This is a genomic window from Sporacetigenium mesophilum DSM 16796, assembly GCF_059569055.1.
The window spans coordinates 57,672-115,342 of record NZ_JCANUR010000005.1 but is presented as its reverse complement, the minus strand read 5'-3'; the positions used below and the strand labels follow the sequence as shown (position 1 = coordinate 115,342).

General features: G+C 30.0%; 57 protein-coding genes and 1 other annotated feature (2 of these 58 cut by a window edge). Of the genes, 4 read left to right on the top strand and 53 right to left on the bottom strand.

What is annotated here, in order from left to right; genetic code table 11:
• From BS62_RS06525 to purR, 37 genes are all read right to left on the bottom strand, one after another.
• A protein-coding gene (locus BS62_RS06525) for a DUF1385 domain-containing protein (RefSeq protein WP_496490452.1) crosses the window boundary here: on the bottom strand, positions 1–263 show its beginning. Its footprint begins 679 nt before the window's first position; only the first 263 of its 942 coding nucleotides appear in the window; it begins with the start codon at positions 261–263; the stop codon falls past the left edge of the window.
• Positions 264–334: 71 nt separating this feature from the next.
• Positions 335–913 carry a thymidine kinase gene (locus BS62_RS06520; RefSeq protein WP_496490451.1) on the bottom strand — a complete coding sequence of 193 codons (579 nt, stop codon included), beginning with the start codon at positions 911–913 and terminating at the stop codon, positions 335–337.
• Between the two features lie 143 nt (positions 914–1,056).
• Positions 1,057–1,260 carry a 50S ribosomal protein L31 gene (gene rpmE / locus BS62_RS06515; protein ID WP_496490450.1) on the bottom strand — a complete coding sequence of 68 codons (204 nt, stop codon included), beginning with the start codon at positions 1,258–1,260 and terminating at the stop codon, positions 1,057–1,059.
• A 114-nt stretch (positions 1,261–1,374) separates the two neighbouring features.
• Positions 1,375–2,745, bottom strand: coding sequence for a transcription termination factor Rho (gene rho / locus BS62_RS06510; protein WP_496490449.1), 1,371 nt, complete (start codon positions 2,743–2,745; stop codon positions 1,375–1,377).
• Positions 2,746–2,925: 180 nt separating this feature from the next.
• Positions 2,926–3,927 carry a class II fructose-bisphosphatase gene (glpX, locus tag BS62_RS06505; protein ID WP_496490448.1) on the bottom strand — a complete coding sequence of 334 codons (1,002 nt, stop codon included), beginning with the start codon at positions 3,925–3,927 and terminating at the stop codon, positions 2,926–2,928.
• Between the two features lie 161 nt (positions 3,928–4,088).
• Positions 4,089–4,739 (bottom strand): fructose-6-phosphate aldolase, encoded by a 651-nt coding sequence (gene fsa, locus BS62_RS06500; RefSeq protein WP_496490447.1) that lies wholly within the window; start codon positions 4,737–4,739, stop codon positions 4,089–4,091.
• A 207-nt stretch (positions 4,740–4,946) separates the two neighbouring features.
• On the bottom strand, positions 4,947–5,228 hold the full coding sequence (locus tag BS62_RS06495; protein ID WP_496490446.1) for a Dabb family protein: 282 nt from the start codon (positions 5,226–5,228) through the stop codon (positions 4,947–4,949).
• Between the two features lie 23 nt (positions 5,229–5,251).
• Positions 5,252–6,163: a UTP--glucose-1-phosphate uridylyltransferase GalU gene (galU, locus tag BS62_RS06490; RefSeq protein WP_496490445.1), complete on the bottom strand. Its 912-nt coding sequence runs from the start codon at positions 6,161–6,163 to the stop codon at positions 5,252–5,254.
• 109 nt (positions 6,164–6,272) lie between these two features.
• Positions 6,273–8,177 carry an oligoendopeptidase F gene (gene pepF, locus BS62_RS06485; protein ID WP_496490444.1) on the bottom strand — a complete coding sequence of 635 codons (1,905 nt, stop codon included), beginning with the start codon at positions 8,175–8,177 and terminating at the stop codon, positions 6,273–6,275.
• A 456-nt stretch (positions 8,178–8,633) separates the two neighbouring features.
• The gene (gene spoIIE / locus BS62_RS06480; protein ID WP_496490443.1) at positions 8,634–11,003 is read right to left on the bottom strand and encodes a stage II sporulation protein E; all 2,370 of its coding nucleotides are present in this window, start codon (positions 11,001–11,003) and stop codon (positions 8,634–8,636) included.
• An 88-nt stretch (positions 11,004–11,091) separates the two neighbouring features.
• Positions 11,092–12,012, bottom strand: a complete 921-nt coding sequence (locus tag BS62_RS06475; protein ID WP_496490442.1) for a Ppx/GppA phosphatase family protein — start codon at positions 12,010–12,012, stop codon at positions 11,092–11,094.
• A 52-nt stretch (positions 12,013–12,064) separates the two neighbouring features.
• Entirely contained in the window at positions 12,065–12,361 is a 297-nt protein-coding gene (locus tag BS62_RS06470) for an FtsB family cell division protein (protein ID WP_496490441.1), read from the bottom strand.
• Between the two features lie 16 nt (positions 12,362–12,377).
• Positions 12,378–12,908 carry a spore cortex biosynthesis protein YabQ gene (yabQ, locus tag BS62_RS06465; RefSeq protein WP_496490440.1) on the bottom strand — a complete coding sequence of 177 codons (531 nt, stop codon included), beginning with the start codon at positions 12,906–12,908 and terminating at the stop codon, positions 12,378–12,380.
• Positions 12,909–12,910: 2 nt separating this feature from the next.
• Positions 12,911–13,165 carry a YabP/YqfC family sporulation protein gene (locus BS62_RS06460; RefSeq protein ID WP_490142349.1) on the bottom strand — a complete coding sequence of 85 codons (255 nt, stop codon included), beginning with the start codon at positions 13,163–13,165 and terminating at the stop codon, positions 12,911–12,913.
• A gap of 55 nt (positions 13,166–13,220) precedes the next feature.
• Positions 13,221–13,463, bottom strand: coding sequence for an RNA-binding S4 domain-containing protein (locus tag BS62_RS06455; protein WP_496490439.1), 243 nt, complete (start codon positions 13,461–13,463; stop codon positions 13,221–13,223).
• Between the two features lie 67 nt (positions 13,464–13,530).
• Positions 13,531–13,809 carry an HU family DNA-binding protein gene (locus BS62_RS06450; RefSeq protein WP_496490438.1) on the bottom strand — a complete coding sequence of 93 codons (279 nt, stop codon included), beginning with the start codon at positions 13,807–13,809 and terminating at the stop codon, positions 13,531–13,533.
• Between the two features lie 88 nt (positions 13,810–13,897).
• Positions 13,898–15,349, bottom strand: coding sequence for a bifunctional methyltransferase/pyrophosphohydrolase YabN (yabN, locus tag BS62_RS06445; protein ID WP_496490437.1), 1,452 nt, complete (start codon positions 15,347–15,349; stop codon positions 13,898–13,900).
• Between the two features lie 130 nt (positions 15,350–15,479).
• Entirely contained in the window at positions 15,480–17,093 is a 1,614-nt protein-coding gene (locus BS62_RS06440; protein ID WP_496490436.1) for a putative polysaccharide biosynthesis protein, read from the bottom strand.
• A 136-nt stretch (positions 17,094–17,229) separates the two neighbouring features.
• Positions 17,230–17,769, bottom strand: a complete 540-nt coding sequence (gene spoVT / locus BS62_RS06435; protein ID WP_496490435.1) for a stage V sporulation protein T — start codon at positions 17,767–17,769, stop codon at positions 17,230–17,232.
• Between the two features lie 109 nt (positions 17,770–17,878).
• Entirely contained in the window at positions 17,879–18,874 is a 996-nt protein-coding gene (locus tag BS62_RS06430; protein ID WP_496490434.1) for a peptidylprolyl isomerase, read from the bottom strand.
• A 42-nt stretch (positions 18,875–18,916) separates the two neighbouring features.
• Positions 18,917–22,294: a transcription-repair coupling factor gene (gene mfd, locus BS62_RS06425; protein ID WP_496490433.1), complete on the bottom strand. Its 3,378-nt coding sequence runs from the start codon at positions 22,292–22,294 to the stop codon at positions 18,917–18,919.
• A gap of 17 nt (positions 22,295–22,311) precedes the next feature.
• A complete protein-coding gene (pth, locus tag BS62_RS06420) occupies positions 22,312–22,872 on the bottom strand; it encodes an aminoacyl-tRNA hydrolase (RefSeq protein WP_496490432.1) in 561 nt (186 codons plus the stop codon).
• A 46-nt stretch (positions 22,873–22,918) separates the two neighbouring features.
• Positions 22,919–23,548 (bottom strand): prepilin peptidase, encoded by a 630-nt coding sequence (locus BS62_RS06415; protein WP_496490431.1) that lies wholly within the window; start codon positions 23,546–23,548, stop codon positions 22,919–22,921.
• A 33-nt stretch (positions 23,549–23,581) separates the two neighbouring features.
• Positions 23,582–24,367 (bottom strand): prepilin peptidase, encoded by a 786-nt coding sequence (locus BS62_RS06410; RefSeq protein WP_496490430.1) that lies wholly within the window; start codon positions 24,365–24,367, stop codon positions 23,582–23,584.
• Positions 24,367–25,428 (bottom strand): type IV pilus twitching motility protein PilT, encoded by a 1,062-nt coding sequence (locus BS62_RS06405; RefSeq protein ID WP_496490429.1) that lies wholly within the window; start codon positions 25,426–25,428, stop codon positions 24,367–24,369. Before BS62_RS06405 ends, BS62_RS06410 begins: the two co-directional genes overlap by 1 nt.
• A gap of 8 nt (positions 25,429–25,436) precedes the next feature.
• On the bottom strand, positions 25,437–27,167 hold the full coding sequence (locus tag BS62_RS06400; protein ID WP_496490428.1) for a hypothetical protein: 1,731 nt from the start codon (positions 27,165–27,167) through the stop codon (positions 25,437–25,439).
• A 13-nt stretch (positions 27,168–27,180) separates the two neighbouring features.
• A complete protein-coding gene (locus tag BS62_RS06395; protein ID WP_496490427.1) occupies positions 27,181–27,774 on the bottom strand; it encodes a PilW family protein in 594 nt (197 codons plus the stop codon).
• A gap of 23 nt (positions 27,775–27,797) precedes the next feature.
• A complete protein-coding gene (locus BS62_RS06390) occupies positions 27,798–28,220 on the bottom strand; it encodes a prepilin-type N-terminal cleavage/methylation domain-containing protein (RefSeq protein ID WP_496490426.1) in 423 nt (140 codons plus the stop codon).
• Positions 28,207–28,998, bottom strand: coding sequence for a hypothetical protein (locus tag BS62_RS06385; protein WP_496490425.1), 792 nt, complete (start codon positions 28,996–28,998; stop codon positions 28,207–28,209). Before BS62_RS06385 ends, BS62_RS06390 begins: the two co-directional genes overlap by 14 nt.
• Positions 28,991–30,598, bottom strand: coding sequence for a pilus assembly protein PilM (gene pilM / locus BS62_RS06380; RefSeq protein ID WP_496490424.1), 1,608 nt, complete (start codon positions 30,596–30,598; stop codon positions 28,991–28,993). Before pilM ends, BS62_RS06385 begins: the two co-directional genes overlap by 8 nt.
• 16 nt (positions 30,599–30,614) lie before the next feature.
• The gene (locus BS62_RS06375) at positions 30,615–31,835 is read right to left on the bottom strand and encodes a type II secretion system F family protein (RefSeq protein WP_496490423.1); all 1,221 of its coding nucleotides are present in this window, start codon (positions 31,833–31,835) and stop codon (positions 30,615–30,617) included.
• A gap of 14 nt (positions 31,836–31,849) precedes the next feature.
• Positions 31,850–33,541, bottom strand: coding sequence for a GspE/PulE family protein (locus BS62_RS06370; protein WP_496490422.1), 1,692 nt, complete (start codon positions 33,539–33,541; stop codon positions 31,850–31,852).
• A gap of 120 nt (positions 33,542–33,661) precedes the next feature.
• Positions 33,662–34,114, bottom strand: coding sequence for a type II secretion system protein (locus BS62_RS06365; RefSeq protein WP_496490421.1), 453 nt, complete (start codon positions 34,112–34,114; stop codon positions 33,662–33,664).
• A gap of 186 nt (positions 34,115–34,300) precedes the next feature.
• Complete coding sequence (locus BS62_RS06360; protein ID WP_496490420.1) at positions 34,301–35,254, bottom strand: ribose-phosphate diphosphokinase; 954 nt, start codon at positions 35,252–35,254, stop codon at positions 34,301–34,303.
• 41 nt (positions 35,255–35,295) lie between these two features.
• The gene (glmU, locus tag BS62_RS06355; protein ID WP_496490419.1) at positions 35,296–36,672 is read right to left on the bottom strand and encodes a bifunctional UDP-N-acetylglucosamine diphosphorylase/glucosamine-1-phosphate N-acetyltransferase GlmU; all 1,377 of its coding nucleotides are present in this window, start codon (positions 36,670–36,672) and stop codon (positions 35,296–35,298) included.
• Between the two features lie 174 nt (positions 36,673–36,846).
• Entirely contained in the window at positions 36,847–37,125 is a 279-nt protein-coding gene (spoVG, locus tag BS62_RS06350) for a septation regulator SpoVG (RefSeq protein ID WP_496490418.1), read from the bottom strand.
• Positions 37,126–37,278: 153 nt separating this feature from the next.
• Positions 37,279–38,130 (bottom strand): pur operon repressor, encoded by an 852-nt coding sequence (gene purR, locus BS62_RS06345; protein ID WP_496490417.1) that lies wholly within the window; start codon positions 38,128–38,130, stop codon positions 37,279–37,281.
• A 224-nt stretch (positions 38,131–38,354) separates the two neighbouring features.
• Between purR and murC the strand changes: the two genes are divergently transcribed.
• Entirely contained in the window at positions 38,355–39,719 is a 1,365-nt protein-coding gene (gene murC / locus BS62_RS06340; RefSeq protein WP_496490416.1) for a UDP-N-acetylmuramate--L-alanine ligase, read from the top strand.
• A gap of 60 nt (positions 39,720–39,779) precedes the next feature.
• Here the strand turns inward: murC and BS62_RS06335 are convergent, their stop codons facing one another.
• The 11 genes from BS62_RS06335 to BS62_RS06285 form a co-directional block, all read right to left on the bottom strand.
• Positions 39,780–40,610 (bottom strand): hypothetical protein, encoded by an 831-nt coding sequence (locus BS62_RS06335; protein WP_496490415.1) that lies wholly within the window; start codon positions 40,608–40,610, stop codon positions 39,780–39,782.
• Positions 40,611–40,799: 189 nt separating this feature from the next.
• Complete coding sequence (locus BS62_RS06330) at positions 40,800–41,915, bottom strand: M20/M25/M40 family metallo-hydrolase (RefSeq protein WP_496490414.1); 1,116 nt, start codon at positions 41,913–41,915, stop codon at positions 40,800–40,802.
• Between the two features lie 149 nt (positions 41,916–42,064).
• Positions 42,065–43,177 carry a hypothetical protein gene (locus tag BS62_RS06325; protein ID WP_496490413.1) on the bottom strand — a complete coding sequence of 371 codons (1,113 nt, stop codon included), beginning with the start codon at positions 43,175–43,177 and terminating at the stop codon, positions 42,065–42,067.
• 66 nt (positions 43,178–43,243) lie between these two features.
• Positions 43,244–44,113: a 16S rRNA (adenine(1518)-N(6)/adenine(1519)-N(6))-dimethyltransferase RsmA gene (rsmA, locus tag BS62_RS06320; RefSeq protein WP_496490412.1), complete on the bottom strand. Its 870-nt coding sequence runs from the start codon at positions 44,111–44,113 to the stop codon at positions 43,244–43,246.
• Positions 44,114–44,124: 11 nt separating this feature from the next.
• A complete protein-coding gene (rnmV, locus tag BS62_RS06315) occupies positions 44,125–44,658 on the bottom strand; it encodes a ribonuclease M5 (RefSeq protein ID WP_496490411.1) in 534 nt (177 codons plus the stop codon).
• Positions 44,659–44,799: 141 nt separating this feature from the next.
• The gene (locus BS62_RS06310) at positions 44,800–45,795 is read right to left on the bottom strand and encodes a resuscitation-promoting factor (RefSeq protein ID WP_496490410.1); all 996 of its coding nucleotides are present in this window, start codon (positions 45,793–45,795) and stop codon (positions 44,800–44,802) included.
• Between the two features lie 194 nt (positions 45,796–45,989).
• On the bottom strand, positions 45,990–46,760 hold the full coding sequence (locus BS62_RS06305) for a TatD family hydrolase (RefSeq protein ID WP_496490409.1): 771 nt from the start codon (positions 46,758–46,760) through the stop codon (positions 45,990–45,992).
• 10 nt (positions 46,761–46,770) lie between these two features.
• Positions 46,771–48,708, bottom strand: a complete 1,938-nt coding sequence (gene metG / locus BS62_RS06300) for a methionine--tRNA ligase (RefSeq protein ID WP_496490408.1) — start codon at positions 48,706–48,708, stop codon at positions 46,771–46,773.
• Positions 48,709–48,755: 47 nt separating this feature from the next.
• Positions 48,756–48,977, bottom strand: a binding site (T-box leader).
• A 64-nt stretch (positions 48,978–49,041) separates the two neighbouring features.
• Complete coding sequence (locus BS62_RS06295; RefSeq protein ID WP_496490407.1) at positions 49,042–49,230, bottom strand: hypothetical protein; 189 nt, start codon at positions 49,228–49,230, stop codon at positions 49,042–49,044.
• Between the two features lie 95 nt (positions 49,231–49,325).
• A complete protein-coding gene (locus tag BS62_RS06290) occupies positions 49,326–49,850 on the bottom strand; it encodes a spore maturation protein (RefSeq protein ID WP_496490406.1) in 525 nt (174 codons plus the stop codon).
• Complete coding sequence (locus tag BS62_RS06285) at positions 49,850–50,404, bottom strand: nucleoside recognition domain-containing protein (RefSeq protein WP_496490405.1); 555 nt, start codon at positions 50,402–50,404, stop codon at positions 49,850–49,852. Before BS62_RS06285 ends, BS62_RS06290 begins: the two co-directional genes overlap by 1 nt.
• A gap of 159 nt (positions 50,405–50,563) precedes the next feature.
• Here BS62_RS06285 and BS62_RS06280 point away from each other — a divergent pair, with 159 nt between their 5' ends.
• Positions 50,564–51,994 (top strand): nicotinate phosphoribosyltransferase, encoded by a 1,431-nt coding sequence (locus tag BS62_RS06280; protein ID WP_496490404.1) that lies wholly within the window; start codon positions 50,564–50,566, stop codon positions 51,992–51,994.
• A 15-nt stretch (positions 51,995–52,009) separates the two neighbouring features.
• Positions 52,010–52,438, top strand: a complete 429-nt coding sequence (locus BS62_RS06275; protein ID WP_496490403.1) for an Lrp/AsnC family transcriptional regulator — start codon at positions 52,010–52,012, stop codon at positions 52,436–52,438.
• Between the two features lie 54 nt (positions 52,439–52,492).
• On the opposite strand, the gene BS62_RS06270 is transcribed toward BS62_RS06275, so the two are convergent.
• Positions 52,493–53,926: an oxaloacetate decarboxylase subunit alpha gene (locus BS62_RS06270; protein WP_496490402.1), complete on the bottom strand. Its 1,434-nt coding sequence runs from the start codon at positions 53,924–53,926 to the stop codon at positions 52,493–52,495.
• Positions 53,927–53,949: 23 nt separating this feature from the next.
• Positions 53,950–55,137 carry a pyridoxal phosphate-dependent aminotransferase gene (locus BS62_RS06265; protein ID WP_496490401.1) on the bottom strand — a complete coding sequence of 396 codons (1,188 nt, stop codon included), beginning with the start codon at positions 55,135–55,137 and terminating at the stop codon, positions 53,950–53,952.
• A gap of 293 nt (positions 55,138–55,430) precedes the next feature.
• On the opposite strand from BS62_RS06265, the gene BS62_RS06260 reads away from it, so the two are divergent.
• Positions 55,431–55,634: a small, acid-soluble spore protein, H family gene (locus tag BS62_RS06260; RefSeq protein ID WP_496490400.1), complete on the top strand. Its 204-nt coding sequence runs from the start codon at positions 55,431–55,433 to the stop codon at positions 55,632–55,634.
• A gap of 35 nt (positions 55,635–55,669) precedes the next feature.
• Here BS62_RS06260 and BS62_RS06255 read toward each other — a convergent pair whose 3' ends face one another.
• From BS62_RS06255 to rsmI, 3 genes are all read right to left on the bottom strand, one after another.
• A complete protein-coding gene (locus tag BS62_RS06255; RefSeq protein ID WP_496490399.1) occupies positions 55,670–56,011 on the bottom strand; it encodes a hypothetical protein in 342 nt (113 codons plus the stop codon).
• Positions 56,012–56,182: 171 nt separating this feature from the next.
• The gene (locus tag BS62_RS06250; protein ID WP_496490398.1) at positions 56,183–57,013 is read right to left on the bottom strand and encodes an HD domain-containing protein; all 831 of its coding nucleotides are present in this window, start codon (positions 57,011–57,013) and stop codon (positions 56,183–56,185) included.
• A 16-nt stretch (positions 57,014–57,029) separates the two neighbouring features.
• On the bottom strand, positions 57,030–57,671 hold the 3' portion of the coding sequence (rsmI, locus tag BS62_RS06245; RefSeq protein WP_496490397.1) for a 16S rRNA (cytidine(1402)-2'-O)-methyltransferase. The gene runs 192 nt beyond the window's last position; only the last 642 of its 834 coding nucleotides appear in the window; its start codon lies off the right edge, out of view — the gene reads right to left on this strand; it ends in the stop codon at positions 57,030–57,032.

Here is a 57,671-nt window from a genome sequence, read left to right as displayed (position 1 = left end):
TTTGACTCTTCTTCTTCTTCTAAAAAAAACTGCGATGAGAAATTAAGGCTTTGTATTCCTTCTACCATACTATCTATTAACATAAAGGCACCTCTTACAAAAGGTATCTTATCAATATTTTTATCCCTTACCCAACTTTTTATATTCTTTTTATCAATTTCTATATTTCCGTCAGATTTTCTAACGGCTATAGCTCTTTTAGTTTTATTTTGCATCATAACGCCTTCTATGACGGCTTGTCCACCTACAAATTCTTTTTTCAAAACATCACCTCCATTATAATATTACCACATATATATAAAATAAAGCACCTTATTATAAGGTGCTTTATTATTTAATCCATATCTATAACATGACATTCCCTACATCTAGCTTCATAGCTTTCAACGGCGCCTACCTGTATTATAGGGTCACCATATTTAGCTGGTTTTTCATTTATAAGTCTTTGAGATCTTGTAGCCGGTTGTCCACAAACGGAACATACAGCTTGTAGCTTATCTACAAATTCAGCAACGGCTAATAGCTTTGGAGTCGGACCAAATGGCTCTCCTCTAAAGTCCATATCAAGACCTGCACATATTACCCTTACTCCTTTATCAGCTAAATCTATGGCTATATCAACTATTTTTTCATCAAAAAATTGAACTTCATCTATACCTACTACTTGGATATCTTCATCTAAATATCCATATATATCTTTTGATTCTTTTATAGGTATTGCACCTATACTATCTCCGCTATGAGACACTACATCTTCTTTACTATATCTATTATCTATGGCAGGTTTGAAAACTATTATTTTTTGTTTAGCAATTTTTGCCCTTTTCATTCTTCTAATAAGCTCTTCACTTTTGCCACTATACATAGGGCCTATTGCTACTTCTATGTATCCATGATTAACAGGTCTGTACATTTTAGCACCTCACTTATACATAAAAATCCGCTACGCTCATGTCGCCAACGCCCATATGGGACCTTGCTCAAGTTTAGCAGTTGGAAAGTATACTTTCCCTATAATTAAAAATAGGAGTTGGTTTGCCAACTCCTTATCTACAATTAGTCTTCTATTTTGAATCTCTTCTTGAACTTGTCTATTCTTCCACCTTTGTCTATAGACTTTTGCTTTCCTGTATAGAAAGGATGGCATTCTGAACATATTTCAACTCTTATCTCATCATTAGTTGAACCAGCCTTGAATGTATTTCCACAAGCGCAATGTACTTCAACTTCATTGTATTTTGGTTGTATTTCGTTTTGCATTCTAGTCACCTCTTCTCTTTTATCCATTAGTATATTAATTTTAATTACTCTTTTTTTCAACTACACCATTATATCATAGGTTTTTTAGTAGTTCAAGAGTAATATTGATGTTTATTAATTCCAAATTCTTTTAATAATTTCTATAAATTGATCATTATTTTTAGTTTTTTGTAAGAGTTGTAACACTTCTTCTGTAACTTCTATAATAGACTTGTTACTCATTTCTTTTCTTAGTTTCCATAAAGCTGTTTTCTCTTCTTCTCCAAGTAATAGATCTTCTCTTCTAGTTCCTGATTTGTATATATCAACAGCAGGATATATTCTCTTTTCAGCTAGTTTTCTATCTAAATGAAGTTCCATGTTTCCAGTTCCTTTGAATTCCTCAAATATAACATCATCCATTCTAGATCCTGTTTCAACTAGTGCTGTCGCTAATATAGTAAGAGATCCTCCCTGTCTTATATTTCTAGCTGCTCCAAAAAACTTCTTAGGTCCATGGAGAGCCCCAGGGTCTAATCCTCCAGATAATGTTCTACCAGTTGGAGATATAGTTAAGTTATAAGCTCTGGCAAGTCTAGTTATACTATCTAATAATATAACTACATCTTTCCCGTGTTCTACAAGTCTTTGCGCTCTATTTAAAACCATTTCTGCAACTTTAACATGATGACTTGATACTTGATCAAAGGTAGAATATATAACTTCACCGTCTATAGATTCTTGCATATCTGTAACTTCTTCAGGTCTTTCATCTATAAGAAGAACTATAAGTTCTACATTAGGATAATTTTTTGCTATACTGTTTGCTACACTCTTTAATAATATTGTCTTTCCAGCCTTTGGAGGAGCTACAATTAATCCTCTTTGTCCCTTACCTATAGGCGCGATTAAATCTATAAGCCTTGTTGATATTTCATTACAGCCCTTTTCTAATTTAAGCTTGCTATCTGGGTATATAGGAGTTAAAGTCTCAAATGCCCTTCTTCTTGTAGCAGTATCTGGTTGCTCATCATTTATTTTTTGAACATATAATAAAGCTCTGAATTTTTCACCACTTTTAGGAGGTCTAGTTATTCCCGTAACCTTATCTCCTGTTTTCATATTAAATCTTCTTATTTGAGATGGAGATATGTAAACATCTTGATCTGTAGAAAGATAATTTGGACCTCTTAAAAATCCAAATCCGTCAGGTAATATCTCTAATACTCCTCCTACTACATCTTCTTTTATGATTTTAGGCTCATCTACGACCTTTACTTCCTCTGTAGGTTTATTGTCATTTACTATATTGTTCACTTGTTGTATTGGCTCTGTAACCACTGGTTCTATATTTACCTGTGAATTTTCATCTATTTTATTTGTATTATTATTTTTATCCATGATAATATCTATAAGTTCACTTTTCTTATATTTAGTGATTGACTTTATCCCTAAATTTTTGGCTATATCTCTAATCTCCGTTAATGCTTTATCTTGTAAATTCAAAAAAAATCCTCCTCGTACAATGAAAATATATTTTAAGGTAAGTAGTTGGGAATAAAAGGCGTGAAAAAGAACAGTATGTTTATAAAATAAATATTATCACTAGTTCATATTATGGTCAAGAAATAAAAAAGTCATACACCTAATATGAGTGTACGACCTGTGTTTATAATATTATTTCATTTATATATTATTGTATTTTTTCATTAAATCTATTAATATTTCATTCTTATCTAACCTGTGTACTGCATCTACAAATCTTATAGTTCCTGTTTTAGATCTCATAACAACAGATTGAGTTGTTGCTCTATGATCTCCTAATGATACAACTCCTTTTAATAAATCTCCACCAGTTATTCCAGTTGCAACAAAGAATAAATCGTCTCCCTTTGCTAAATCATCTATATAAAGGATCTTGTTTATATCTTCATCTGTAAAATTCATTTCATAACATCTTTGCTTTTCTTCTTCACTCATAGGATATAGCTGTCCTTGCATATCTCCACCCATACATTTAACTGCAGCTGCAGTTATAACTCCTTCTGGTGCTCCGCCTATGCTTATTAACATATCTATACCAGTTTCTTCAAAACAAGTTGCAATTGCAGTAGAAACATCTCCATCACTAAATAGTTTTATTCTAGCTCCCATTTTTCTAGCAGCAGAAATTATATAATCATGTCTTTCTCTATCTTGTACTATTATAGTTAAATCTGATATATCTTTATTTAGCGCTCTTGCTACATTAGTTATATTTTCTTCTACAGATGCATTTATGTCTATACATCCTTTAGCCTTTGGTCCTACAACTATTTTTTTCATATAAGTGTCAGGAGCATTTAGCAAACTTCCTTTTTTACCTACAGCCATTACAGATATTGCATTCGGAAGTCCTTTCGCTATTAATGAAGTTCCTTCTAGTGGATCTACAGCTATATCAACTTCCATACTATTTATATTTCCACAGCCAACTTTTTCTCCTATATATAACATAGGTGCTTCATCTAATTCACCTTCACCTATAACTACTTCTCCTCTTACATCTACTGATTCAAATGCTCTTCTCATTCCTTCAACAGCTGCACCGTCTGCTCCATTTTTATCTCCTCTACCCATAAACTTTGAAGATATTAAAGCAGCCGTTTCTGTTACTCTTACTAACTCTAATGCTAGATTTCTATCCATAGTCTCATCTCCTTATTTATGATTACATACAAATTATATATCACATTTAAGTATTAGTAAATATTTATTGTACACCCTTTATAAGTAGTGTAGTACATATTGTATTTATGTAACTAAAAAAACCTTAATATAACAACATATTAAGGCTTTTATATAACTATTTACTTGTTTTTTGGAACACTTTCCCAGTCTTTTAAAAACTTATCTATACCGCTATTAGTCATAGGGTGCTTAACCATTTGTTTAAATACACTATATGGAATAGTTGATATATGAGCACCAGCTTTAGCTGAAGCTAATACGTGTTGAGGGTGTCTTATACTTGCTGATATTATTTCTGTATCTATATCATGTATAGCAAATATTGTCGCTACCTCTGATATAAGATCTATTCCTTCTTGCCCTATATCATCAAGTCTTCCAACAAATGGACTTACATAAGTTGCGCCAGACTTGGCTGCAAGTAAAGCTTGTAGAGATGAGAATATTAAAGTAACATTAGTTTTTATTCCCTTTTGTGATAATCCTTTTACAGCTTTTAAACCTTCTTCACACATAGGTATCTTTATAACTATGTTTTTATTTATTTTACTTAGCTCTATTCCTTCTTTTATCATTTCTTCACTATTCATAGATATTACTTCAGCAGATATAGGTCCATCTACTATATCTGTTATTTCTTTTACTACCTCTTCAAATATTCTTCCTTCTTTAGCTATAAGAGATGGGTTAGTAGTAACACCTTGTATAACTCCCCACGCATTTATTTCTTTTATCTCATCTACGTTTGCTGTATCAATAAATAACTTCATTCTAGGATACATCCTTTCTATACTTACATATTATTTTATAGTGCATACATAAGTGCTGTAACAATTGTTGTAAATACAAATATACCTATTATTCCCAGAGCTACTATTCTTTGAGTTTTGTTTCTTTTTTGACTCATATACTCACTCCATTATATTTTTTATTTTTTATACATTTAATATACCACATATTTAGTTCAAAATACTAAATTATACCTCGTAGTCAACAGCAACTGCAGATTTTGCAACTGTTCCTATATATTCTTTTACTGGAACATGAACTGGATGATCTGCATATATTTTTAAATCTTCTATAGTTTCAAAATGAGTTATTAGACATAAATCATAATTTCTTTCGCTCTCTAAGAAGTTTTCACCAACTTCTATATATTTTAAAACATCTATTTTGCCATCCATATCCAAAAGTCTTTTTTTAACTTCTTTTACCTCTTCTTTACTTTCAAACTTAAAAAACACAACATGTTTAATCATAAATAATACCCCCTTATTTTTTCTTATTTTTCTTTTTCTTTATTTTTTTTGTCTGATTTATCGTATTGGCAAGCTATACTTCTTAAATATTCAATAAATCCATCTCTTAAATCTTCTCTCTTAAGAGCAAAATCTACAGTAGCTTGTAAAAATCCTAGTTTATCTCCAACATCATATCTTCTTCCTTCAAAGTTATAAGCATACATAGCCTCTTTTTTAGCAAGTTCCTTTAACGCATCAGTTAATTGAACTTCTCCGCCTTTTCCAGGAGGAAGATTTTCAAGTATATCAAATATTTCAGGTGTTATTATGTATCTTCCAAGTATAGCTATATTAGAAGGAGATTTCTCTGGTTCAGGCTTTTCTACTAAATCCTTAACCTTATAAACTCTGTCTTCTATATGTTTAACCCCTACTATACCATATTTATTTGTATCTTGCTTTGATACTTCTTGAACTCCCAATATAGTAGTTCTATACTCTTCATAAGCGTTTATAAGTTGCTTAAGACATGGAGTACTACTATCAACTATATCGTCCCCTAACATAACTGCAAAAGGCTCATCACCTATAAAGTGTCTTGCACAATATATAGCATCGCCCAATCCTCTAGGCTCTTTCTGTCTTATATAGTGTATGTTTATCATATTAGATATACCTTGTACTATCTCTAATAACTCTGTTTTCCCTTTTTGTTCTAATTCTAATTCAAGTTCTACCGATTTATCAAAATGGTCCTCTATGGACTTTTTATTTCTTCCTGTTATTATAAGTATTTCTTCTATTCCAGAATTAACAGCTTCTTCGATTATGTACTGTAAAGTAGGTTTGTCCACAATAGGCAGCATCTCTTTTGGCTGAGCTTTTGTTGCGGGCAAAAACCTAGTCCCTAATCCTGCTGCGGGGATTACTGCTTTTTTCACAGTCTTTAACATTGTATTACCTCCAAATTTACTTTATATATTATAATTATATCAAATAGATAGCTTCTATTCACTAAAAAAATCCTCTTCTATTATAGAAAAGGATTTTTTGTTATATTATTTACTTTAATAAAGCATCTAGTTCTTTTACTAAACTTTCAAATTTATTAAGAGTCTTCTCTATTGGTTTGTCACTATTTAGATTTATCCCACTTTGCTTTAATATGTCTATAGGATAATTAGATCCACCCTTAGATAAAAATGCCATATAATTATCAGTTCCTTTTGAGTTATTTAATATATCCTGTGAGAAACTAACAGCTGCTGCACATCCTGTAGCATATTTGTAAACATAAAAACTGTTATAAAAATGTGGTATTCTAGCCCATCCTACCATAGCTAATGGCTCTACTTCAAAATCTTTTCCATAATATTTTTTAAGTAGACTACCCCATGTATCATTCATAACCAATACATTTACAGGCTCACCTTTTTGAGATTTCTCGTGTATTATTTTTTCAAACTCAGCATACATAGTCTGAGTATATAAAGTATCTTTTATTAAATCTAAATATTGACTTATATAATATGCTTTTTGTTCTTTGTTAGCAGCATTTTTTATTAATGATTCATATAATAAAGATTCATTAGTTATAGATGCTACTTCTGCTGTAACTATAGATGGACGATAATTTGTATAATTTTGATTTTTGGCACTCATATATCCATGAACAGCATGACCTAATTCATGAGCTAGTGTAGATACAGAGTTTAAAGTTCCATTATAGTTTAATAATACATATGGATGTGTCGAATATACTGATGATGAATAAGCTCCACTTACTTTATCTTTGTTAGAATATACATCGATCCATCGTTCATTAAAAGCCTTATATAAAGTATCATTGTATTCTTTTCCCAAAGGTTTCAAAGCTGAATATACTATATTTTGCGCTTTATCATAAGGTATGTTTTGTTCAACTTCTTTGGTTAAAGGAACAAACATATCATAGTAATATACCTTATCTAAATTTAAAACTTTCTTTCTCAACTCTACATACTTATGCAGATATTTTAAGTCTTTATCTACTGAACTTATTAAATTATTGTAGACCTTAGGATTTACATTATCATAAGATAAATACATCTCCATAGCTGAATCATAATCTCTTACCTTAGAATAAAATATATTTTTATTTACTTGTCCAGCAAGCAATCCAGATATGGTATTTATATTGTCATTATATAATACAAATTCATTTTGGAATGTCTTTTTTCTTAACTCCCTATCTTTAGACTGCATATTTTTTGAGTATTGAGCAGGAGTAAGAGTTGATTTTTTATCCATGTTAGTAAATAATTCATAAACATCTCTAGGCATAGTAGAAAGCATTCCTGTAAGTCCTAATATTTCTTCACTTTCTTCTTTAAGATATCTACTTTTGTTTCTCATTATTTCTTTTATATACATTCCGTATTTTTTAGATATGTTTTTATCCTTTGTAATTTTTTGTATTTGTTTATCAGAAGCTTTTATTAACTCTAATTCTAAATTTGAACAAATTTGACTGTATTCTATATCAATTTGTTTAAATTTTTCTGTCATATCTAAATACCTATAATTAGCTTTGTTTATATCTTTTTTCAAATTTATATACGCATATAGTTTTTCTATTTTTATATCTAATTTTTCTTTTATTCCAAGTGCAAAAGATAGATGTGTAGGAGACTTAGTAAATTTACCTTTGTAATTTTTAAGTTCCTTCATATCTTTTTCAAATTTTTTTAAGTCATTGTTCCATTCCTCATCACTTTTATATAATTCCCCTAAATTCCATATATACTTTGTATAATCTATTTTTGGCTTAACTTCTTTACTATCTTGTTTTTTATCTTCAGTAGTTTTTTCAGTACCCCCTTGCGGATTAAATGTATCTAGAGAACTTTCTTTGCATCCTACTAGTATAGAAGAACACATTAATCCAACAAGAAGAACACTTAGCAATTTATGTTTACTTTTATTCATAGAAAAGCCATCCTTTCTCTAAGTATACTTAGTATATAGGATGGCTAAAATTTCATATATTATTCAATTATTCATTTGCTTGTATATATTTGTTATACACATATTAGTCCACATATCCACATTCAAATTTCTACATGAAAAAAAGAAATTTCAACATTTACAGCCATATTATTCCCATGTTCTTATCTATTTATTCATAAACTTATACACATATTAATTCACATTATCCACATTTTTTGTTTAGTTTTCCTCAAAACATACGTTTAAACTAATATATTTCCCATCTTTAAATAACTTATTCACAAAAAAAATTTTTTACAACTAAGTTCTCATTTTATCATTCTATGTCGAACTTAGTTGTAAAGCGTTTTCCATAGCAAATGCTATACATTAAATTTTGTTAATAACTTATCCACAATACTAACACTTTTATCAACAGTTTTGTGGATTACTTTGTTAATTTTTGCATATCTTCGTTACTAGTACAGTCATATCGTCTTGTATGTTTCCATCTTGTATATCAAGTGCATAATTTAATATCATTTTAGATATTTCTTTTGGGTTTGTAGTATTTATTTTGTCTATATATGAATATAGCCAGTTATCTCCTAAATTCTTATCTTTTCCCGCATCTACTATTCCATCTGACATCATTATTATATAATCTCCGTCTTTTATCCTTCTTTTATCTCTATCTACTTTTACCTCAGATAGTATCCCAACTGGCAAAGATGAAGATGATATAACATCTACATTTCCTTTGTCTCTTTTTATAAAAGTTGAGCAAGCTCCCATTTTAACAGTTTCAAGTTCTCCTTGCTTAAGATCTATTATACTTAGATCAAGAGTTGAGAACATTTCCTCTGATGATTTAAGCATTAACATATTATTTATTGTATCTATTGTTAACTCTTCTTTTATCCTAGACTCCATCATCTTTTCTAATATATCTATTGTTACAGATGATTGTTCAAATGCCTTTTTACCCTTTCCCATACCATCGCTTAATGCAGCCATATACTTACCATCGAATATCTCCATATATGTATAATTATCTCCGCAGTATATGTGCCCATCTTTTGACATATATGCTACTTCAGTTACAGCGTTATATTCTTGAGCCTTACTTAAAGTAACCTTACATCTATCACCAATTGAACTACATCCAACTTTTTGAGCAGAAAGTTTACATCCAACTATTTCTGATATTATGTTTACAAGTTTTTCATCACACATAGATCCAGAGTAACAAGTTTCTTTTTCTATAGTTATTTCAAAGTCATCATTTTCTTTTCTTAAGAAATTTAATTTATTGACACCTATGTTATTTCTATCTAATTCAACTAAAATATCATTTTCCATTTGTAAATCAAATTCCATACCTGTTTGTAAATCATTTGCAAGGTCTTCTATAGATGTAGATATACATCTTATTTGGTTTGATACCAACCTTCTAGCTTCCACAAGTCTTTGGTTCCAATCGTAATCTAGTGCAAATAATTTAAAATAATGATTAGCTGTTTTTACAACTGATTCAGGCTTAATACATGATTTGTTAAAACTATAAGGTAAATTATTATAGTCTATTTTTCCTCTTTCTTCTAGTATTTGAAGTATATTTGTAAATGCTGTATATGTATGGTTAAATTTCATATCCCAACAGCTTCTTTTCATGCCACATTGTCTACATTCATCATTTTGTATCATATCTATAACACTTGCTATATCTTTTTGGTCTAATATTCTATCCTTTTCTCTTATCTTATCAAAAGTATCCGCAAGTTCTCCGTATGTTTTGTACATACTTATCAACCTACTATTAGTTATTTCTTTTGCTCTTTTTATGTGATCATTTGCACTTTGGTAACTTCCTAGAACCCCTTTGGTGAACTTTTCTATATAAGTTAATTTTTCATTTGGTATTAATAACATTATCAAACTAGCAAGTACTACTTCTCTTAAACTTGATACTAACTCTGGTGTTCCTTGAGTACATATCATTATTATTGACCAACCTATTATATATCCACATATACTTAAATATTTATTTACTTTACTAAATCCTCCACTAAGTAATCCAGCAAAACTATATATACCTATATATAAAGATGATGATATATCATTTACTATTGTAGCTAACCCTATTACTACACCTGTAGATGCTCCTAGTGATGCTCCACCTGTATATGCAAATATTAATATAAGAAGTGTTGATAGTACCTTTTGTATTGATATTCCAAATATGTCTATATTTCCAATTCCCATTATACTAAGTGTTATTAAAACAGATAAGGCAATTACTTCTTCATTTGATATACTTTCTCTCATATCTCTCTTTATTATAAGAGGAACACCAAATGAATATATATATACTAATGCAAATACAGCTAGCCCTTCAAACAAAGCAACTATAACATCATACATATAGCTCCCGGTTATAACTGCTTGTCCCATAGCTGATATTATCATTACTACTAAACCTATAAATGCAACTTTGAATATAGAAGTTATATTTCTTATAGGTTTTGTCAATATTCCTATTAACACAAGTGCCGCCATATACTTTATAGTATGAGGTCCAATATTTCCAGTAGACATTATACCTAAGGCTACAGATAAAAATACTGGTATACTATATTTTTTAACTCTAGATATATAAAGATAGTAGGCTATGCCCAGTGGTGCAACTGCATCCACTATAACAGCCCTACTCAAAAGAAATCCTATAAGAGATAATATTATAACAGTTGAATTAATTTGATTAAGTTTTGAAAAATCCTTTACTTTTACCGTTCCTTTAGTATTTATAGCAATGCTTTTTTGCATATAAAAACCCCCCTTTTTGTTTCTAATCAAATTGTAACAAAAAGGGAGAAAGTTTTTTGTCATAATAAGTAGTGAATTATTGAGAAAATTAAGACATATTTTTTACCTTTTGACATATTAATCCTTCTAAATTATCAAATTCACTTACAATTATTTTATCAAATTCCATATTTTTCATTATTTTATCCAATATTCCTACACCAGCCGTTATAATATCCGCTCTTTTTGGCTGTAATCCTTTTAATCTTCTTTTATCATTTATTGTCATTTTTTTAATTTTTTGTAGAATATTTTCTAATTCTTTTATGTATATTTTACTATTGTGTATTTTGTCCATATCATAAACTTCTAACTCCTGATTCATAGCACATAAAGTAGTTATTGTACCTCCTATACCAACTATTTTTGATATAGTATTATTCTTAATATTATTTATTGTATCTTCAATGTTATTTTGTATAAAACTCTCCATATTTTGGAACTCTATCTCATCTATAGGATCTAATTTTAAAAACTTTTCTGTCATTCTAAGTGCTCCAACATTTTCACTTTTAGAAAATATTATTCCTTCTTTATTCCCTACTATAAATTCAGTAGATCCTCCACCAATATCTATAACTAATATATTATCGGCTTCTTCTAAACCCTGTAATACACCTAAGAATCCCAAATTAGCTTCTTCTTTTCCATCTATTATCTCAACTTCGATATTAGCTTCTTCTTTGGCTAATTTTAGAAATTCTTCTTTATTTTTACTGTCTCTAAGAGCTGATGTTCCTATAGCATATATATACTCACAGTTTTCTTGTCTTGATTTATCTACAAATTCTTTTAATGCATCTATATTTCTGTTTATTGCATCTTTAGATATATATCCTTCTCTATCTACATCTTGACCTATTCTAGTTGTATTTACGAACTTTTGTCTATTATAAAATTTTCCATCAATATAATCTGCTATTAAAAGCCTCATGGAATTTGTTCCTATATCTATAGCACCTAATTTCATCTTTTGTTCCTCCTTTAATAAAAAAATTCGCTGCGCTCAAAAAAAGGAGTTCTCACTCCTTTTTGTTTATGTCTATATATATTATTTCTTCTGGTTTAACCATACTTAACTTTTCTCTCGCTATTTTTTCTATGTATTCATCTTTGTTTATATATTTCTTATTTTCCTCTAATTCTTTTATATCTTCATCGACCTTACTGATTTGAGACCTTAAAGAATCCATTTCTTTTTTATACTCTCTTACTTTTAGAATTTGATCTACAACACCATATCCCATAGACAAAACAGTCAATACCAAAAACATATAAATAACAGCATATTGACCTGTAAAATTTTTTCTTTTGCTCATTTCCCCCACCTACTCATTAGAATTTGCTTTTCTTATATTTTTTATTTTTTCTTTTAATATTATCTTTCTTAGGCTTTTTAACTTTTATCTTGCTTTTTTGTTTGCCTCTGAAATTTAAAATTAAATTGGGTATATAAAATATAATATCAAATAGTAGATGGATAGAGTAGATGGTAACGTAATACAAATTGATTAAAATAGCGACTAGATATTTCACAACGGTTACTATGGTACTTGTAATTAAATATAGTAATTTGGTGAAAAACAACAATATATACTTGCTTATTGTATTTAAATATATTATATAACCTATTCCCAATGCCACAAAATGATAATATCTTAAATCAAACGACTCTACTACGTTTATTGTTACAAATACTAGTATAGTTACAACAATCCAAAATACAGTATCATGGATTATTGTGAATAATTTTGGAACCTTAAAATTTTTCTTGGTTGCCCTATAAAAATCATATATAAGTCCTATTATTATTCCACCATAAATAGTTGTTAAAAAGACTACTATATCCTCTGTAAATGGCATCATAACTATCTAAACACCTTTTTTATAAAGCTTTCTTGTGGCTTCTTAGCTTTAGTATATGCCATTGAGTTGACAGTTCCTTTTACAGATATTATCTTATCATCTATACTTAGCTTTCCCATGTCAAGATTTTCGCCTTCTATTACAAGATCTCCGGCAACTGTCCTTATTTCCACCTTCTTATCGTTAAAGGAATATATGTGTTCTACCCCAGATACAACTAAATCACTTCTGTTTTTCATAGTCACATTATGTTCCATAGTATCCCCCCCGTATATTATTTTCTCCTTATAATATACGAGGTGAGTTCTGAATTTATTCTATTATCTCATACATTTCTTTTGCTTCATTTTTTAGTACATGCTCTCTTACTTCAGAAACTTTAACTTTGACCTTCTTTTCTCCAAATTGTATTTCTAGTATGTCTCCTATATTCACTTCTGTAGAAGCCCTTGCTACCTTACCATTTAGGCTAACTATTCCTTTGTCACAAGCTTCCTTTGCAACAGTTCTTCTTTTTATAACTCTAGATACCTTTAAGAATTTATCTAATCTCATAACTTAACCTCCTATATATAAATAATAAAAAAAGTGTGGTATACCCCACACTTTATTCATTATACTATTATGCGTTTATAGTGTCTTTTAAGCCTTTACCAGCTTTGAATACTGGAGCTTTAGAAGCAGGTATATCTATAACTTCTTCTGGGTTTCTTGGATTTCTACCTTGTCTAGCAGCTCTTTCTCTAGTTTCGAAAGTTCCAAATCCTACTAATTGAACTTTGTCTCCAGAAACTAATGCTTCTTCAACAGAACTCATGAAAGCGTTTAATGCTTGTTCTGATTCCTTTTTTGTTAATCCACTCTTTTCAGCTATTTTTGTTACTAATTCAGCCTTGTTCACGATAGTTACCTCCCTAAAAGTATGTTAATTTATTATTTTTACATAACTGTAAAATTCTAGCTTTTTTACAAAACTCCTCTTTTTTAGATTATTTTTTTAATTTAGCTTCATTCCAGAGTTTGTCCATCTCTTCTAATGTCATATTTTCTAACTTCATACCGCTTTTTATGGCAGTATACTCTATAAAACTAAATCTTTTTATAAACTTTTGTGTAGTTTTGTTCAAAGCTTCTTCAGGATCTAAATCTAAAAATCTAGCTAGATTTACTATAGAAAATATTAAATCTCCTAATTCTTCCTGTATGTATTGTATATTCCCAAGTTTACATTCGTCAAGTAATTCTTTATATTCTTCTTGTATTTTTTTGTATACATCTTCTATATTATCCCAATCGAAGCCAACTAATGCAGCTTTATGTTGAACTTTATGGGCTTTAGTCAACGCAGGAAGATATTTAGGTATTCTTACTAAACTTTCTGTTATAGTTTGTTCTCCTTTTTCTTGTTTCTTTAGTTCTTCCCATGTTTTGTCGTATTCATCTTTTTCATATTTAGCTTCTCCAAATACATGAGGATGTCTATATACCAATTTATTGCATATAGATGCTATAATTTCCTTCAAATCAAAATATCCTTCTTCTTGTCCTATTTGAGCATGGAATACTACGTGTAAAAGTATGTCTCCTAGCTCTTCTATCATTTCATCTATATCATCATTATCTATTGCCTGTGCAAGCTCATAGGCCTCTTCTATTATGTGCTTTTTAAGGCTCTGGTGAGTTTGTTCTGCATCCCAAGGGCATCCATTAGGAGCTCTTAGTCTAGATACTATATTTTCTAAATGTAATACATTATTGTATATCTCTTCATCAGACTTGGGTATATATAAACTAGTCAAATAATCAAAGTTATTTTCACTTCTATCTAATTCATATAATTTAACAAACTTCTTACTTTCTAGATTCTTAACACCTGCAGCTCTAATTATACATATTTCTTGCTCATCATTGTAATATTCCATTAAAGATAGCTTTACATTAGACGCTGTCAGTCTATCATAAACTTGTGTTACTATAGTTGAGCTTTTGATATCTATATACGAATTTTGTATCTGTAGTGCATCTATAAGACTAAATCCATGTACAGGGTCTACTCCTAGATAATTATACATTGCATCTAAAAAGCTCATAGATGGTATAATTTCTAATTCTATATTACTTTCCTTAGCTTTGCCTTCAATAATGGAAACGGTGTTCTCAGCGACCCTAGGATGCCCAGGAACTGCATATACTATATCATCATCTTTAGCCTTTTCTATAATAAACCTTGATATATTCTCATATACCTTTTCGAAGTCTTCTTCACTTTCATAAAAATGATCTAATCCTACGTATTTTATGCTATCATCAAACTGGTCAATTATTGGATGCTTTATTGTTCTAAAATATACGTTTTCTTTATTTTTTATAGATTCTAGTGCTCCTTGGCTAATAAGATTGTACTCTCCTGGTCCAAGTCCTACTATGGTGATTTTGCCCATAATTCCACTCCTTTTTGTGTTGCGAAAATTCGCTACGCTCATATCGCCAACGACCCAGTTGGGACCTTGATCAAAAATAAAGGAAATACTTATATAAGTATTTCCAATATATACATATATCTATTCTATTTTATCTCATTAATTTAGCTTTTTTAAGTATTTTATATAATTTTTCACCTTTTGGCATCTTAAGTAGTTCATCTTTTGATATTCCACCTATTGCAAATATCATTACTACATATACTAATGCCCCTATAGCTATGGATATTACAGTTGCTATTTTACTTCCAACAAGTCCTCCCAGACCCATGTAAGAAAGAATAACAACTAAGCTCATAACTATAACAGTTATTAATGGCTTAATTACAAATTCCTTTGCAGAGAACTTAACCTTACTAAACTTTTTAACATAGTATATATCTACAGCTGCCGCTATTAAATAAGCTGTTACCGTACCAAGTGCTGAACCTACTACGTTTATTTCTGGTATAGCTGTTAAAACATAACTCATAACGGCTTTAAATACCATCCCTAACCCTAATCCTAAAACAGGTATCATAGGTTTGCCCATACCTTGTAGAGCCCCTGTAAGGGTTTGTATAAGCCCTAAGAACACTACTGCAGGAGTTAATACAAATAATATTGTTCCTATAGATGCTGGCTCATTAGGGAACAATAACTGCATTATAGGCGTTGCAAGTGATGCCAATCCAAATGCAGCTGGCAATACCATGTATAAAGTAACCTTTACACCTGTTTTAATTTCCTTTTGAGCTGATTTTAAATCTCTTGTTGCATAAGATTGAGATATTGCTGGAACCAAACTCATAGCAAGAGACATAGTTATAACAGATGGCATATTTATTATTGACATTGCCATACCTGTTAACTGTCCAAACAATGCATTAGCTTGCTCATAACTATATCCAGCAACTTCTAGCCTTCTTATAACTATTATAGAGTCCAATGTATTAACCAAAGGTATAACACAAGCTCCTATAGTTATGGGAATAGCTATAACAAGTAATTTATTTAGTATATTCCATGTTGTTTCATCTTTAGTATTTTGAACGCTTTTTATCTCACTTTTAATAATCTTATTTTTTCTAAAATAAACCCAAATTAAGTATATCATTGCTGCTAGTGCTCCAAAAGTAGCACCAGATATTGCTCCAGCAGCACCTAATTGAGACCCTTTTGTACTCATGAATATATAAGCTAATCCAAGTCCCAAAATAACCCTTATAAACTGCTCATTTATCTGAGATAATGCTATAGGTGTCATTTCTCTTCTACCTTGAAAATATCCTCTATAAGAAGACATTACAGGTACGAATAATAATGATGGTGCTATAGCTAACATAGCATAATATGCATTAGGGTTATGTAGTATCTCTGTAACTATAAAATCAGCCCCAAAGAAGAATATACAAAATGCAACAATACCAGTTATAAATAGCACATTATGAGATACTTTAAATACCTTATGTGCACCTACATAATCTCCAAAAGCTATTTTTTCTGATACTAGTTTTGCTAGTGCTGTTGGAAATCCTGCTGTCGCTAAAGTTAAGAATAATACGTACACAGGGTATGCTGCTTGATAATACCCCATACCCTCAGCTCCTATTAAGTTTCCAAGAGGTATTCTAAAGAAAGCACCTATTATCTTAACTACGATACCAGCTACCCCAAGTATGAATGCACCTTTTAAAAATGAATCTTTATTAGATTTGGTACTCATAGTTTTTCCTCCATATTTATATAGATAACAAATTCTAATATACCATATTTATGTTTATTACTTCAATATAATATGTTTTTTGTTGCAAAAAAGAACGGAAAAAAGACCCTATTTCCAGGGCCTACATTCCTCAATATTATTGAACTTGTTTACCTAAGAAGTTGACAGCTACCTTTAATAACTTTTCATCACTATCTGTTAAGTTATCATTTTCTTTTGCTACTAATATAATCGATCCTATGCAATCTCCTGATGTACTTACTATAGGCATGATTATCTGTTGTTTATATTCCATTGAGTCGTCTTTGTGTATAGGTATTATTTTATTGTCTTTTACAAAACAGCTCGTTCTATTTTCAATAATATCTTCTAGTTCTTTACTTATGCTTTTTTCTTTATAATCTTTTTTTGGAAGCTTTGATACAGCTATTATGCTATCTAAATCTGTTACTAAAACACCATGTCCTACAGTTTCTCCTAGGGTTTCTGCATACTCTTGAGAGAACTCATTCAATTCACCTATTGGAGAGTATTTTTTAAGTATTACTTCTCCATCTTTAGCTGTAAATATCTCAAGAGGGTCTCCTTCTCTAATTCTCAAAGTTTTTCTAATTTCTTTTGGTATAACAACTCTACCAAGATCATCTATTCTTCTAACTATTCCTGTTGCTCTCATTTTATGATCATCCCTCCATAAATAACTTTGAATATATTTTTTACCAGTTATAAAAAAAATATGCAAAAAAAACCTATATATAGAAATATATAGGTTTTTCTTCCGATCATTATAATTTTACACTTTTTATAACATCTTCATTTTTTTCTGTTTTAGCTTTCTTTTGTAATTCATTTATATGTTCATTAAACTTTTCTTGTTCTATTTTTTCTTTAATTTGATCCTTTACTTCTGCAAAAGGATTAATTTCGTTTATTTTATCCGTAACCTTAATTATATGATATCCAAATTGACTTTCAACCAAATCAGATATTTTCCCTTTTTCTAAACTAAATGCTGTATTTTCAAACTCAGGAACCATTACACCTTTTCCAAAGAAATTTAAATCTCCACCATTTTTAGCAGACCCTGGATCTTCAGAATTCTCTTTTGCAAGTTTTGCAAAATCTTCTCCTGCTTTTACTTTTGCAAGTATATCTTCAGCCTTCTTTTTCTTTTCAGCTTTTTCTTTATCTGCAAGAGGCTTACCTTCAGCATCTTGAGTAGATATTAATATATGAGATGCCCTAACTTCTTCTTTTCTAAATTCTTCTTTATTATCGTTATAATATTTATTTAAAACATCTTCACTAGTTTTAATATTTTTAATATACTCTGTACTATAGTTTTGTATAGCTACATCTTTTTTCATTTGATCCTTCAAAAATGCCTCATCTATACCAGCATCTTTTAGAGATTTCATATATTCTCCGTTATCACCAATACTTTTTTTGAACTCTTCAAATTGCTCATTTACTTCTTTATCAGAAGGTACTAGCTTTTTCTCTTCTGCCTTTTGATAAATTAACTCATCTTGAATCATTCTGTTTAGTATATCTTCTTTGAACTCATCTCCACGAGTTTTATCTCCTTCTACTTGTTGATTCCATACATCTTTTCCATACATATTTTCAAAAGTAACTTTATATGCATTAAGAGTATTTTGATACTTCTCTAAAGTTATATCTTTTCCATTTACAGTGGCCACTGGACTCTTTTGCCCTGTACACGCTGTCATTGATATTGCCAATACGGAAGCCGTTATTATAGATAGTATTTTTTTCAATTCATGCACCTCTTCCTTAGTTTTATAAAACAATTAGGTAAATTATAACATTTTTTCTAGTAACTCTTCAATTTCTTTAACCATTTTGTATTGGTTTTTTTCTTTAGTTCTGTGAACATATTGAGGTTTTAAGAATATTTGATCTTTAGATTGCTTTATACTTTCTACCTTTAGCTTTTTACACATAGATTTTATATATGCTATAGATAGCAAAGTTTTTACTGGAGTAGGAAGGTCTGAGAATCTATCTTCTAATTCTTCTTCAACTTCATACATATCCTTTTTACTTTCTATAGAAGCTATTTTTTTGTACATTTCTATTTTAGTAAGCTCATCTGTTATATATGTTCCAGGTATATATGCATTTACACTTAAATCTATTTCAACTTCTAATTCTTGTGTTACATCTTCTCCCTTTACTTTTCTTATAGCTTCATTTAACATTTTTACATATAAATCGTACCCTATAACAGCCATGTGTCCATGTTGTTGAGGTCCAAGTATATTACCAGCCCCTCTTATTTCTAAGTCTCTCATGGCTATTTTAAATCCAGATCCAAATTCAGTGAATTCCTTTATCGCCTTTAGCCTTTTTTCTGCTACTTCACTTAATACTTTGTCTTTTTCATACATAAAATATGCATAACCTTGTCTTGTACTTCTACCAACTCTACCTCTTAATTGATAAAGTTGTGCAAGACCCATTTTATCTGCATCATAAACTATAATAGTGTTAGCGTTTGATATATCCATTCCAGTTTCTATTATAGTGGTACATACAAGAACATCATATTCCTTATTTAAAAATCCAAATATTATATTTTCTAGATTTCTACCAGTCATCTTTCCATGCCCTACAGCAACATTTGCATCTGGTACTAATCTTTTTATCATACTAGCTTTTTCATCTATATCTTGTACTCTATTATATACGAAAAATACCTGACCACCACGAGCCAATTCTCTTTCTATAGCATCTTGTATTATACTTTCTTTTCCTTCTGCAACGTATGTTAAAACTGGATGACGCTCTTGAGGTGGTTCTTCTATAACACTCATGTCTCTTATACCACTTAATGACATATGAAGAGTTCTAGGTATAGGTGTAGCTGACAAAGTAAGTACATCTACAGTAGACTTTATCTTTTTTAACTTTTCCTTATCTTTAACACCAAATCTTTGCTCTTCATCTATTACAACAAGTCCTAAGTCCTTAAATACAATATCTTTAGATATTATTCTATGAGTACCTACGACTATATCAACTAGACCCTTTTTAGTATCTTCTATTATTTGCTTTTGTTGCTTTGGAGTTTTGAATCTACTTAGTACTTCAACTCTTATAGGATAGTCTTTGAATCTTTCCTTTATTGTGTTGTAATGTTGTTGTGCAAGTATAGTAGTTGGAACCAAAAATGCAACTTGCTTTTGTTCCATACAAGCCTTAAATACAGCTCTTATTGCAACTTCTGTCTTACCATATCCAACGTCTCCACATATTAGCCTATCCATAACCTTATCGTCTTCCATATCCTTTTTTGTATCTATAATTGAATTTAATTGATCATCTGTTTCTTGATATGGAAATAATGATTCAAACTCACTTTGCCAAGGTGTATCTTCGCTAAACTTATATCCTTTTACTTTTTCTCTTTTGGCATAAAGTTCTATAAGGTCCTTAGTCATATCTTCTATTTCTTTTTTGACCTTAGCCTTAGCCTTACTCCATTCGCTATTTCCTAGCTTGTTTAGTTTTACTTTTTCTGCATCTGCACCTATATACTTTTGGATTTTATCCATTTGATCTATAGGAACATATAGATTATCAGCAGCTGCATAAACTATTTTTAAATAGTCCTTTTTTGTGTTATTTGCAGATATCTGTTCTATTCCTACATATCTACCTACACCATGATTTTCATGTACAACATAGTCTCCTATTGTTAAATCTAAGAATGTATCTATTTTTTGACCTTTTCTATTTTTCTTAGATTTACCAGTATTTACTCTTTTGTGTACCCCTATCATTTCTTTGTCAGTTATAACTGCAAATTTTATAGAGTTATATTGAAAACCTGATGATATATTACCTGAAGTTATTATAACTTGAGATGATTTTATATCAGAATTTCTGTCTTTTAAAAGTACTGTCTCTATGTCCATGTTTAACAAATCTTCATATAATTTTTGAGCTCTATCAAATGTATTAGTTGAAAGTATAACCTTGTATCCATTGTGTCTTAGATACTTAATTTCATCGCCTATAAGTTCTAGTTTCCCGTTAAACGTTGCAACTTCTCTACAATCGAAATTTACTATAGATTTTATGTTAAAGTCTTTTATAGATTTAGGTAAAAGTGAATTTAATATTACAAATCTATCATCGACTAAATGTTCTAAGTCTATATAATGATAAAGAAGCTTTCCTTGTGATTTCAGTGCTAAGCCTCTTTCTAAATTCACCTTATAGTTGTCCCTAAATTCATCTATATAATTGTCACACTTTTCTTTTATTCTAGTTATATCGTTAAACATTATAATTGCATCTTTTTTCAAATAAGAAAATATACTCTTATTTTCTTGTGTATATATATAATCTATATAATTTTCAACTCCATCAAAATATATATGATTATTTATCTTTTCTAAATTAGAGTATATATCATCACATGTATCTTTCTTTATATCAGCCTTCATTCTGTCAATAGATAAATTTATATCTTTTGGATATATAAATTCTCTAGAAGGTGTTATTTCAAAGTTATTTATTTTTTCTATTGATTTTTGAGTAAATACATCAAATGTTCTTATAGAATCTATTTCATCATCAAACAATTCTATACGTATAGGGTTGTCGTATTCTAGAGAGAATATATCTATTATTCCACCTCTTACACTAAACTGACCGAACCCTTCTACCTTTGAAACCCTTTCATATCCTAGTGCTACTAACTTATTTACAAGGTTTTCTATATTTATTACCTCTCCAATTTTGTATGAGAATATATTTTCTCTCAAAGTCTCCTTTGGCATATACTTTCTCATAACAGCTTCTATTGAAGTAACAAGTATTATATCTTCTCCCCTAGAAAGCTTTAAAAGAACCTTTAACTTTTTTGCTTCTTCTTTTCTGTCTTTTGCATCTAAATAATAAAAATATATATCTTCAAATCCTAAATATTCTACCTTATCCTTTGCATAAAAAACCAAATCTTCATATACTTTTTTTGCGTCCAAATCACTATGCGTTATAACTAATGTTTGCTTATTTAAATCCTTAAACATGGCATAAGTTATATGAGGCCTTTGAACAGGTACAAGGCCATTTATAAGTAATGATGATTTTTTGCTTTTAACAGATTTAATTATATCTTTATATTCCTTTGAATTTTGCAAAGGATATATGAAAACATCATTCATAGAAATCTTCCTTTCATCTATCCATTATATTTATTCATAGCCAAGTCTAAATTGTCCTTTATGGTAGTTTCTATGGCTAATGCGGCCCTTTCTAGAGCTTCTTGTAAATCTTCTACTTCATCTTTTCGGAATTTTGACAACACAAAAGATGCTAGGTCTTGTCCGTGTTCGGGCTTTGAAACACCTATCCTAACTCTCGGAAAATTATCAAATCCTAGACATTTTATTATAGATCTCATTCCATTGTGAGTTCCACCGCTTCCTTTTTTCCTTATTCTAAGCTTGCCTACATCCAAATCAATATCATCGTATATTATTATTATATTCTCAGGTTCAACTTTATAGTACTGAAATATACTGATTAAAGTTTCACCACTTAAATTCATATATGTTTGAGGCTTAACTAATAGTACCTTTTCGCTTCCTATTCTACCTTCACCAATTAAGGCCTTATGCTTGATTTTATTTACTGGTATACTATGTTCTTTAGCTAATATATCTATTAAATTAAAACCCACATTGTGTCTTGTATTTTCATATTGTTTTCCTGGATTTCCCAATCCTACTATTACATACATTTTGTCTCCTCCTTTATGCGATTATTGTATTTTTTGCAATATTAAATTAAATTATTTTACTTATATACCAATTGAGTATACCATATTCTGTTAATACAACTAATATTGTTGCTATAGCTATACTTGGCGCAAATGGAATAATATCCTTTTTGGACTTGTCCTTTAAAATTATACTGCAAATTCCATAAATGCTTCCAACTATAAAAGACAACATCATCATAATCAAACTATAATCAAATCCTATATACAAACAGCAAAGTGCATATACTTCAACATCTCCCCAACCCATAGATCTAGTCAAGAGTATTAAAAGACTTGAAGATATTATGCCAAATACCATTCCATGCAAATAAGTGGCATATTGATATCCTGAAAAATATGATATTACTAAGAATATCATCCCTATCAATATCCCACCTATAATAACTACATCGTATATGTAGGTTGTATAATAATCAATTATAGATATTACCATTAAGAAATATATTAGCACAGAATACTTGAAAAATTCAAAACTAAATTTGTATTTGCTATATATAAGAATAAGCAAAACAACTGTGACTAGGTTTACCAAAGTGTCTCTAGTTTTATTTTTATCTATATCTTTACAAATTTTATATATAGATATATTTGTAACTAAAGATATTAAAACTCCAAATAAAATTATGTATATCATAATAATTATAGCAATAGTAGGCTTTTTCCTACCTTACATCATAAATTTAAAGTAAAAGTCTATTATATTACTTCCATAGAGCAGTGACATAATAGCACCAAAAGAAATAAAAGGTCCAAATGGTATCATAGCATTATATTTTATCTTCCTAATCTTACTATATATAATAACTAAAATCCCATATATGGCTCCAATGTATATAGCTAGTATTATTGTCAATATAGTATATTTTAGACCTAGGAAAATACCTATCATCCCAAGAAGTTTTATATCTCCTCCGCCCATAGACTCTTTCTTTATAATAAATTCTAATAATAAAATAAATAAAAGAAGTCCCACAGAAACTAAAGCTCCATATATACCGTCTAAAAAAGGTATACCATAACCTAATAAATTGAAGACTAATCCAAATACAGCTCCAATAATAAGTAATTTATCAGGTATTATAAAATGGTCTAAATCAATAAAACTTATAATAACTAATAATGATGCTAAGAAAATATAGTATAAACTTTGCATACTAAAACCATAAACTGAAAACACCAATAAATATAGAACTCCAGTTAAAAGCTCTATAGCTGGATATCTAAAAGATATCTTAGTGCCACAATACCTACATTTACCTCCTAAAAACAAATAACTAAATACAGGTACCAAATCAATACTTCTTAACTTTGTATTGCAATTATAACAATGAGAAGGAGGAGATACTATAGACTCTCCTCCTGGAATTCTGTATATACAAACATTGAAAAAACTTCCCATACATATTCCTACAATAAGACAATAAATATAACCAAACAACATAAAACCATCCATTAATATCCGCCACCCATCATTCTCGATGTATATTCATAGTCTGCACAACGGCTTAAAACACTGTCTCTACTTATTTTTCCTGCTTTATGAAGGTCTATTAACTGTTGATCCATAGATTGCATTCCTTGCTTTGCACCTGTTTGTATAGAGTTGCCTATTTGATAAGTCTTACCTTCTCTAATAAGGTTTCTTATAGCTGCGTTTGCAACCATAACCTCAACAGCTGCAACTCTACCACTTCCATCTCTAGTTGGTATAAGTTGTTGAGATACAACGCCTTCACAAACCATAGAAAGTTGAGTCTTTACTTGTTGTTGTTGCTCTGGAGTAAAGGCATCTACAATTCTATCTATAGTCTTAGCAGCTCCAACAGTGTGAAGAGTAGAAAAAACTAAGTGACCAGTTTCAGCGGCAGTTAAAGCTATAGAAATAGTCTCAGGATCTCTCATCTCACCTATTAATATAACATCTGGATCTTGACGAAGAGCAGCCCTAAGAGCACTTGCAAAACTATTTGAATCACTACCTATTTCCCTTTGATTCACAATACTTCTCTTGTGATTGTGAACATACTCTATAGGATCTTCCAAAGTTATAATATGAGCTTCACGAGTCTCATTTATCATATCTATTATACTTGCAAGAGTAGTACTCTTCCCACTTCCTGTAGGCCCAGTAACAAGAACCAACCCCTTATGTTTATTTGCAAAAGTACTTATAACACTTGGAAGTCCTAACTTATCAAAAGTTGGTATTTCAGAAGTTATAGTTCTTATAGCAAGGGCGAAATTTCCCTTTTGCTTATATGCATTAACCCTAAATCTCTCCCCAGTTTCAAGAGATGCCGAAAAGTCCGCCTCACCATTTTCTAGTACTCTAGAAAAGTTAACATCTCCAGCAATTTCTTTAACCATAGACTCAGCATCTTTAGGTGTTATTATATCTTCACTTAAATTAACAAATCTCCCCTTAGATCTAACTAAAGGCTTTGAACCCACTGTTATATGAATATCAGAAGCCCCTATCTCTATTGCCTTCTTTAGTAAATCAAATATATTCATGTTTCCTCCTACTTTTCCTCCCAAGAATTTACCTTATGGTCATATACCTTAAACGTCTTTCCACCATTAAATTCTGTAATATAAAATGTAACATTAGCCTGTATTCCGCTTTTCTTACTATAATCACGTGCTACTATATCGCTAGTTATAGGTCTTACTTCTCTTATAATATCTACATAATCATTAGAATTATTATTGTATATATATCTATCCTTAATAACAATAATATCAAGTGTTACTGCATCTGTTATATAAGCAGGCTTTTCATTTATTTTATATTCACCACCAGGTATTGTTATTCTATCATATGTTTCTGGAGGCAGTTCGAATCTCCCTGTGATAGTTCTATTCTCATTTATATAGGTATTTGGAACCCCTAGGTTACATTTTATCTCTATTAAGTATTTCTCAACATCATAGATTTCACTAACTCTAGGTACATCTTGGTTCCCTTTGAGTTTTAAATTACCAATGTCTGCCTGTAGCTTAACTAATTTATCTAAGATATTATTTATATTTAATATTAAATTATTTAAGTCACTCGTGTTACTTGGGTTTAATTTTCCTTCTAATTTTTTTATATCTCCCTTTATATCGGTTTCTATATATGATATTATTTGTGATTCTTCTACTATCTTATTTTTTGCTGGACTCTCCTCAAATGCTCCGATTTTAGTACTAGATATAGATAAATATTCAATCGTTTTATCTAATAACTCTTTATTTGATAAATAGGTTGTTGATTCTTTTAATTTTGTCTCCATATTATTTATTGGACTTATATCAGGTTTCTTGCTATTGCCTTGAGGTTTTAAATACACATTAACAATTCTTTTAATTTCTGCCAATTTATCTAATATATACTTTAGTTTTACGTTCCCACTATTTATATTGCTCAAAGTTAACTCTCGGTTTAGGATATCTATATAGTTAAATAACGATTGTTGGTTATACTCACTGTCTCTTTCTGATGGGCTCTCATTAAATTCACTTAATGAGATGAAGTTGTCATTGGCTACTTTCTCATTTCTAAACTTAAGCAACAAGTTGGTAATATCATTTAATTCTGCCTGTGATAAGTATAGTATTCTATCTTCACCGCTTTGACTACTTCCCTTTGTATGCAAAGTAGATCTATGACTATCTATATTTCTTATATGGCTTAATTCTCCTTTTGCCAATTCAGCATAGTACATTCCCATGTCAACATTGTAATCTATTCCCTTTTTATTATTCTTACCTACTCCTTTATACCAATTTTCACCTTTTAGCTTAGTTGTATTATCTATAATTGGTTGTATATCATTTGTTATGTCTAATAGTTTTTCATCTTTACCCATAGCGCTATTTACATTACTTAGTATAGTATTTATTGTATCTGTACTATACTGCTTGTGTCCCGGAGGTATATTATCTTTAGCCCTTGTAAAATACTTCTCTGATTCTTTTAAGCAATAGGCGATATAACTATTTGCATTAGTCTTTGGTTCTGTATTTTTCTCTAAATTGATCAAACGCGCATCTATAGCTTTATATATTTCTGTTATCGTCTTTTCTACACCTGCTTCAGCTAAGTATGTTTGTTCAGATACATTACTTCTATTTTTATTAGATATAATTTGATTATTTACCTGCATTGATACTATCCCAACTCCTGCTGTAATCATTAGCATCGTAAAGATTACTAGTATTAAAGCAGAACCCTTACTATTTTTAAATTTATTTCCTATAGTTTTCACGAGAACTATCCCCCTATTCAAAGGTTTCTATTCTATCTGTTCTTTTATATACCTTAAACCCATAAGATTTACCTTGATTTTTATCTAGGTATCTTATATATACATTATACAAACTATTGTTATTTGCTATCTCATTTTTTATTTCAAAAGGTATTTCTATATTTGTAGTCCAGTTAATTTTGTTAGATTTTATAGCTTGGTTCGATATTATATTTATCACACTACTACCATTGATTCTATCTAATGAATAGAAATACTTATCTCCCTTTTTACTTATCCTCACATCATAAGTGAATATGGTGTTATTATAATTTTTTATATTATACTGATAATTATAAGATTCTTTATCCATAATTATATAACCATTCCCCGAATTTTTTGGATTAGTTTCTGTAAAGCTTATTGATTTTTCTAGGTCTTTAGTTAGGTATCTTGTAGTCAAATTTATACCTTGTTGTATATTAGATGTATTTTTTTGGGTATTCAACAACTTATTAGAGCTATTTAAAACCATATAGGTTATTGATACAACTACAATAAGTATAGCCAATGATATTATTACTTCTACTAGTGTAAATCCTTTTTCACTTAATGTTTTTTTATTCAATATAATATCTCCTTACACTCAGTCTACATTTCAAATATTTGAGTTACAAGCTCAGTATTCTTATTACTATTTTTAGATGATACCTTTACTATTATCGTATATAATCTACTCTCTACATTTTCTCTATCTATCTTAATATTTATAGTATATGCTTCATTTCCAGTTTCTTCAGTAAACACTTTTGCATATCCATTAAGGTCTATTTTCTCATCTCCAGTATATACCTCTTTAATAATATACTTGGATTTTATACCTTCTTTTATATAGCCTCTTACATCTTCCATTACACTTTGAGCTATGTTCATAGCCTGTATATCTTTTTCATTTTTGGCATTAACCTTTATACTCATATTATTAATACCGAAAAAAGCCATAGCTATGAGCATAATTATACCCATAGCTACTAATACTTCTATTAAAGTAAACCCTTTATTATTTGCTTTCACTATAATCCACATCCTCTTGGTCTGCATTATAATTATTATTTACTGGCGCAATATACTTAACAGGTGGATCTACAGTTGGAACAAACGGATTGAACTTACCCGGTTTCCATTTGCTAGGATTCGATGTGTTTAACTCAAGTGTAGGGTCATTAGCTGAGTACACCATAAGTTTAAAAGTAGCAGTTATATCTCCATTTGGCTTAGATATCTGAGTAGGTCCCGGAACAGTTATTTCACTTCCATCTGGTTGTAGTGTTGTAGTAACTGTTGCAGGCGCTTCTTCAGGTTCAGCTAAAACCATTTCATAATCTAATATTTGAGTCATATTTTTCTGTTCTTCTAAATAATACATAACTTCTCTTATATATCTATAATTACCTGTTACTTTTAATGTTGTTGGTATGGCATAAAAAGTTTCATATTTTATAGGTTCAGCTACAGTATATTCATCTAACTTAACATTAAAATCCTTCATATAGTCAGAAAGCCCTATTAAAAACATCCCATTTTCCATATCGTAGTTTAATCTTCTACTCTTTGTACTTAACTGTGAATTTGTGCTAGCTAATTCATCTTGCAATCTTGGTATATCTGTTACTTTTTGCTTATAAGAATTTAACTCAGTTTCAACAGCATTCAGATTATCTCTGACAGTTTTATATTCTGTGTATTTAGGATATAAAAGAAGGTAGCCATATACAAATAAACTTCCTAAGACAAGTGCTATTATAGCTACATTTTTTATACTTATTTCTTGATTTAATATGTCTTTATTCATGTATAATCGCACCTTCTTTCATATATGCCTTTATAGAAAATTTCTGTCCATTCTCATCCTTAGTTATATTATCTAATTTTACAGATTCAAAATATTCAAGCTTAGTCAGGCCATATACAAACTTACCTACTAAATCAGAAGTTCTTGTCCTGCCCTCTATAGTAACTACATTTGGTATTTGTTTATATACAGGTGTTTCTTTATCACCTTCATTTGTAACCGTTTCTTGATTATTGGTATTCTGTTCATTGTTGTTTTCAGCTTGTGTATTCTCAGTATTTTTTTTGCCCTCTGAGTCATCTTTTGCCTTTTCTTCATATTTAAAACTCAAATTAGTAAGCTCAGCTCTATAAGGTATAGCCTTATCTATATCACTTAATACTCTTCCCCAACTTATTTGATTTCCAAGAAGCATATCATATTGTTCTAATTCTTTCTTCTTTAAATTTATTCTCTCTTGTAAGTCGTCAGCTTCTTTTGCATCTTCCTTTGCCATAGCAATTTCATTATTAACTTCTTGTAACTTTTGTGTATTAGACTTATTTAATAAACCAAATATTATATACGGTGATAATATAAGTGCCGCTATTATAGGAGTCAAAGCTAATGCTTTAGCAGCGATTTTCTTTTTTCTTTGCTTTGCTTTCATTTCATCAGGAATTAGATTCATTTCAGTATAAGTTCTTTTTTCTATTCCTCTTAACATCATACCTAGGTTTTCAACATATAAACTAGCATCCGAAATATTAAATATATTTTCTATATCTTCTTTTATATCATATAATTTGTCTATTCCAAATATAACTTCACTTTGGAATGAATATTCAAAAGCCTTTTTTATATCTGGATTGTTTGCGCCTTCTCCCAATAAAACTATACTATCAACTACCTTACCAAAATTTCTAGAAGAATAATAATTTATAAGTCCCTTTGCTTCATCTACAAGAGATAAAGATTTCATATAATCAAAGTTATCATCGATTTTTATCGGTATATAATCATAAATAAATAGCGAGTCATTTTTATAAATCGATATCATAGTTCCATAAGGACCTGAATTTACAATCATAATATCCTTATATTCTATTTGCTTTAAAATTTTTATATAAGAATTAGGAAGTACATCAATAGACTCAACTTGCAGCTTGCATTTTTCCAAAACATCTATAATTTCATTGACCTTATCTTTTCTTGCTGCAGCCACCAATATATCTAACATCTGGTTTCCGTCTTCTTCTATTTCATTTAATACCTCATAAGAAAGTACATACTCATCCTTATCCAAAGATATAATATCATCCATTTCCATATTCATAATAGAATCTAAGTCCTTAGAACCTACTTTTGGAATCTTTATATCTTTAGCTATTATATCCTTAGTGCTTAAGCACAGAACTACCTTTTTACTTTTAAAGTTTTTAGTAGTTAATGCTCTTTTAAGTGAATCATATTTTTGTTCTTCTCTATCCTCTGTTTCATCATCCTGTAATAAGGGCACAAACATACTTTCTTCTATGACATACTTTTTTGTTTTTTTGTTATATGCCCCTTCAACGATGGAAACATAGTCTCCATAATACGATATATAAAGCTTCGACATCTTCTATATACTCCTCCTAAATTGCATCATATACACTCATCATTGGTAAAAATATTGATATTACTAATGTAGCTACTATTATTCCAACTACTATTATCAAAATAGGCTCTATCATAGATACTAGTTTATTCAATCCTATTTCTGCTTCTTGTTCATAAAAATCAGCCATCTGCTTTATAATAGTTTCTAATTGACCTGTTTGTTCACCTACTGATATCATCTGAACTAATATTGGGTCAAAGTAATTAGCTTTTTCTATGTTGTCTGCCAAAGATTCCCCCTTTGTCAATCCTTCTTTAGCATTAGCTATAGCCTTTTCAGCTATAGCATTGTTCATGTTTTCCTTTATATAATCTAACCCCTGAAGCATTGGGTATCCAGAAGATGTAAATAGATATAACGCCCTAGAAAATCTCATAGCAACAATATCACTTAATGATTTACTTACTACAGGTATTTTGTTTAAAAAAATATCCTTTTGATATCTTCCTGCTGGAGTTTTTATATAAGTTCTTAAAAAGTAAAAACCTACTATTATTCCAGCTAATACCATATACCAATAACTACTCATAAAATCTGAAAATCCTAGAACTATCTTAGTAATAAGCGGAAGCTCTGCTCCTGTTTGTATAACCGTTTCCATCATATTAGGCATTACAAAACTCGAAAATATAAACAACATGGCTCCAGTTAAGGAAACTACTATAGTTGGATATGTTGATGCATTCTTTACTTTTTGTCTAATTCTATATTCCCTTTCATAAAACACAGACATGCTTTTTAGTACTTCTTCTAATGTACCTGTTGCTTCCCCAGTAGATATCATAGCCCCAAGTAACTTTGGGAATTTAGATCCATCTTGAAGCATAGCTTCAGATATAGTAGTCCCCATTTTTATTCCACTGATTATCTTATTTAGCTCTTCTTTTAGAATCTTATTTTTTGATCTTTTTGCTAAAGTTTCAAGACCTACTACACTGTTTACCCCGGATGATATTATTATTGAAAATTGTTTGCAAAAGTGACTGACTTCATTTAACTTTAGCTTTTTCCCAAATGAATTTGCCTTAATCCCAAATAAAGAAACAGCACTTTTCTTTTTAGTTTCCTCTATATTTACTACTATTAATTTTCTACTTTTTAATGTATTTCTTGCTTCTTTTAGATTCTCAGCACTAATTATTCCATTAACTTTGGTTCCATTAGGTGACAAAGCTTTATATTTGTATTCGTTCATTTAAATACCTTCCCTTACTCACTTATAAATGTAACTCTAAGCAATTCTTGTACAGTTGTTATCCCATTTATAACCTTTTGAACTGTATCGTCTTTCATAGTCAACATTCCTTGTTGTTTGGCCATTTGGAATATCTCGTCTTCTTTTCCACCGTTATCTATAACATCCTTAATAGGATTGGTTAATTCCATTATTTCATATATCCCTATTCTTCCCTTATACCCAGTGTTATTGCACTTATCACAGCCTTTTCCCCTATACAGACTAAGTTCTTCGTTTAAGTCATATTCTAATATTTGTTTCTCCCTGGCCTCAGCTATATATTCTTCCCTACAATCAGTGCATATTTTTCTAACTAGCCTTTGAGATATAACCCCTACTAATGAAGATGTTATTAAGAAATTATCTACCCTCATATCAATAAGTCTTGCAATAGCACCTGCAGAAGTATTTGCATGTAGTGTACTTAAAACTAAGTGACCTGTTAGTGATGCCCTAACTGCTATTTCTGCTGTTTCAAGGTCTCTTATCTCTCCAACCATTATTACATCTGGGTCCTGTCTTAGAAACGCCCTTAATGCACTTGCAAAAGTAAGACCTGCCTTAGAATTTATCTGACTTTGGTTTATACCTTCTAATTCGTATTCCACAGGGTCTTCTATTGTCAATGCATTTGTTTCTGTATCATTTAATTGGTTTAGCATAGAATATAGTGTTGTTGTCTTACCACTTCCAGTTGGCCCTACAACTAATATAAGTCCATATGGCTTGGATAATAAATTATTATATTTATCTATACTATATTGATTTAATCCAAGCTTTTCTTTGTTTACTAAGAAATTACTTTTGTCCAATACCCTCATAACTACCTTTTCCAACTTACTTGTTGGCATAGTTGAAATCCTGAAATCTATTGGTTTGTTATCTATATTTAAAAATATTCTTCCATCTTGAGGTAGCCTTTTTTCCGATATGTTAAGCCCAGCCATTATCTTAATACGACTCACAACTGCTAAGTGTGGCTTTACACTGGTTCTCATGTATTCACTTAATATTCCATCTATTCTAAATCTAACTCTCATATAATTTTCTTCAGGCTCTATATGGATATCGCTAGCTCTATTTCTAACAGCACTTTCTAATATATTATTAACCAACCTAACTATGGGTGCTGCATTTATATCTACTTCTTCTTCTTTTGGCTCTTCTTTGACATTTTGTTTTGATACTGTAGTATATTCATCTATTGCTTTATCTAATTGTGAATTTGCATATACGAAGTCAAGGCCTTGACCTATATCGTTTGCAGTTGTTATAAATGGTATAATATCCATATTTGCTATACGTCTAACATCTTGTATAGCTTCCCTATCTTGAGGGTCATGCATTGCCAAACATAATTTATTATCTTGTATTTTAAATGGAACTACCCCATGTCTTTTGCCTATATTTTCTGGAATTATTTTTGCTACTTCTATATTTATAATAGATGGAGTTAAAGATACACTTTCTATTTCTAAGTGCTCCTTTAGTACATTTGCTAACTCCTCTTGCGTTATAAGTCCTTTTTCTAATAATATTTCTCCGAGTTTTTTACCAGTACTTTTTTGAATTTGTAAACAAACAGCTAATTGACCTTCAGTTATAAGCTTTTTTTCGACTAGTTTATCCCCTAACCTTACTTTGTTTTGATCTAACCCTTGCATAATGTCACCTCATTTCTTTATATGTAATATTATATCATTTTTTGAATGTTAAAAATATATTGAAAAAAAAAGCAGGGAACAAATTCCCTACTTTATAATATTATTTACTTTTTTAAAGTACTAGTTTTCTAATCCATTACCTAAAGCTTTTATAACTAAATTTCCTGTTCCTGCTTTACCCTCTGTTCCTTCAACTGCTTTAAAGTCAGTAACCAACTTAGTTCTACCTTCAGTGCTAAGGTCACTACTTGAAATTTTTACTATTAAATCACCATCCGCTTCTAGTGCATATGTTATGCCTGTAAATGGGTTAGTTAAGCCAGTTGGAGTTATCGCTCCTGCTGTTGGTAATTTAGCCGTATCTGCATAGTCAGCTAAAATCTCACTTTTTATTAAATTAATATCAGCTTCTAATTTTGCTACTTTACCTTTTTCTAAGTTTTTAAATAATGAAGGTACTGCTACTGCTGCTAATACACCTATGATTGCTATAACTACTAATAACTCAACTAATGTAAAACCTTTGTTGTCTTTTCTTACTTTTTTGTTTAACATTTTTAAGATCTTTGACATTTTTTTATTTCCCCCTCTGAAATATTTTTTAATTTTCGTACTAATATTATTATGCTAATGATTATATCACATATGATTTCTCTTTTGTAAATATTTCGTAAAATTTTTGTAATTTTTTGTTGATAATTTTATACCCCTAAATATTATATTTCAAACAAAAAAATGGCCACTAAGGGCCATCTTTTTTTAGTCAAATAATCTACTTACTGATTCGTTTACGAATATCTTCTTTATAGCATTTCCAAATAATGGAGCAACTGATTTTATCTTTATCTTATCTATTTGCTTAGACTCAGGAAGTTGTATAGTATCTAATATTACTAACTCCTTCATTTGAGAATTTTGTATTCTCTCTATAGCTGGGCCTGATAACACTGCATGTGTACAACAAGCATAAACATCTTTAGCACCAAATTCCTTAAGAGCCTCAACTGCATTTACTATAGTTCCTGCAGTATCTATTATATCATCTAATAATATAACATTTTTGCCATTAACATCTCCTATTATATTCATTATTTCAGAAACGTTAGCTCTTGGTCTTCTCTTATCTATTATAGCTAGTGGCACATCTCCATCTAAAGAATTAGCGAATTTTCTTGATCTTGTAACACTTCCTAAGTCAGGAGATACAACTACTAAATCTTCTATACCTTTTTCATTGAAGTATTCAGCTAATATTGGTCCACCTAATAGGTGATCTAGTGGTATATCGAAGTATCCTTGTATTTGAGCAGCATGTAAATCCATAGTTAAAACTCTATCTGCTCCTGCTTCTGTTATTATATCAGCAACTAATTTAGCAGTGATTGGATCTCTTGCCTTAGCTTTTCTATCTTGTCTAGCATATCCATAGTAAGGAACAACAGCTGTTATTCTACCAGCAGATGCTCTTTTAAGTGCATCTATCATTATTAATAACTCCATTAAGTTATCATTAACAGGACTATTTGTAGATTGAATTACGAATACGTCTGCACCTCTTACTGTTTCGCCTATGTTTACAGATATTTCTCCATCGCTAAAAGTTCCAACTTCACATTGTGCCAAAGGTACTCCTAAATAGTCAGATATTTTCTTCGCTAATTCAGGTGAAGCATTACCTGCTAGTAATTTTATTTCGCTTCCGCTAATATTCATTAGTTAATCCTCCCGAGTTAAAAGTAAAAATTTATGTTTAATTATTTATTCTTATCTAACAATCCTTTTTGTTCTACCCAGCCTTCTTTGTTAACCTGTCTTTCTCTAGCTATTGCAAGTGCTCCTTTTGGAACATCATTTGTTATAGTAGACCCTGTAGCTACATATCCTTTTTCTTCTACTACAACTGGAGCTACAATGTTCGAGTTAGACCCTATAAATGCATTGTCTTTAATTACTGACTTACATTTGTTCTTACCATCGTAATTTACAAATACAACGCCACAACCTATATTAACATTTTTACCTACATGAGCGTCTCCTATGTATGCAAGATGAGATGCTTTTGAATTATCTTCTATAGTTGAATTTTTTACTTCTACGAAATCTCCAACTTTAACATTATTACCTATATTGCTATTTGGTCTCAAATAAGCAAATGGTCCAACAGTAGTATTGCATCCAACCTTACTATTTAATATAACTGAATTTTCCACTTCTGTACAATCGCCTATAGTAGAATTACATATTCTACTATTCATTCCTATTATACAGTTGCTTCCTATTATAGTATTTCCTTGTAACATTGCTCCTGGATATACAATAGTATCGTTTTCTATTATTACTTCTGATTCTATATATGTATTTTCTGGATCTATTATAGTTACACCATTTACCATGTGGTTATGGTTTATTCTTTTTCTCATTATTTTCTCAGCTTGTGATAACTCTATTCTTGAATTAACACCCATAAGCTCTTCTATAGTAGAACCTTTATAAGCTCCAACTTTTAGTCCTTGCTTTCTTAGTATTTCCATAACATCAGTTAAGTAGTACTCACCTTGAGCATTATTATTTGATAAACTTCCCAAAGCTCCTCTTAACTCTTTGCCATTAAAACAATATATACCTGAATTTATTTCCTTTGCAGCTTTTTCTTCTTCATTTGCATCTTTTTGTTCTACTATTTTTAGTAAATGTCCATTTTCATCTCTTATTATTCTTCCGTATCCAGTAGGATTATCTACTTCTGTAGTAAGAACAGTTGCAAAATAACTATTTTCTTTATGATAGTCAAACAGTCTTCTTAACGTATCTTCTTGTATAAGAGGAGTATCTCCGCATAAAACTACTATAGTGTCATCATCACTTATATTATCCTTAGCCATAATAACAGCATGACCTGTTCCTAATTGCTCTGTTTGCATAGCGATTTTAGTATTGTCTGGCAATATATTTTCAACTATATCGCTTTCGTGTCCTAGTATTACCACTACATCGTTAACTCCAGCTTTTTTGGATATATCTATAACGTGGTTGACCATTTCTTTTCCGCATACCTTGTGAACGACCTTTGGAGATCTAGATTTCATTCTAGTTCCCTTGCCCGCAGCAAGTATTATAGCCTTGAAATTCATTTTTTCACTCCTAACACAAAAATTTTTACGTATTATTATATGTCAAAAAAATCTTATGTATACAACGAACATTACATTAAATAATATAGCACTATTTTACAAAAAAGTACACATTATTACACAAATTTGCATTTAAAAAAGAGCCGAAAATTCGGCTCTCTATTTTTTATATTATTATTCAGCAGCTACTTCTAAGCTAGAAAGAGCTTCATTATAAGCTTTTAATACTTCATCTTCTAGTACTTGTCTCATTTCTGAGTTTATAGGATGAGCTATGTCTCTGAAGTTTCCTTCTCCTATTTTTCTACTTGGCATAGCTATAAATAATCCAGTGTGACCTTCTATAACCTTTATATCGTGTATCACAAATAAATTATTAAAAGTTACAGATACTATGCACTTCATTTTTCCTTCATCAGTTAATTTTCTTACTCTTACGTCTGTTATTTTCATTTTGTTTTATCCCCCTTGTAATTTTTGACCTTTCCCCATTAGATAAAAATAGTTAGGTTCTAAGTTTATTTTAGTTTCATATTTGTTATTATTCTATGTCTCTTTTATTAATCCTTCTAAAATTTTAAATTTCTTGTAAAATTTTCATATCTTTTACAATTCTTTATCAATTTTTTTGTCCATTATAGCATTAAGTACATCTATATTAGCTTGAATCTCTATTTTATTATTTATTTCATCAACATTTTGAAGCTCTAGTAAAGATACATAGTCTTTTACCATTTTGTCTTGAGGCTCTTTTGTTGATATAAATACCCCTGTTGCTATAACCTTTGCATCAAACTCATTCATAAGGTCTGTCATTCCCTTTATAGTTCCTCCACCTTTCATGAAGTCATCTATAAGAATAACCTTACTTCCTTGCTTTAGCGCACGTCTAGGTAAAGTCATACTTTCTACCTTTTTGCTACTTCCGCTCATATATGTCATGCTTAAAGTAGGACCTTCCGAAACCTTGGCATCTTTTCTTATTATAACTAGTGGCAAATTCATAGCCTTAGCAGTCATGAGAGCCATTGGTATACCCTTTGTCTCCATAGTAACTACATAATCAGCCTTTGTATACTCCATATAAGATGCAAATATCTTCCCTATATTTGCAACAATAGTAGGATTGTATATTAAATCTATAAGATATAAAAATCCACCTGGCAATATTCTCGCAGGGTCATTTATCAAATCGCACAACTCTTCTAGAAACGAGGAGTTCTCACCTCTAGATATTTTAGGTATATATTTTACCCCTCCTGCAGCACCAGCTATAGTTATAACTTGGCCTAGCTCCAGTTTTTCAAATACATTTTTAACAACTAACAAATCTTCACTTATAGTAGACTTAGCTGCGTTAAATTTTTCTGTAAAATAACTTAATGTAAAAACTCTATTAGGGCTGTCTGATAAAATCTTAACTATCGCACCTATTCTCTCCGTTCTCTTAAACTTCATGTTTTCCTCCTGTATTTGCTATATATGAATTAAATCAATAACTAATGCATAAAAACCAGTTCTGTGATATAATATCTTCTATGTTTTGCACATTTTATTAAGGGTTAAACATATTATTAATATGTGTAGTATTTTTTAAAAATATTAAATTTTGAACATTATTTAATTATAACACAAAAATTGTTCACTTTGATAACTAAGTTAAAAAGAAAGGGAGTTTTGTTATGCATATATTTTTTATAGGCGTTGGCGGGATAAGTATGAGTGCTTTAGCTAAAATATGTTTAAATAAAGGCTATAAAGTATCTGGATCAGATTCTTCACACTCGCAAATACTTGATGACCTAAAAGAGCAAGGCGCAAATGTTTATGTTGGTCATAAAAAAGAGCATATAACTGACGATGTAGACATGGTTGTTTATACTGCTGCTGTTAAAAATGATAACGAAGAACTTATGGAAGCTAAAGAAAAAAATAAACTTATAATAAATAGAGCTGCATTTTTGGGCCAAATAATGAGAGAATATGAAAACTCTATAGCTGTTGCCGGTACTCACGGTAAAACAACTACTACTTCAATGTTATCAGCAATATTTGAGTATTCTGATTTAGATCCAACAATATTGGTTGGAGGAAACTTAAGTATAATAGGCGGAAACGTTAAAATAGGAAATTCTCAACATTTTATAACTGAAGCTTGTGAATACGTAGATAGTTTTCTAAACTTTAATCCTAAAGTATCTATAGTTTTAAATATAGAAGCAGACCATCTTGATTATTTCTCAGGAATTGATGAAATAAAAGCTTCTTTTAATAAGTTTGGTAAATTATTGCCTGAAGATGGGTTCTTTATAATAAACGGAGATGACCCTAATACTTCAGATGTATTATATGATATAAAAGCAACAATACTAAAATATGGTCAAACTGAAGACAACAACGTAATTATAAAAGATGTAGTATTTAATGAACTAGGATATGGAGGATTCCAATTAGAGTATAATGGATTATATTTAGGCAACTTCCAACTTTCTGTTCCTGGAATACACAATGTTTATAATGCAACTAGTGCTATAATTGCATCTTATGTTTCAGGTATAGACCTAGAACTTATAAGAACCAACATATCATTATACAAAGGTGTTGGAAGAAGATTTGAGTATAAGGGAAAATATAATGATGCAATGATAATAGACGATTATGCTCATCATCCAACAGAATTAAAAGCAACTTTATCTGCTGCTAGAAGAATATGCAAAGGAAAGCTATGGTGTATATTCCAACCACACACTTATACTAGAACTAAGTCTTTATTAACTGAATTCTCTGAAGCGTTCTACTCAGCTGATAAAGTTATAATAACAGATATATATGCAGCTAGAGAAAAAGATCCAGGAGATATACATTCAAAAGATTTAGCAGATAAAATATATCAAAACAGCGTAGATGTTATGTATATGCAAACTTTTGAAGAAATAGCATCTTTCTTATGTGAAAATATAAAAGAAAATGATCTTGTTATAACTGCTGGTGCAGGTCCTATATACCAAGTTGCTGAAATAGTAGTAAACACATCTAAAAATGTATAAATAAAATCAAAAAAACCTAGATTGCAAAATCTAGGTTTTTTTATTTGAGCAAGGTCTCTGCTATTCAATGATAGTTTGCCACCACTTTTTAGGTTGTCCAATTTTAAATATGTCTTTTTTTAGGTAATTGTATAAACTTTCATGAACCTCATAATAAGCTTCATCCGAGTTATAAGTTATTTTTACATAGTCCTTACCCATAGTCTCTACCTTAATTTTATATTTATTTCCCTTTATATCGATTATGAAATTATATTTACTTCTTTCTTTACTTTTTTCAGGTTGTATTTTCCCAACTATTCTCTTTTGAGTCATCTTATAAGTTAAATCATTGTATTTTCTATTGCTTATGTTTTTTGTATCTCCATTATATGTTATAGTTACATCATCCCATGACTTATATTTTTTGATAACATCAAAAGATGTATAAATACTCTTATTCAAAAACGCTCCAAATTCTTCCTTTTCATAAGCAGGCACCTTATAATACTCTTCTTTGTTTACAGTGTATATCCTGAAATAACTTAAATCAGTAGAGAATCTAATATTATTATCTGAGTGCCCTTCATAAATAGGCTTATAGTCACTTGGTTTTCTAACGTCGCCTTTGAAGTCTTCAAAGAAGAACTTAAATTGACGCCAATATTCTTCTTCCAAATAAACGTCCTTTAATTCATTATTATCTATATATATTGTCTCTTCATCTTTTATCTGAGCCAATAAACTTCTACTATCTATTTTAGGAGTTTGAGTTTTTTTTATTGTTTCTTCTATTATTTTATCTTGATCATTGGATATATTATTAAATGTTATAAGATAAACGCAAAAAAATACCAATATCCATCCTACTACTAAAAACTCTTTTCTTATCTTTCTTTTTTTATTACTCATAATTTCACTCCCTGTTACCAAAATTCTTTACAGGTAATTATATCACTATTCTACTATTTACTACAATTATTTCCCGGGAAAATTCATAACTCGACAGCAAAATTATGAAATTAGCTCAAAAATTTACTGAGCTCATAACAAAAAAACCACCTAGCCTGATTAGACTAAGTGGTTATTGAATTTAATATATTAAGCTTCTTTTATTATTTCAACTACCATTCTAGCTGAGTTTAATAAATCTTCTATAGCTATATATTCTTCTAATGTATGAGCTTTTTTCATACCTATACCTAAGTTAATAGCTTTTACACCATTAGCATTTAGTACATTAGTATCACTTCCACCTCCAGTAGAAGTAACATTAACATCTGCACCCATATTAGAGAATGCTCTCTTAGCCATATCAACTATTTCATCATTTTCATCTACATTGAAAGCACCATACATTCTTTCAGTATTTATTTCTATTTCTGCTCCAAACTCTTCAGCAGCAGCCTTAAATGTATCTACCATATGTTGAGTTTGAACATCTAGTTTTGAATTATCTAAACTTCTAGCTTCTGCTACTATTTCAAGCTCTGGCATAACTATATTAGTAGCAACTCCACCGTTTATAGTTCCTATGTTTGCTGTAGTTTCTTCATCTATTCTAAGTAAGTTCATTTTTTCTATAGCTCTAGATGCAACCATAACTGCACTTATACCTTCTTCTGGAGCTAGTCCTGCATGTGCTGGTCTACCTTTTATTTTAACTTCTATTTTATCTTGAGCTGGAGCCTTAACTATTATTTCCCCAGGAGATCCACCGCTATCTAATACGAATGCATAATCAGCATTTAACTTAGAATAATCTAAGTATTTAGCTCCGAATAATCCGCCTTCTTCCCATATAGAAAATACTATTTGTACATCTCCATGGTCTATATTGTTTTCCTTTATTATTTTTATAGCTTCTAATATAGCAGCTATTCCACCTTTATCATCAGAACCTAATATAGTTGTTCCATCACTTTTTATTATTCCGTTAGCTTCATCTATTATAGGCTTTATTCCTAAACATGGACTAACTGTATCCATGTGAGAACTAAATAGCACAGATTTACCTTCTCTATTTCCTTTTAATGTTGCTATAACATTACCTGTTTCTCCACCAGATTTAACACCAGCATCATCTACATATACATCTAGTCCTAATTCTTTTAACTTTTCTACTAGAACCTTAGCAACAGCACCTTCTTTAGATGTTGGGCTATCTATTTGCACTAGTTCTACAAATTCATCTATTATTCTTTGCTTATTTACCATTTTATGTACCTCCTGATAAAATATCTTTTTTGTGTATCTAAATACAATTATACCACTTTTTAGTAATATGTAAATTATTTAACAAATTTTCCTTCAATATAAAAGGGAATAGAAAAAATTCTATTCCCTTTATATATTATTAGATTTTTTTATTCGTAATATATCTCTCTTGTTCTTGCATCAATAAAGCATAGCCAATATCCTAACTTGCTATCTCTACAATCGCATGGTATATATTTGTAGAATCCAGTGAATCCTTGATCTGGTTGTTCATCTCTAGTTCCTGGAACTCCATATATATAATACTTGCGTCTTCCATAATCATCATATTGAACCCCAAATACATAATGTCTGTATTTATAAGAATGCATTACGCAGTCTGTATACATAGTATAATTCAAATAATTTATATATCCTAAACATGGAAGAGAATAATTACATAAACTAGTTGGATTTATATCTATTTTCCACCATCTTGTATCTTTTATTACATCTTGTGTAAATGGTTTAACTTCCTTATATTTCTTTAATACTTTCTTTACTTTTCTCGGCATCAAATAAGGTCTACTATTTCTAACATCATAATTATTTTCTTCTTGACCATAATTTTCATTATTTCTTTGTACTTCTTCATTTTTAATATCTCTATTTTCTTGCTCTACATTTGGTTGTTCTACTTCATATTGTTTATATTCTTCATATTGTTCTTGCTCTTTATATTTTTCATATTTCTCTTGTTCAGTATATCCTTCATACCTTTTTTCTTCTTGAGATTTATTGTCGTTCTTTTCCTCTACCTCTTCAACTTCTTCGTACTCATCTTCATCTCTATAATCTTCAACTTCTTCTTCATCTTCCTCGTCTTCTTCATACTCTTCATCAATAAATATAATGTCTTCATAATTGTCTATTTTTGCTCCCTTAAATCCTATTAATGGAACATTTCTTTCGTATGTAAGGGCTACTGCCTTTACCTCGATATCTTCATCGTTTAAATTAAGAACAAACTCGCCTTTTCCCTGTTGATTAACTATAATTCTTCCTATATCTCTTACAGTATAATCACTTTCTATTACTACAACCTTATATCCTTCCTTAACAAATCTAACATTCTCTACATACAAAGCAACTACAGCCTTATCCTCATTTATTTCAACTTTTGCAAAGGCCTTAGGTGTAGCCCTATCTTTTAGCCTGAAATTCATATCTTTTGCTTCTAGTATTATATAATCTCTCTTAAACTTCTTGGTTGTTGTACTCAAGAGTATACCCCCTTCTCATATATTCCTATAAACAATATATGCATTATGGTATAAAAAAAGTACTTCCTATTTAGGAAGTACTTTAGAATTTATTATATTTGATAGATTAGAAAACTCTTCTATTGATAAAGTTTCTCCTCTTCTTTTCTCATCTATATTTGAACTTTGTAAAACTTCTTTTATTTCATCTTTGTTTAAAAAGCCTAATGTAGACAGTGAATTCAAGAGTGTTTTTCTTCTTTGACCAAAAGAAGCTTTCACAACTTTGAAGAATATTTCTTCATTATCCACCTTATACATAGGATTTTGTCTTACATTTAAAGCTATAACTGTTGAATCTACATTTGGTTGAGGCATGAACATATGTCTTGGTACCTTAGCCACTATATCAACATCACAGTAGTATTGAACAGCAACAGATAAAGCTCCATAATCCTTTGTATTTGGATCTGCCTTCATTCTATCTGCAACTTCTTTTTGAACCATAACTACTATATTTGTAACAGGTATATCTTCTTCTAAAAATTTCATTATTATTGGAGTAGTTATATAATATGGTAAATTTGCTACAAGCTTTATAGGTCCACCGTTTAGCTTTTCATTTACAATTTCATTGACATCTACCCTTAATATATCTCCATTTACTACCTCTGCATTGTCTAAGTCTGATAATGTATCCTTTAATATCGGTATTAAAGACTTATCAATTTCTATTGCTACTAACTTTTTTGACCTTTTTGCCATTTCACGAGTTAATGTTCCAATTCCCGGTCCAACTTCCATTACATAGTCATTTTCACCTATATTAGCACCTTCTATTATTCTGTCTATTATAGTGTCGTCTATTAAAAAGTTCTGGCCTAACGACTTTGAAAATCTGAAATTGTGTTTTTGAACTATCTCTTTTGTTGCTTTATGTGAAGAAAGTCTATCCATATAATATCTCCTTATTTTAAACTTTTTAGTGATTCTTCAAATTCTTCTCTAGTAACTCCATAGTTGTTTAATCTATTTAAAAATTGTTTCGCATTTCCATATCCTATCCCTAGGACTTTTCCAAGTTCATCTCTTCTTATAGATGCGTCGTCATTTCCTATAAGACCATTTCTTATTAAATCTACTTGGCTAAACTCAGTTCTTTTATCAAGGCTTTCAGTTCTAACCTTTGCAAGTGCTTTTAATATATTTGCAGGAGTTGCATTTTCAATACCTATGTCTCCATCTTTTTTGGCTTCTTCCCTAGGTAAAAATGCATGCTTGCATCCTGGAACTTCTGCTGCTATCTTTTTTCTTATTTTTTCACCAGCGAAATCTGGGTCTGTAAATACTATAACTCCTCTTCGTCTTTGAGCCTCTTTTATTCTTTCCATAACTCCCCTTGGAAATCCAAATCCTCCAGTAGCTATAAGTTCTGCGTCCAAAGCTCTCTTTACAGCAGTTATATCGTCTCTTCCTTCTACCACTATTATTTCCTTCATCATAATTATCACCTTCTATAAATTAAATACATATATATTTTTAGCAAAAAACAATAATTATATTTTAAGTCTTATAACTAATTTTAGCAACAAAAATTCGCATTGCTCAAAAAAAGCGCATCTATTTAAGATGCGCACTTTATCCTATCTTCCTAATATAACTATATCTAATGTTCTTCTTCCAAAGTTCATACACTCAGAATATGAATTCAAGTATACGTCAATTTTATTTCCTTTTATAGCTCCTCCAGTATCTGCAGCTACAAAAGTACCTCCAAATTGTGGTATGTATACTCTTGTTCCATATGGTATAACTCTAGGATCAACTGCTATAACTCCGTAAGCAGCTGGCCTCCCTGTTGCAGTTGTTCCTCCACCAGTATATGCTGTAGCTGTTACTGTCATATTAATTCCTGAAGTTGATGTTGCTTGAAGTGTAGAACCTCTTGAAACTGAGCTTCTTGCTGAAGCTACTCTAATTTCTGCAGTACCTTTCTTTACTATTTCAGTAGTTGGCTCAACTGTCACGTTTTCACCTACTACTATTTTATTTACTGGTTTTCCATTGTGATATACAACTTTATAAGCTATTTGTTTTTCACCTAATTTTCCTGATTTAGCTTTTCTTGTTTCTCCCTTATACAAATTGTTATCTAGTACTGTCTTTACTTCATAAGGTATTTTCTGTGTTTCTTTTACTATTTTTTCTTCAACTTTTACTATATCTATTTTTTCATTAGGCTGTAATTTATGATTTAGCGGATGACTTAATATATCGCGTCTATTTACACTTATGTTTTGTTTAGTTAACAAATCCTTCAATGTATCTTCAGTTGTAGTTATTTCTTTTTGAAGTCCTGCCACAGTTAAATTAACTTTAAAAGAATTCTTAAACTCAACTTCCATGCCGTCTTCTAACTTAGCATCAAGACCTGGAAGTACCTTATCTGTTGAATCTACTTTTATACCTCTTTCCTCTAGTAGTTCTTCTACATTTCCACTAAAAGTACTCATCTGTACTACTTTATCATCAACCTTAAGAGTAACATCGTTATTTAGCGCATCATAACCCCCTAGTACCATCATAGGTACAGAAACCATAAAAGCTAAAGCACTAGAATTCTTTTTTAATAAAGCCATAATTAGAACCCCTTTCAAATTAGATTGCATTTTTAGAAAATGTAATCTTTTTTTACTTTCAAGTTATATAAGTAAGTATATTCCTAAGTTTGTCCAATTATTACAATTTAGTTACAATATTTGTAAATTTTATATATATATTCTATAAAAAATCAAAAAAACCTTTACAATTAATGTAAAGGTTTAAATAATAATTATTTTATTCCAAACAATCTCTTTGCATTTTCTAGTGTTGCTTCACATACTTTCTCATAAGATATTCCTTTTTCTATAGCTATTTTCTCTGCAACATATCTAACAAAAGATGGATCATTTCTCTTTCCTCTATGAGGATGAGGTGCTAAATATGGAGAATCCGTTTCTATTAATAGATGCTCTAGAGGTATTTCTCTAACTACCTCTGGAGTTTTTTTGTTATTATTAAATGTAAGAGGTCCTGCTATAGATATATAACATCCCATTTTTATATATTCTCTTGCTAAATCTACATTTCCACTATAACAGTGAAGTACACACCCTATATCTTTAGATCTACTATTTTTTATTATATCCATAGTATCTTGATGTGCATCTCTATCATGTACTATTATTGGAAGTTTTAATTCATTAGCAAGTTCTATTTGTCTTTCAAACCATTTTCTTTGTAAGTCCCTAGGAGAATTATCATAGTAATAATCAAGTCCTATTTCTCCTATAGCTACAACCTTTTTATTTGATATTGCAAGGTCCCTAAGTGTATCTATAATTTCTTCACTCATATCTTCTACATCATGTGGGTGTACCCCAACAGCAGCATAAATAAAATCGTATTCATTAGCTAACTTTACACTATTTATAGATGTAGGTATATCTGCACCGGGATTTAATACATACTTTATTTTTTCTTCTTTTAGTTTATTTATTAAATCTTCTCTATCTTCATCAAATCTAGAATTGTCTAGATGTGCATGTGAGTCAAATAACATTTTATCACTCCTAGCTTACAATACTTCCGTCTTTTATTCCTTGAACTTCTGCTACTGCTAAGTTATTGTCATCAGATGCAGCAAGTAACATACCTTGTGACTCTACACCTCTTAGTTTTACAGGCTTTAAGTTACATACAACTATAACTTGTTTTCCTACCATCTCTTCTGGTTTGTAGTATTTAGCTATACCAGAAACTATTTGTCTTTCTTCACTTCCTACTTTTACTTTAAATACTAATAACTTATCTGCCTTTGGATGTTTTTCAGCACTTAATACTTTTCCTACTCTAAGTTCTACTTTGTCAAAGTCATCTATAGTTATTTCTTCTTTGTGAGTTAATGGTTCTTCTTTAACTTCATCCTTTGGAGCAAATAATTCTTCTAAGGCTTTAACTTCTTCTTCTATATCTAATCTTGGGAATAATACTTCACCTTTAGATACTTTAGTATTTTCTTTTATTAGACCAAATCTATCAGTGCTTTCCCAACTAGTTAAATCTTCAATTCCTTCTATCCCAAGTTGTTTGTATATCTTATTAGCAGTATCTTTCATTATTGGATTTACAAGAGTAGCTATTATTCTTATAGATTCACATAAGTTGTATAATACAGCATCTAACTCGCCTTTTTTAGATTCATCTTTAGCTAGTGCCCATGGCATAGTTTGATCTATATATTTGTTAGTTCTTCTAACTGCTCTCCATACTTCTTCTAATGCATCATTGAATTGAAGTTTGTTCATTTCAGATTCAAAGTTTTCTCTTGAAGATAAAACTTGAGTTTTAAGTTCAACATCAACATCAGTAGACTCTGTAGACATAGGTATCATTCCATTGTTATATTTTTCTACCATTGCAACAGTTCTACTTACTAAGTTACCTAAATCATTTGCCAAATCTGAGTTTATTCTACTTACGAAGTTTCTATGAGTGTAACTTCCATCTTGCCCAAATGCGAATTCTTTAAGTAAGAAATATTTAAGAGCATCTATTCCATATCTATTTATTAGTGGCTCTGGATAAACTATATTTCCTTTAGATTTACTCATCTTATCATCAGCAAATAATATCCATCCATGACCGTATATTTGCTTAGGTGTCTCTTCTCCTAATGCCATAAGTATAGCAGGCCATATTATACTGTGGAATCTAACTATCTCTTTACCTACTATATGAACTTCTGCTGGCCAGAATTTTTTGTAATCACTGTCATCTTCACTCATATATCCAAGTGCAGTTATGTAGTTACATACAGCATCAAACCATACATATATAACGTGTCTTTCATCAAAAGGAACTTTTATACCCCAGTCAAAAGTAGTTCTTGATACACATAAGTCTTCGAGACCTCTGTCTAAGAAGTTACTTATCATTTCATTTTTTCTAGCTTCTGGGAAACAGAAATTAGGATTGTCTATAAATAACTTTTTAAGTTTATCTTGATACTTAGATAATTTGAAGAAATATGCTTCTTCCTTTGCTATATAAGTTTCTCTTCCACAATCAGGACATTTTTTATCTTCTGATAACTGAGATTCTGTCCAAAAACTTTCACATGGAGTACAATACCATCCTTTGTATTCTCCTTTGTATATATCCCCTTGCTCATATAACTTTGCAAATATTTTTTGAACAACTACCTTATGTCTTTCTTCAGTTGTTCTTATAAAATCATCATACGATATGTCCATTGTATCCCATAATTCTTTTATATTTTTTACCATTCCATCTAAGTAGTCTATTTCTTTTAAGCCCTTTTCCTTAGCAGTCTTTTGTATTTTTTCTCCATGTTCATCTGTTCCTGTTAAAAACTTTACTTCATATCCACTAAAACGCTTGAATCTAGCTATAGCATCTGCTGCAACAGTTGTATAAGTGTGTCCTATATGTAGATTGCCACTTGGATAATATATAGGTGTTGTTACATAATAAGTTGGTTTTTGCATTATTTTTCCTCCTCAGTTTTTTTGTACAAAAAAACGCCCCTATATAATATAGGGGCGAGTTTATTCGCGGTACCACCCTAGTTATCTAAAAATTAGATATCTCTGTAGACTATAACGCATCTAACCGTTTCATCTTAAAAACATAATTTATGTTGTTCGGATGAAAAGCTCAGAGGCCATCTTCAATAAAACTCTTAACGCTAGCTTTCACCTTTACTAGCTCTCTGTAGATAAAAATTTTTATTTACTCTTCTCTTCTTAGCTTTATCTTATAATTATTGCCAATATTTTTAAATTAAATTCTATATAATATTCTTCTTACTGTCAAGTATATTATTTAGAAACTCTTTTGCTCATAGTTTTGTTTGTTGTTTTAGGTAAATCTAAATCTATATCTTGAAGAACTTCGTTTGAATATTCAACTCCCATGTTTTTTACTTGAGGATCTGCTACCATTTCTTTTAAAATAAACGCATTTTCGTATTGATTTCTTTTGTGACTTTTCATTTTATCAGATTTCATGATATCACTCCTTTATTAGTATTTACTTATCTTTAGTTTTTACAAAGTATAGGAGTTAATATTCATGTAGTATTATTTTACAAATTTTAATATATTTAAGCAAAAATTACGTAACATATAAATACAGATGCCAAAACACCTGCTATATGGCTAAGCATAGCACAAGTCAAAGTGTGCCTAGTGTGTTTTATTTTTAGACTTCCATAATATATTGCCATAGTATAAAAAATAGTTTCTGATGCTCCTACTATAGTTGCTCCCATTTTTTCTACTATAGAATTTATTCCCACTCTAGATACAAGTTCTGTATACATGGCAAGTGCACCACTTCCAGATAATGGTTTTACAAGTATCAATCCTATTAATTCTTTAGGTATACTAAATAATTTAGCTATAGGTGAGAATAATAATTCTAGAACGTATAATCCTTGGCCATTTTTAAATACTCCAATAGCTAAGAATATACCTATTATAGCAGGTGCTATTTTGTATGTAGTTTTTATACCATCAAGTGCTCCTTTTACAAAACTATCATATATGTCTACTTTTTGCATTTTACCATATACAATTATTATAAGTATTATAAGAGGAACTAATAAGTTAGATAATATATCTATCATTATTTAACCCTCCTCTGTAGCAACTTGCAAGTAACTATACCTATTATTGTGGATATTGTAGTTGCAAATAAAGTACTCATTATTATTTCATTAGGATTTGTTGCTCCATTATCAAATCTAAGCTTTAACATTGTAAAAGGTATTATTTGAATTGATGATATATTTATTACCAAAAACATAATCATATCATTGCTTGCAGTATCCTTTTTAGGATTTAAAGTTTGTAATTCTTCCATGGCTTTGAGACCAAATGCAGTTGCTCCATTTCCTGCACCTAAAATATTTAAAGCCATATTCATAAGCATATAGGACATTGCTTTATGACCTTTTGGTATAGATGGAAATAGCCTTTTTAGAGGTTTGTATAAGGATTTTCCTAGCTTATCTATTAGTCCAGAATCCTTAGCTATATTCATTATTCCCATCCATAAGGCCATTATTCCTATTAAGCTTATAGTGAACTCTACGCCTCTTGAGGCTTCACTTATAATAGTTGTGTTTAGGCTTGGAAGTTTATTACATAAAATACTTCCTACTATACCTATACTCATCATATAAAACCAAATTTTAGCTATAATAATCCCCCCTTAACTAAATTTTATGATTTTAAGTTAAGGGTTTATACTTGAAACTTGATTAATATTGTGTTTTTATAATATTATGGGTTTTTCTAATTTTTTTACTATATTCATAATAGGATAAGGAGAATAGACATGCGAAATTTAACACTTCTCACAGATTTATATCAGCTTACAATGATGAATGGCTACTTTGAAAACGATGTCCACCAGGATATAGTTGTATTTGATATGTTTTTTAGAAAAAATGCATGTAAAGGTGGATATACAATAGTCTGTGGTATAGAACAGTTTGTAGATTATGTAAATAACCTGCATTTTTCTGATGAAGAGATAAAATATCTAAAAAGTTTAAACTTATTTTCTGATAGATTTTTAAAGCTTTTAAAAGAATTTAAATTTACAGGAGATATATATGCAGTTGAAGAAGGAAGCATAATGTTTCCAAATGAACCTATAGTTACAGTAAAGGCTCCTTTATATCAAGCACAATTAATAGAGACAGCTTTATTGAATATTGTAAACTTCCAATCTCTTATAGCAACTAAAGCCTCTAGAGTGTGTTCTGCTGCACAAGGAGACACTGTATTAGAGTTTGGTTCAAGACGTGCTCAAGGACCTGATGCTAGTCTTTATGGAGCTAGAGCAGCTGTTATAGGTGGTTGTAATGGTACTTCTAATGTTTTAGCAGGTCAAATGTTTGGTGTTCCTATATCTGGAACTCATGCTCATAGTTGGGTACAAAAATTTGATGAGGAACTTGAAGCTTTTAAAGCATATGCTGAAGTTTATCCTGATAAATGTTTGTTATTAGTAGATACTTATGATGTACTAAATAGTGGAGTTCCAAATGCAATAACTGTATTTAAAGATCTAGTAGAAAAAGGACATAAGCCACTTGGTATAAGATTGGATTCTGGAGATTTAGCATACTTATCTAAGGAAGCATACAAAATGCTTAATAAAGCAGGGTTTGGAGATTTATCTATAACTGCATCAAATGATTTAGACGAACATGCTATTACAACTCTTAAACTTGCAGGTGCTAAGATAAACGCTTGGGGTGTTGGTACCAAACTTATAACATCTAGTGATTCACCATCTTTAGGAGGAGTTTATAAAATTGTTGCATCTTATGATAATGGAGAATTTGAACCAAAAATAAAAGTATCTGAAGATCCTGAAAAAATAACTAACCCAGGATATAAAAAAGTTGTTAGAATATATAATAAGCAAGGAAAAGCTGAAGCCGATTTAATATTATTACATGATGAAAATATAGATACATCTACATCTATTGAACTTTTCCATCCTGTATATACATGGAAAACTAAGACATTTGAAGATTATACTATAAAGGAAATGTTAAAGCCTTTATTTATAAATGGTGATTGTAAGCATATTAAAAAACCTGTTATGGAAATAAGAAAATTTGTACAAAAAGAGCTAGATACTTTATGGAGTGAGTATAGAAGAATATCTTCTCCTCAAATATATAAAGTCGACTTGTCTAATAAGCTTTGGAAGTTAAAGCAAGATATGCTAGATTCCAAGAAACAAAAATAGAAAGGAGGCATTCTAATGGATGTTACAGATTATAAGATAATAGAAATGCTTCAAACTGATGGTAGAATATCAATGAAAGACTTAGGGAAAATAGTAGGTCTTACTTCTCCTGCTGTTTCTGAGAGAGTAAAAAGATTAGAAGAATCAGGAATAATAACTGGATATAAAGCCATAGTAAATCCAGAGAAATTAAATAAAATAATAAAAGCTTTTATAACTGTAGGCTTACCTGGAGATAAGTATAAAGAGTTTTTAGAATTAGCTCAAAATAAAAATAGCATTATTGAGTGCCATCATATAACAGGAGAAGACTGCCTAGTCTTAAAGGTTATAGTTAAAAATATGGACGAACTAGAAAGACTAATTGACGATATAAAAGCCTTAGGTAGAACTAAAACATCAGTTATATTGTCCACTCCTATAGAGACAAAACCAATATTATAGTATAAAAAAAGTTCCCGTTTGGGAACTTTTTTGTTTACATGAGAGTATCGAATTTTATTGGATTAAATCTAAATAGTATTCTATAAATTCATCTATTTCATCATCGTCATCATCTTCAACTTTTGAAGTTTCCACTATTCCTTGTTCTTTTTTTAGCCTATTTTCAAAGAAGGTTTTAGCTACTTGTGGGAATAGTACGTATGAAAGTACATCTTCTTCACTTCTAGCTAAATCTCCTATTTCATTTTTTGTTTTATCGTATTCTGGCTTTAATAAATCAGCTGGCCTTACTGTAACTATATCTTCATTTCCTATTATTTTATTCTTAATTTCTTCTTTAACAGGATATAGTGGCTTACCATATAAACCTCTTACATAATCTTTTATTTCCTTTGGAACTAACTTATATCTTTCTCCCATTAATACGTTAAATAAAGATTGAGTACCTACCATCTGACTCATAGGAGTAACAAGTGGTGGATATCCTAAATCTTCTCTAACCTTTGGAACTTCTCTCAAAACATCTTCATACTTTTCTACTGCATTTTGTTGTTTTAATTGAGATAATAAGTTAGATAGCATACCTCCTGGAACTCTGTAATTAAGTGTTTGAGGCTCTGTAAGCAATACCTTAGTGTCTAGTGTACCAGCTTTCATATATTTATCTCTTATAGGCTTAAAGTACTCAGCAACCTCTGTAAGTGCACCCATATTAAGCTCTGGGTTTCTATCCATTTCACTAAATGTTACAGCCAATGATTCTGTTGGAGGCTGAGATGTACCACCTGAAAATGGAGATATAGCTGTGTCTATTATATCAACTCCAGCTTCAACAGCTTTCATATATATCATATCAGCTATACCACTTGTACAATGAGTATGTACCTCTATTGGAAGCTTAGTTGTTTCTTTTATTTTTTTAACTAATTCATATGCATTATATGGAGTTAATACCCCAGCCATATCTTTTATACATATAGAATCAGCCCCCATGTTCTCCATTGATTTTATTAATTCTAAGTAATAATCAGTAGTATGAACAGGGCTTGTGGTATATGATATTGCACATTGGCAATGGGCATTTTCTTTTTTTATAGTTTTTATTGATGTTTCTAAATTTCTTATATCGTTTAACGCATCAAATATTCTTATTATATCTATACCATTTTCTATAGATTTTCTTATAAATCTTTCAACTATGTCATCTGGATAATTTCTATAACCTAAAAGATTTTGACCTCTAAGAAGCATTTGTAATTTAGTATCTTTTACATTAGCTCTTATTTGTCTTAACCTTTCCCAAGGATCTTCGTTTAAAAATCTTAAGCAAGCATCAAATGTAGCTCCGCCCCACATCTCTAATGCGTGATATCCTACCTTATCCATAGTTTCTAGTATGGGAATTATCTCATCAGTTTTAAGTCTTGTAGCTATAAGAGATTGGTGTCCATCTCTTAAAACTGTCTCTGTAAACTTAACCTTATTCATAAAATTCATCCCTTCTTAGTTTACTATCCTTGAATTGCTTTTTCTATTCTATTTAAACCTTCTTTTATGTTTTCTAAAGATGTAGCATAAGAAAGTCTTATATAATTATCATTTCCAAATCCAATTCCTGGAACTACTGCTACTTTAGCATGTTCTAATAAGTAATCAGCAAAATCAATAGAAGTATTTATATTATACCCATTTAATTTCATGCCTAACAACTTGCTTATATTAACCATTACATAAAATGCACCTTGTGGTCTTAGACAAGATAAATTTTGTATTGAATTTATTTTATCTACCATAAACTCTCTTCTTTCCTTAAATGCACTTATCATCTCATTAATAGGCTCTTGTGACCCTTTTAATGCTGCTATTGTAGCGTATTGAGCTATTGTGTTTGGGTTAGATGTTGCATGACTTTGGAAGTTACCCATAACCTTAGCTAACTCTTTATTAGATGCTGTATATCCTATTCTCCATCCTGTCATAGCATATGCCTTTGCTACTCCATTTACTACTATTGTTAAGTTTTTGATTTCTTCTCCTAATGAAGCTATACTTACATGTTCTCCTTCATATAATAACTTTTCATATATTTCATCAGATATAACATATATATTATTTTCTACTGCTATTTTTGCTATTTCTTCTAAGTCTTCTTTTTTGTAAGCTGTTCCCGTTGGATTGTTTGGGCTATTTAATATTATAGCCTTAGTATTTTCATTTACAGCTTTTCTTAATTCATCTATTGAATATTTAAATTCGTTTTCTTCTGGGCATTCTACAAATACTGGAGTTGCATCTGCTAATTTAACTAATTCTGGATAACTTACCCAATAAGGATTTGGAACTATAACTTCATCTCCTTCATTACATATAGCTGCCAATATATTATATAATGAGTGTTTTGCTCCATTTGATACAACTATTTGATCTATTGTATAATCTAAGTTATTGTCTTCTTTAAGTTTTTCACATATAACAGATCTTAAACTTTCCATCCCTGAAGCTGCTGTGTACCCTATATTTTCTTCTTCTATAGCTTTTATAGCTGCTTCTCTTATGTACTGAGGAGTTTGAAAGTCTGGTTCTCCAGCTCCAAAACCTATTATGTCTATACCTTCTGCTTTTAATTTTTTTGCCTTAGCTGTTATAGCTAATGTAACAGATGGTGCTATAGATTTTAATTTGTTAGATATTTGTTTCATTGTAATTCCTCCTGTTTGTTAACGTTTTCTTTTGATAAAAATACCTATATAATTATATTATCAATTAATACCTTAATAGTACACTCATAAATTAAAGTATTTATAATTTTAAGACTAACTTTAAAATTTATTTTTCTTTTTTTACTTTAATTTAGTGAATTTCCAATTTAATAATATACAAAAATATGGCAATTGTCTATATCTTTATTATTTGTAATAAATAACAAAAATATTTTTCGTCATTTATGAGAAATATAATATTGAAGTGACTAATTAATTAAGGAGGAATTAATATGAATTTAAAAAGAGCTTATGAAATAAAAAACTCAAATGGATATATAACAGCTTTTTTCAGAGACCAACCTATTTTAATAGAAAGTATAAATAATGAAAATGAATCTGCATTTATAGTTTTTCGTTCTAAACCTACAAGAGTTGAAGTTCCAATAGACGAAATACATGAAAACTACAAGTTTAGAAATAAAGAATTTCAATAAAATAAAAAATATCGCTGAATTTTCAGCGATATTTTTTATACCCACTTATCAAAACCGTTATAATTATCTATGTCTTTTAAATATTTATTTCTATTCTTTAGTTGATCTTCTCCATTATAATTTACAGTGGTGTTATAGACTATACTAGTCTTATCTTTTAGTTCATTTCTCTTAGTATTTGGCTTATAGTTTTTATTTTTATTAGCACTTATAGCTATAAATCCTATTATACTTAATAAAGTAAAAATAACTATATTTAAAGCTATTAATATTCCTTTATATTGAAATGCATTTTCAAAAGCAAGTATATTTATAGGTATTAAATTTGCAATAATCATCACATACATAGAAATTACTATAAATGTAATATCATTCATAATTTTTCCTCCTTTTTCATAAGCTATATTTGATATATATAATTTATTACCAAAGAATTTTATATATATACATAAGTTATCTTCTTTTAAATTTATATTCATATGCTAGTCCAAATATGAACAACTTTAAAATAAATAAAAATAGAGCAGCTTTCGCTACTCTATTTTTATTTATTTTATATTGAATTTAATATACTCTCTTATTCTATCTCTATCCCTTGGGATTTTTCCACAAAATATTGCCTTTCTAACTAATTGCTTTGTATCGTCGTCTACATAAGTATCTAATAAATTATCTATATTTTCACATTCTCTATATCTAAATATATAATTTGTTGCAGTGTATTCCATACAAGCTTTTATAAGCGACATATCTTCATTTGGATTTAATAATTTTCTAGTTGCAACTATATCTGCATATCCCATTAAAGATATATCTACACTTTCAGTATTTGTTTCATTAAACATCTTGAATAGATTTTCACATGACATATCGTTCTGTTTATAAAGGGATAATGGCCACATGTGATATCTTACATAATTGTATAGTATTTTTATTGATTTATCCCCTAGACCAAGTCTTTTCCCTATATCTACTATCATATCCGCCCCTATAACTTCATGCCCTTTGAATCTAACTCGTCCAGTTTCATCTACTTTTCTTGCAGGTGGCTTTCCTACATCATGAAACAATGCCCCTAATTTCAGAAGTTGTATTTTCTTTATGTCATCTTCTACAACTTCATACAAATGTTCTTTATTGTAAGTTTGTATATGTTTTTCTAAAAAATCCTCTGAATGTAAAAGCTTTTCTAATGTATTTAAAACATATACAGAATGATCATAACAATTTAAAACATGGTACTTACATTCTCCAACTTCTTTCATAGGCTCTATTTCTGGAAATATTTCTTTTAGTTTATTCATTTTGTCTAATTCTTTTATATATTTATAGCTTTTATCTTCGTTTAGAATTTCTAAAATCTCTCTTCCTAATTCCATAAAATCACCTCTGAATTTATAAATCTAATACTTGTTGATACACATCATTTTTGGATAAGTTTCTCTCCTTACATACTACTTTTATAGCTTCTTTTTTGTTCATACCCTCTTCTATAAGCTTTATAACATATTCTCTTTCATTTAATTCATCGTAATTAGATAAAACTTCTATTTCTCCAGTAAATCCCTCTACTATAATTACAAATTCGCCTTTTATATCTCTTTCACTTAATATATTTATACAATTTTGTATATTATCTCTTATTATCTCTTGATACTTTTTAGTTAACTCTCTATTTATACATATATTTCTATTCCCTAATATATTTAACATATCTCCTAAAGTATCTTTTAGTCTATGAGGTGATTCATAAAATATAATAGTTCTTCTTTCTTGTTTTACTTCTTCTAATTGCTTTCTTCTTACCTTTTTGTCTCTACTTAAGAAGCCTTCAAATGCAAATTTCTTTGTTGAAAGGCCAGAACCTACTAATGCTGTTGCAAAGGCTGTAGCCCCTGGAAGGACTTCTATTTCTACACCTTCATCTATAGCCTGTCTTATTATAACCTCACCTGGATCTGATATGCCAGGCATACCTGCATCACTTATTATTGCTATGTTTTCTCCATTTAACAGCTTTTGTATAAGATAACTTCC

Coding starts and splice junctions, on each gene's coding strand:
- BS62_RS06520 (WP_496490451.1), bottom strand. CDS start 913: ATGTACAGACCTGTTAATCATGGATACATAGAAGTAGCAATAGGCCCT.
- rpmE (WP_496490450.1), bottom strand. CDS start 1,260: ATGCAAAACGAAATACAACCAAAATACAATGAAGTTGAAGTACATTGC.
- glpX (WP_496490448.1), bottom strand. CDS start 3,927: ATGGATAGAAATCTAGCATTAGAGTTAGTAAGAGTAACAGAAACGGCT.
- fsa (WP_496490447.1), bottom strand. CDS start 4,739: ATGAAGTTATTTATTGATACAGCAAACGTAGATGAGATAAAAGAAATA.
- BS62_RS06495 (WP_496490446.1), bottom strand. CDS start 5,228: ATGATTAAACATGTTGTGTTTTTTAAGTTTGAAAGTAAAGAAGAGGTA.
- galU (WP_496490445.1), bottom strand. CDS start 6,163: ATGTTAAAGACTGTGAAAAAAGCAGTAATCCCCGCAGCAGGATTAGGG.
- pepF (WP_496490444.1), bottom strand. CDS start 8,177: ATGAATAAAAGTAAACATAAATTGCTAAGTGTTCTTCTTGTTGGATTA.
- spoIIE (WP_496490443.1), bottom strand. CDS start 11,003: ATGCAAAAAAGCATTGCTATAAATACTAAAGGAACGGTAAAAGTAAAG.
- BS62_RS06475 (WP_496490442.1), bottom strand. CDS start 12,012: ATGAAATTAGGTGCTATAGATATAGGAACAAATTCCATGAGGCTTTTA.
- BS62_RS06470 (WP_496490441.1), bottom strand. CDS start 12,361: ATGAGCAAAAGAAAAAATTTTACAGGTCAATATGCTGTTATTTATATG.
- yabQ (WP_496490440.1), bottom strand. CDS start 12,908: ATGATGCCATTTACAGAGGATATAGTAGTCTTTTTAACAACTATTTAT.
- BS62_RS06460 (WP_490142349.1), bottom strand. CDS start 13,165: ATGGAACATAATGTGACTATGAAAAACAGAAGTGATTTAGTTGTATCT.
- BS62_RS06455 (WP_496490439.1), bottom strand. CDS start 13,463: ATGAGATTAGATAAATTCTTAAAGGTATCTAGAGTTATAAAAAGAAGA.
- yabN (WP_496490437.1), bottom strand. CDS start 15,349: ATGGGCAAAATCACCATAGTAGGACTTGGACCAGGAGAGTACAATCTT.
- BS62_RS06440 (WP_496490436.1), bottom strand. CDS start 17,093: ATGAGTACCAAATCTAATAAAGATTCATTTTTAAAAGGTGCATTCATA.
- spoVT (WP_496490435.1), bottom strand. CDS start 17,769: ATGAGAGCAACAGGAATAGTTAGAAGAATAGATGATCTTGGTAGAGTT.
- mfd (WP_496490433.1), bottom strand. CDS start 22,294: ATGAATGATGTTTTCATATATCCTTTGCAAAATTCAAAGGAATATAAA.
- pth (WP_496490432.1), bottom strand. CDS start 22,872: ATGTATGTAATAGTAGGATTGGGAAATCCAGGAAAACAATATGAAAAT.
- BS62_RS06415 (WP_496490431.1), bottom strand. CDS start 23,548: ATGATATACATAATTTTATTTGGAGTTTTAATATCTTTAGTTACAAAT.
- BS62_RS06410 (WP_496490430.1), bottom strand. CDS start 24,367: ATGGATGGTTTTATGTTGTTTGGTTATATTTATTGTCTTATTGTAGGA.
- BS62_RS06405 (WP_496490429.1), bottom strand. CDS start 25,428: ATGAATATATTTGATTTACTAAAGAAGGCAATAGAGATAGGGGCTTCT.
- BS62_RS06385 (WP_496490425.1), bottom strand. CDS start 28,998: ATGAATAAAGACATATTAAATCAAGAAATAAGTATAAAAAATGTAGCT.
- pilM (WP_496490424.1), bottom strand. CDS start 30,598: ATGTCGAAGCTTTATATATCGTATTATGGAGACTATGTTTCCATCGTT.
- BS62_RS06375 (WP_496490423.1), bottom strand. CDS start 31,835: ATGAACGAATACAAATATAAAGCTTTGTCACCTAATGGAACCAAAGTT.
- BS62_RS06370 (WP_496490422.1), bottom strand. CDS start 33,541: ATGCAAGGGTTAGATCAAAACAAAGTAAGGTTAGGGGATAAACTAGTC.
- BS62_RS06365 (WP_496490421.1), bottom strand. CDS start 34,114: ATGTCAAAGATCTTAAAAATGTTAAACAAAAAAGTAAGAAAAGACAAC.
- BS62_RS06360 (WP_496490420.1), bottom strand. CDS start 35,254: ATGAATATTAGCGGAAGCGAAATAAAATTACTAGCAGGTAATGCTTCA.
- glmU (WP_496490419.1), bottom strand. CDS start 36,672: ATGAATTTCAAGGCTATAATACTTGCTGCGGGCAAGGGAACTAGAATG.
- spoVG (WP_496490418.1), bottom strand. CDS start 37,125: ATGAAAATAACAGACGTAAGAGTAAGAAAATTAACTGATGAAGGAAAA.
- purR (WP_496490417.1), bottom strand. CDS start 38,130: ATGAAGTTTAAGAGAACGGAGAGAATAGGTGCGATAGTTAAGATTTTA.
- murC (WP_496490416.1), top strand. CDS start 38,355: ATGCATATATTTTTTATAGGCGTTGGCGGGATAAGTATGAGTGCTTTA.
- BS62_RS06335 (WP_496490415.1), bottom strand. CDS start 40,610: ATGAGTAATAAAAAAAGAAAGATAAGAAAAGAGTTTTTAGTAGTAGGA.
- BS62_RS06330 (WP_496490414.1), bottom strand. CDS start 41,915: ATGGTAAATAAGCAAAGAATAATAGATGAATTTGTAGAACTAGTGCAA.
- rsmA (WP_496490412.1), bottom strand. CDS start 44,113: ATGGATAGACTTTCTTCACATAAAGCAACAAAAGAGATAGTTCAAAAA.
- rnmV (WP_496490411.1), bottom strand. CDS start 44,658: ATGATGAAGGAAATAATAGTGGTAGAAGGAAGAGACGATATAACTGCT.
- BS62_RS06310 (WP_496490410.1), bottom strand. CDS start 45,795: ATGGCTTTATTAAAAAAGAATTCTAGTGCTTTAGCTTTTATGGTTTCT.
- BS62_RS06305 (WP_496490409.1), bottom strand. CDS start 46,760: ATGTTATTTGACTCACATGCACATCTAGACAATTCTAGATTTGATGAA.
- metG (WP_496490408.1), bottom strand. CDS start 48,708: ATGCAAAAACCAACTTATTATGTAACAACACCTATATATTATCCAAGT.
- BS62_RS06295 (WP_496490407.1), bottom strand. CDS start 49,230: ATGAAATCTGATAAAATGAAAAGTCACAAAAGAAATCAATACGAAAAT.
- BS62_RS06290 (WP_496490406.1), bottom strand. CDS start 49,850: ATGATAGATATATTATCTAACTTATTAGTTCCTCTTATAATACTTATA.
- BS62_RS06285 (WP_496490405.1), bottom strand. CDS start 50,404: ATGATGAGTATAGGTATAGTAGGAAGTATTTTATGTAATAAACTTCCA.
- BS62_RS06280 (WP_496490404.1), top strand. CDS start 50,564: ATGCGAAATTTAACACTTCTCACAGATTTATATCAGCTTACAATGATG.
- BS62_RS06275 (WP_496490403.1), top strand. CDS start 52,010: ATGGATGTTACAGATTATAAGATAATAGAAATGCTTCAAACTGATGGT.
- BS62_RS06270 (WP_496490402.1), bottom strand. CDS start 53,926: ATGAATAAGGTTAAGTTTACAGAGACAGTTTTAAGAGATGGACACCAA.
- BS62_RS06265 (WP_496490401.1), bottom strand. CDS start 55,137: ATGAAACAAATATCTAACAAATTAAAATCTATAGCACCATCTGTTACA.
- BS62_RS06260 (WP_496490400.1), top strand. CDS start 55,431: ATGAATTTAAAAAGAGCTTATGAAATAAAAAACTCAAATGGATATATA.
- BS62_RS06255 (WP_496490399.1), bottom strand. CDS start 56,011: ATGAATGATATTACATTTATAGTAATTTCTATGTATGTGATGATTATT.
- BS62_RS06250 (WP_496490398.1), bottom strand. CDS start 57,013: ATGGAATTAGGAAGAGAGATTTTAGAAATTCTAAACGAAGATAAAAGC.